This window comes from Flavobacterium sp. I3-2, assembly GCF_013389595.1.
Classification (GTDB): Bacteria; Bacteroidota; Bacteroidia; order Flavobacteriales; family Flavobacteriaceae; genus Flavobacterium.
This window is the reverse complement of the sequence record NZ_CP058306.1, coordinates 2,594,614-2,652,284: the sequence shown is the minus strand read 5'-3', so window position 1 is coordinate 2,652,284 and position 57,671 is coordinate 2,594,614. Positions and strand designations below refer to the sequence as shown.

At 30.0% G+C, this 57,671-nt stretch carries 55 protein-coding genes, 1 tRNA gene and 4 pseudogenes (2 of these 60 only partly in view); 38 read left to right on the top strand and 22 right to left on the bottom strand.

What is annotated here, in order from left to right; all coding sequences use genetic code 11:
- The 4 genes in view from gldG to HW119_RS12680 are tightly spaced (at most 7 nt apart) and all read right to left on the bottom strand, a layout consistent with a single transcriptional unit that may run on beyond the window.
- A protein-coding gene (gene gldG, locus HW119_RS12695; RefSeq protein ID WP_177764948.1) for a gliding motility-associated ABC transporter substrate-binding protein GldG crosses the window boundary here: on the bottom strand, window positions 1–1,351 show its 5' portion. The gene continues 332 nt to the left of window position 1, outside the view; the window shows 1,351 of its 1,683 coding nt (coding positions 1–1,351); the start codon lies at window positions 1,349–1,351; its stop codon lies off the left edge, out of view.
- A complete protein-coding gene (gldF, locus tag HW119_RS12690; protein WP_177764946.1) occupies window positions 1,351–2,076 on the bottom strand; it encodes a gliding motility-associated ABC transporter permease subunit GldF in 726 nt (241 codons plus the stop codon). The genes gldG and gldF overlap by 1 nt, the downstream gene beginning before the upstream one ends.
- 7 nt (window positions 2,077–2,083) lie before the next feature.
- Window positions 2,084–2,380, bottom strand: coding sequence for a putative quinol monooxygenase (locus HW119_RS12685; RefSeq protein ID WP_177764944.1), 297 nt, complete (start codon window positions 2,378–2,380; stop codon window positions 2,084–2,086).
- 3 nt (window positions 2,381–2,383) lie between these two features.
- Complete coding sequence (locus tag HW119_RS12680; protein ID WP_177764942.1) at window positions 2,384–3,217, bottom strand: S-adenosyl-l-methionine hydroxide adenosyltransferase family protein; 834 nt, start codon at window positions 3,215–3,217, stop codon at window positions 2,384–2,386.
- 91 nt (window positions 3,218–3,308) lie between these two features.
- Here HW119_RS12680 and HW119_RS12675 point away from each other — a divergent pair, with 91 nt between their 5' ends.
- The 16 genes from HW119_RS12675 to HW119_RS12600 all read left to right on the top strand — a co-directional run bounded on the left by HW119_RS12675 (window position 3,309) and on the right by HW119_RS12600 (window position 17,665).
- Window positions 3,309–4,358: a PhoH family protein gene (locus HW119_RS12675; protein WP_177764940.1), complete on the top strand. Its 1,050-nt coding sequence runs from the start codon at window positions 3,309–3,311 to the stop codon at window positions 4,356–4,358.
- A gap of 1,150 nt (window positions 4,359–5,508) precedes the next feature.
- Entirely contained in the window at window positions 5,509–6,168 is a 660-nt protein-coding gene (locus HW119_RS12670) for a hypothetical protein (RefSeq protein ID WP_177764938.1), read from the top strand.
- Between the two features lie 651 nt (window positions 6,169–6,819).
- On the top strand, window positions 6,820–7,593 hold the full coding sequence (locus HW119_RS12665) for a hypothetical protein (RefSeq protein WP_177764937.1): 774 nt from the start codon (window positions 6,820–6,822) through the stop codon (window positions 7,591–7,593).
- 9 nt (window positions 7,594–7,602) lie between these two features.
- On the top strand, window positions 7,603–7,872 hold the full coding sequence (locus HW119_RS12660) for a hypothetical protein (protein WP_177764935.1): 270 nt from the start codon (window positions 7,603–7,605) through the stop codon (window positions 7,870–7,872).
- Window positions 7,873–8,096: 224 nt separating this feature from the next.
- Complete coding sequence (locus tag HW119_RS12655) at window positions 8,097–8,546, top strand: HAD family hydrolase (protein ID WP_177764933.1); 450 nt, start codon at window positions 8,097–8,099, stop codon at window positions 8,544–8,546.
- Between the two features lie 202 nt (window positions 8,547–8,748).
- Window positions 8,749–9,666, top strand: a complete 918-nt coding sequence (locus tag HW119_RS12650) for a GNAT family N-acetyltransferase (protein ID WP_177764931.1) — start codon at window positions 8,749–8,751, stop codon at window positions 9,664–9,666.
- A 126-nt stretch (window positions 9,667–9,792) separates the two neighbouring features.
- On the top strand, window positions 9,793–10,524 hold the full coding sequence (locus tag HW119_RS12645; RefSeq protein WP_177764929.1) for an SMI1/KNR4 family protein: 732 nt from the start codon (window positions 9,793–9,795) through the stop codon (window positions 10,522–10,524).
- Between the two features lie 230 nt (window positions 10,525–10,754).
- Window positions 10,755–11,282: a hypothetical protein gene (locus HW119_RS12640; RefSeq protein ID WP_177764927.1), complete on the top strand. Its 528-nt coding sequence runs from the start codon at window positions 10,755–10,757 to the stop codon at window positions 11,280–11,282.
- A gap of 227 nt (window positions 11,283–11,509) precedes the next feature.
- Window positions 11,510–13,117 (top strand): DUF4435 domain-containing protein, encoded by a 1,608-nt coding sequence (locus HW119_RS12635; RefSeq protein WP_177764925.1) that lies wholly within the window; start codon window positions 11,510–11,512, stop codon window positions 13,115–13,117.
- A gap of 104 nt (window positions 13,118–13,221) precedes the next feature.
- Window positions 13,222–13,962, top strand: a complete 741-nt coding sequence (locus HW119_RS12630) for a hypothetical protein (RefSeq protein WP_218620359.1) — start codon at window positions 13,222–13,224, stop codon at window positions 13,960–13,962.
- A 15-nt stretch (window positions 13,963–13,977) separates the two neighbouring features.
- Window positions 13,978–14,322, top strand: coding sequence for a hypothetical protein (locus tag HW119_RS12625; protein ID WP_177764921.1), 345 nt, complete (start codon window positions 13,978–13,980; stop codon window positions 14,320–14,322).
- 281 nt (window positions 14,323–14,603) lie between these two features.
- Entirely contained in the window at window positions 14,604–14,942 is a 339-nt protein-coding gene (locus HW119_RS16945) for a DUF4345 domain-containing protein (RefSeq protein ID WP_177766664.1), read from the top strand.
- Between the two features lie 55 nt (window positions 14,943–14,997).
- Window positions 14,998–15,165 (top strand): hypothetical protein, encoded by a 168-nt coding sequence (locus HW119_RS12615; RefSeq protein WP_177764919.1) that lies wholly within the window; start codon window positions 14,998–15,000, stop codon window positions 15,163–15,165.
- 449 nt (window positions 15,166–15,614) lie between these two features.
- Entirely contained in the window at window positions 15,615–15,983 is a 369-nt protein-coding gene (locus HW119_RS12610) for a hypothetical protein (protein WP_177764916.1), read from the top strand.
- 245 nt (window positions 15,984–16,228) lie between these two features.
- Window positions 16,229–16,795 (top strand): Crp/Fnr family transcriptional regulator, encoded by a 567-nt coding sequence (locus HW119_RS12605; RefSeq protein WP_177764914.1) that lies wholly within the window; start codon window positions 16,229–16,231, stop codon window positions 16,793–16,795.
- Window positions 16,796–16,888: 93 nt separating this feature from the next.
- Complete coding sequence (locus tag HW119_RS12600) at window positions 16,889–17,665, top strand: type 1 glutamine amidotransferase domain-containing protein (protein WP_255497878.1); 777 nt, start codon at window positions 16,889–16,891, stop codon at window positions 17,663–17,665.
- Window positions 17,666–17,952: 287 nt separating this feature from the next.
- Here the strand turns inward: HW119_RS12600 and HW119_RS12595 are convergent, their stop codons facing one another.
- Entirely contained in the window at window positions 17,953–19,395 is a 1,443-nt protein-coding gene (locus HW119_RS12595; RefSeq protein ID WP_177764912.1) for a PLP-dependent aminotransferase family protein, read from the bottom strand.
- A gap of 90 nt (window positions 19,396–19,485) precedes the next feature.
- Here HW119_RS12595 and HW119_RS12590 point away from each other — a divergent pair, with 90 nt between their 5' ends.
- From HW119_RS12590 to HW119_RS12580, 3 genes and pseudogenes are all read left to right on the top strand, one after another.
- Window positions 19,486–19,932, top strand: a complete 447-nt coding sequence (locus HW119_RS12590) for a GNAT family N-acetyltransferase (protein ID WP_177764910.1) — start codon at window positions 19,486–19,488, stop codon at window positions 19,930–19,932.
- Window positions 19,933–19,971: 39 nt separating this feature from the next.
- Window positions 19,972–20,042: transfer RNA gene (locus tag HW119_RS12585), tRNA-Cys, on the top strand.
- A gap of 20 nt (window positions 20,043–20,062) precedes the next feature.
- Window positions 20,063–20,794: pseudogene (locus HW119_RS12580) on the top strand (YggS family pyridoxal phosphate-dependent enzyme).
- A gap of 235 nt (window positions 20,795–21,029) precedes the next feature.
- Here the strand turns inward: HW119_RS12580 and HW119_RS12575 are convergent.
- On the bottom strand, window positions 21,030–21,371 hold the full coding sequence (locus tag HW119_RS12575) for a winged helix-turn-helix transcriptional regulator (protein ID WP_177764908.1): 342 nt from the start codon (window positions 21,369–21,371) through the stop codon (window positions 21,030–21,032).
- A 94-nt stretch (window positions 21,372–21,465) separates the two neighbouring features.
- Here HW119_RS12575 and HW119_RS12570 point away from each other — a divergent pair, with 94 nt between their 5' ends.
- The 5 genes from HW119_RS12570 (at window position 21,466) to HW119_RS12550 (ending at window position 25,043) form a co-directional block, all read left to right on the top strand.
- On the top strand, window positions 21,466–22,098 hold the full coding sequence (locus HW119_RS12570; protein ID WP_177764906.1) for a peroxiredoxin-like family protein: 633 nt from the start codon (window positions 21,466–21,468) through the stop codon (window positions 22,096–22,098).
- On the top strand, window positions 22,099–22,896 hold the full coding sequence (locus tag HW119_RS12565; protein ID WP_177764904.1) for a DNA alkylation repair protein: 798 nt from the start codon (window positions 22,099–22,101) through the stop codon (window positions 22,894–22,896).
- Between the two features lie 229 nt (window positions 22,897–23,125).
- Complete coding sequence (locus HW119_RS12560) at window positions 23,126–23,719, top strand: Crp/Fnr family transcriptional regulator (protein WP_177764902.1); 594 nt, start codon at window positions 23,126–23,128, stop codon at window positions 23,717–23,719.
- A 71-nt stretch (window positions 23,720–23,790) separates the two neighbouring features.
- Window positions 23,791–24,168: a hypothetical protein gene (locus HW119_RS12555; protein ID WP_177764900.1), complete on the top strand. Its 378-nt coding sequence runs from the start codon at window positions 23,791–23,793 to the stop codon at window positions 24,166–24,168.
- Window positions 24,169–24,407: 239 nt separating this feature from the next.
- Complete coding sequence (locus tag HW119_RS12550; RefSeq protein WP_177764898.1) at window positions 24,408–25,043, top strand: sel1 repeat family protein; 636 nt, start codon at window positions 24,408–24,410, stop codon at window positions 25,041–25,043.
- Window positions 25,044–25,416: 373 nt separating this feature from the next.
- Here HW119_RS12550 and HW119_RS12545 read toward each other — a convergent pair whose 3' ends face one another.
- Window positions 25,417–26,727: a DEAD/DEAH box helicase gene (locus HW119_RS12545; RefSeq protein ID WP_177764896.1), complete on the bottom strand. Its 1,311-nt coding sequence runs from the start codon at window positions 26,725–26,727 to the stop codon at window positions 25,417–25,419.
- A 61-nt stretch (window positions 26,728–26,788) separates the two neighbouring features.
- Here HW119_RS12545 and HW119_RS12540 point away from each other — a divergent pair, with 61 nt between their 5' ends.
- The 3 genes from HW119_RS12540 to HW119_RS12530 all read left to right on the top strand — a co-directional run bounded on the left by HW119_RS12540 (window position 26,789) and on the right by HW119_RS12530 (window position 28,625).
- On the top strand, window positions 26,789–27,205 hold the full coding sequence (locus HW119_RS12540) for a hypothetical protein (protein WP_177764894.1): 417 nt from the start codon (window positions 26,789–26,791) through the stop codon (window positions 27,203–27,205).
- 146 nt (window positions 27,206–27,351) lie between these two features.
- On the top strand, window positions 27,352–27,957 hold the full coding sequence (locus tag HW119_RS12535; protein WP_177764892.1) for an SMI1/KNR4 family protein: 606 nt from the start codon (window positions 27,352–27,354) through the stop codon (window positions 27,955–27,957).
- Between the two features lie 59 nt (window positions 27,958–28,016).
- The gene (locus HW119_RS12530) at window positions 28,017–28,625 is read left to right on the top strand and encodes a hypothetical protein (protein WP_177764890.1); all 609 of its coding nucleotides are present in this window, start codon (window positions 28,017–28,019) and stop codon (window positions 28,623–28,625) included.
- Between the two features lie 36 nt (window positions 28,626–28,661).
- On the opposite strand, the gene HW119_RS12525 is transcribed toward HW119_RS12530, so the two are convergent.
- Window positions 28,662–29,705, bottom strand: coding sequence for a peptide-N-glycosidase F-related protein (locus HW119_RS12525; protein ID WP_177764888.1), 1,044 nt, complete (start codon window positions 29,703–29,705; stop codon window positions 28,662–28,664).
- Between the two features lie 130 nt (window positions 29,706–29,835).
- On the opposite strand from HW119_RS12525, the gene recG reads away from it, so the two are divergent.
- The 7 genes from recG (at window position 29,836) to HW119_RS12490 (ending at window position 37,589) form a co-directional block, all read left to right on the top strand.
- Window positions 29,836–31,944, top strand: a complete 2,109-nt coding sequence (gene recG, locus HW119_RS12520; protein WP_177764886.1) for an ATP-dependent DNA helicase RecG — start codon at window positions 29,836–29,838, stop codon at window positions 31,942–31,944.
- Between the two features lie 2 nt (window positions 31,945–31,946).
- Window positions 31,947–32,522 carry a non-canonical purine NTP diphosphatase gene (locus HW119_RS12515; RefSeq protein ID WP_177764884.1) on the top strand — a complete coding sequence of 192 codons (576 nt, stop codon included), beginning with the start codon at window positions 31,947–31,949 and terminating at the stop codon, window positions 32,520–32,522.
- Between the two features lie 96 nt (window positions 32,523–32,618).
- The gene (locus HW119_RS12510; protein WP_177764882.1) at window positions 32,619–34,454 is read left to right on the top strand and encodes a DEAD/DEAH box helicase; all 1,836 of its coding nucleotides are present in this window, start codon (window positions 32,619–32,621) and stop codon (window positions 34,452–34,454) included.
- Window positions 34,455–34,528: 74 nt separating this feature from the next.
- On the top strand, window positions 34,529–35,248 hold the full coding sequence (locus HW119_RS12505) for a hypothetical protein (RefSeq protein ID WP_177764880.1): 720 nt from the start codon (window positions 34,529–34,531) through the stop codon (window positions 35,246–35,248).
- A gap of 112 nt (window positions 35,249–35,360) precedes the next feature.
- The gene (locus tag HW119_RS12500) at window positions 35,361–36,614 is read left to right on the top strand and encodes a dihydroorotase (protein ID WP_177764878.1); all 1,254 of its coding nucleotides are present in this window, start codon (window positions 35,361–35,363) and stop codon (window positions 36,612–36,614) included.
- Window positions 36,615–36,938, top strand: coding sequence for a hypothetical protein (locus tag HW119_RS12495; protein ID WP_177764876.1), 324 nt, complete (start codon window positions 36,615–36,617; stop codon window positions 36,936–36,938).
- Between the two features lie 3 nt (window positions 36,939–36,941).
- Window positions 36,942–37,589 carry an alpha/beta hydrolase gene (locus HW119_RS12490; protein WP_177764874.1) on the top strand — a complete coding sequence of 216 codons (648 nt, stop codon included), beginning with the start codon at window positions 36,942–36,944 and terminating at the stop codon, window positions 37,587–37,589.
- A gap of 105 nt (window positions 37,590–37,694) precedes the next feature.
- Here HW119_RS12490 and HW119_RS12485 read toward each other — a convergent pair whose 3' ends face one another.
- The 10 genes and pseudogenes from HW119_RS12485 to HW119_RS12445 form a co-directional block, all read right to left on the bottom strand.
- Complete coding sequence (locus HW119_RS12485) at window positions 37,695–38,162, bottom strand: hypothetical protein (RefSeq protein WP_177764873.1); 468 nt, start codon at window positions 38,160–38,162, stop codon at window positions 37,695–37,697.
- Between the two features lies 1 nt (window position 38,163).
- On the bottom strand, window positions 38,164–38,931 hold the full coding sequence (locus HW119_RS12480; protein ID WP_177764872.1) for an MBL fold metallo-hydrolase: 768 nt from the start codon (window positions 38,929–38,931) through the stop codon (window positions 38,164–38,166).
- A gap of 132 nt (window positions 38,932–39,063) precedes the next feature.
- The gene (locus tag HW119_RS12475) at window positions 39,064–39,468 is read right to left on the bottom strand and encodes a hypothetical protein (RefSeq protein WP_177764871.1); all 405 of its coding nucleotides are present in this window, start codon (window positions 39,466–39,468) and stop codon (window positions 39,064–39,066) included.
- Window positions 39,469–39,663: 195 nt separating this feature from the next.
- Complete coding sequence (gene rfbD / locus HW119_RS12470; protein WP_177764870.1) at window positions 39,664–40,518, bottom strand: dTDP-4-dehydrorhamnose reductase; 855 nt, start codon at window positions 40,516–40,518, stop codon at window positions 39,664–39,666.
- A 45-nt stretch (window positions 40,519–40,563) separates the two neighbouring features.
- Window positions 40,564–41,112, bottom strand: coding sequence for a dTDP-4-dehydrorhamnose 3,5-epimerase (gene rfbC, locus HW119_RS12465; RefSeq protein ID WP_177764869.1), 549 nt, complete (start codon window positions 41,110–41,112; stop codon window positions 40,564–40,566).
- Window positions 41,113–41,205: 93 nt separating this feature from the next.
- A complete protein-coding gene (rfbB, locus tag HW119_RS12460; RefSeq protein ID WP_177764868.1) occupies window positions 41,206–42,252 on the bottom strand; it encodes a dTDP-glucose 4,6-dehydratase in 1,047 nt (348 codons plus the stop codon).
- Window positions 42,253–42,263: 11 nt separating this feature from the next.
- Window positions 42,264–43,646 carry a nucleotide sugar dehydrogenase gene (locus HW119_RS12455; protein WP_177764866.1) on the bottom strand — a complete coding sequence of 461 codons (1,383 nt, stop codon included), beginning with the start codon at window positions 43,644–43,646 and terminating at the stop codon, window positions 42,264–42,266.
- A 758-nt stretch (window positions 43,647–44,404) separates the two neighbouring features.
- A pseudogene (galE, locus tag HW119_RS12450) lies at window positions 44,405–45,296 on the bottom strand (UDP-glucose 4-epimerase GalE); the annotation flags it as partial.
- Window positions 45,297–45,299: 3 nt separating this feature from the next.
- A pseudogene (locus HW119_RS16760) lies at window positions 45,300–45,593 on the bottom strand (glycerol-3-phosphate cytidylyltransferase); the annotation flags it as partial.
- Window positions 45,580–46,129: pseudogene (locus tag HW119_RS12445) on the bottom strand (IS982 family transposase); the annotation flags it as partial. The pseudogenes HW119_RS16760 and HW119_RS12445, both read right to left, overlap by 14 nt.
- 536 nt (window positions 46,130–46,665) lie before the next feature.
- On the opposite strand from HW119_RS12445, the gene HW119_RS12440 reads away from it, so the two are divergent.
- Window positions 46,666–47,871: a carboxypeptidase-like regulatory domain-containing protein gene (locus HW119_RS12440; protein ID WP_177764864.1), complete on the top strand. Its 1,206-nt coding sequence runs from the start codon at window positions 46,666–46,668 to the stop codon at window positions 47,869–47,871.
- Window positions 47,872–47,910: 39 nt separating this feature from the next.
- Here HW119_RS12440 and HW119_RS12435 read toward each other — a convergent pair whose 3' ends face one another.
- The gene (locus HW119_RS12435) at window positions 47,911–48,678 is read right to left on the bottom strand and encodes an META domain-containing protein (RefSeq protein WP_177764862.1); all 768 of its coding nucleotides are present in this window, start codon (window positions 48,676–48,678) and stop codon (window positions 47,911–47,913) included.
- Window positions 48,679–48,857: 179 nt separating this feature from the next.
- Here HW119_RS12435 and HW119_RS12430 point away from each other — a divergent pair, with 179 nt between their 5' ends.
- Both HW119_RS12430 and HW119_RS12425 read left to right on the top strand, forming a co-directional pair.
- The gene (locus HW119_RS12430; RefSeq protein ID WP_177764860.1) at window positions 48,858–50,549 is read left to right on the top strand and encodes an acyl-CoA synthetase; all 1,692 of its coding nucleotides are present in this window, start codon (window positions 48,858–48,860) and stop codon (window positions 50,547–50,549) included.
- Between the two features lie 132 nt (window positions 50,550–50,681).
- A complete protein-coding gene (locus HW119_RS12425; protein ID WP_177764858.1) occupies window positions 50,682–51,500 on the top strand; it encodes a hypothetical protein in 819 nt (272 codons plus the stop codon).
- A 92-nt stretch (window positions 51,501–51,592) separates the two neighbouring features.
- Here HW119_RS12425 and HW119_RS12420 read toward each other — a convergent pair whose 3' ends face one another.
- Window positions 51,593–52,786, bottom strand: coding sequence for a pyridoxal phosphate-dependent aminotransferase (locus HW119_RS12420; protein ID WP_177764856.1), 1,194 nt, complete (start codon window positions 52,784–52,786; stop codon window positions 51,593–51,595).
- 174 nt (window positions 52,787–52,960) lie between these two features.
- Here HW119_RS12420 and ccsA point away from each other — a divergent pair, with 174 nt between their 5' ends.
- Window positions 52,961–56,143, top strand: a complete 3,183-nt coding sequence (gene ccsA / locus HW119_RS12415) for a cytochrome c biogenesis protein CcsA (protein WP_177766660.1) — start codon at window positions 52,961–52,963, stop codon at window positions 56,141–56,143.
- 233 nt (window positions 56,144–56,376) lie between these two features.
- Here the strand turns inward: ccsA and HW119_RS12410 are convergent, their stop codons facing one another.
- Together HW119_RS12410 and gyrA are read right to left on the bottom strand one after the other, a co-directional pair.
- Entirely contained in the window at window positions 56,377–57,615 is a 1,239-nt protein-coding gene (locus tag HW119_RS12410; protein WP_177764854.1) for a tetratricopeptide repeat protein, read from the bottom strand.
- Window positions 57,615–57,671 carry the 3' end of a DNA gyrase subunit A gene (gene gyrA, locus HW119_RS12405; protein WP_177766650.1) on the bottom strand. It continues 2,520 nt past the right edge of the window, so only the last 57 of its 2,577 coding nucleotides appear in the window; its start codon lies off the right edge, out of view — the gene reads right to left on this strand; it ends in the stop codon at window positions 57,615–57,617. The genes HW119_RS12410 and gyrA overlap by 1 nt, the downstream gene beginning before the upstream one ends.

Genomic DNA, 57,671 nt, shown 5'->3' with positions numbered 1-57,671 from the left:
CACCTTTATTTTTAAAATTTTTATCTTCAAATGGAAGTACACGGTTATTAAATACCGAAGTAAAATTACCTTCTAGAAGAACCGCTAAAGCAATATTTCCGTGGTCTTTATATGTTTCTGGTGTTACTTCTTCTGCAATTACATTTAACGAAATTTCTGACGGAACACCAACTGTTTTAGAATAAGGCGAAGATTGTAATAAAATTGTTTTCTTTATGTCGTTCTTCAACGTATCAATACTGTTTGCAAAATCAAATTTAACACCATCGATGTTCTTAACAATTGGATGATTGGAAGTACTCATTGCAAATGGTGCAAACTTCCACGTAAATTCTTCATAAACGGTTTCGCTTCCTTGTTGACCAGTAGCTAATTTAATCGGAGTTCCCATTTCATCCTTAACTAAATTCGGATTTAAACGAATACCGTATTTAAAAAGCATTTCACCCAAACTTTGATCCTTAGGATAAGCCAACATTGAACCGTTCATGCTCAAACTATCCATTTCTGCTTGAACTTGATCTAACATCCATAACGATTTTCCACCGTTCATCACATACTGATCTAAAACCTGAATTTTATCCTCAGAAAAAGGTTTTGATGGTTTTGCTATAATAGCTAAATCATATTCACTTAATTGAGCTAATGCTTTTTGTGGATTCATTGCTACGCTATCTAAAGTAAATGGTGCAATAAAATAGCTATCTCTTAAACTCATTAAAAAATCAGCCATGTAAATATCATTTACTTCACCAATACCTTTGATGATGGCGATTTTTTTTGATTTCTCGTGAATTACTTTATTAATACCATCAACAAAAGCATACTCTAAATGTTGAACAGAAGTATTCACTTTTTCTTCGGTTGAAGCTCCCATTGCGTTTTTCAACAACGGAATACGAGCTGTTCTACCTTGAAAAGTAACTTTTGCCCACGGAAAAACAACTTCTTGCGATTGTTTTCCTTTATCGTTAACAGTTACGTTAATTGGTTTGTAACCTTCTTTATACATTTGTTCAATTACTTGAAGCGCATTTTCTTCAGAAATAATCGGATTAACAAACTTATAAATTACGTTATTATTGTATGCAGAAAATTCCTCTAAGATTTGTTTTGTTTCGGTTTGTAAACGACGAAATTCTAACGGAAAATTTCCTTCTAAATAAACTTCTATTTCAATAGGTTCTTGAACTTCTGAAATGATATTCAAAGCAGGTTCTGACAATGTATATCTATTATCGTGTGTTAAGTCAAAACGTGAAAAAACAAACGAACTAGCAAAGTTTATTGCTAATAAAGCAACTAAAGTTCCTAATAAACTTAGTACGGATTTTTTTACTTTTCCTGTCATTATTTCTTCATCGTTTTAAGATTAAACACCGTTGCACTAATAAAAAACACAATTACAGAAACAAAATAAACCAAATCTCTGGTATCAACCACTCCTCTACTTATACTTTTGAAATGGTAATTCATACCGATTTTTTCTACAAAAGAATTTTGTATTTTTAGTAAAGAAGTAATTTCATCAAAACCAAAATAAGCAACATAACATAAAACAATAGCAATGATAAATGCTACAATTTGATTATCTGAAAGCGTTGATGTAAAAATTCCGATAGAAGCATAACTTCCTACCAAAAACAACAATCCGATGTAAGCTCCGATTGTACTTCCTAAATCCATATTATTGGCAGGATTTCCGTACGGATTTAAAATAAAAATATAAAGTAAGGTTGGAATTAAAGCAATTACAATCAAGCAAAAAGCGCCGAAAAATTTTCCTAAAACAATATTTCGCATCGAAATAGGTTTTGTAAAAAGCAATTCGATGGTTCCTTGTTTTTTTTCATCCGAAAAGCTTTTCATTGTTACTGCCGGAATTAAGAATAACAAAATCCAAGGCACCAATTTAAAAAACGGAGTCAAATCGTTATAACCACTTTGAAGAATGTTGTAAGGTCCGTCTAAAACAAACAGAAATAATCCGTTTAATAACAAGAAAAATCCGATTACCAAATAACCGGTTATTGATCCGAAAAACGATTTAAATTCACGAAGTAATATTGCTTTCATAAATAAATTAAGGTAAAGATGCTATTTTATCAACACTCCAAGCTTCTGGCTTAGCGTTAAAATGTTGTTTGGTATATGCCCAAACTTCTTTAAACAAATCGGAATGACGGTAATTTTCTAAATCAGCCACATCATTCCAAATACTATATGTAAATATAATACAAGGATTGTCTTTATCACGATACATTTCTAAAAAATTATTTCCTGGAAAATTTCGAATCTGATTTTTAACCGTTTCAAAATGTTCTAAAAATTCGGGAATTTTTTCTTCGTGAAAACTTAATTTTACAATACGTATAAACATAATTTATTCTTGTTCTTTTGTTTCAAATTCAATGGTTACCGAATCGCGATAAGTTAAACCTAAAAGCGATTTTACACTTCCGGTTTTAACCGGATTTGATTTATATAAGGATAATTGTAAGAAATCCAATTCGTTAAAAATTAATAAAGCATCACCTTCATAATCTTTAAGCGATTTGACCTCTAAATTAAAATCGGAATAATAATTATTAATACGACTGATTTTATAACGACTTCCAATTGACATTCTAAAATTTCGTCCTTTTCCGATGTCGTTAAACATACGTTTAGATACATTGATTACCGCATTTCCGTAATGATCTTCATAAACAATTGTTCCTCGAATCGAATTTTCATCATTCGAAACAATTGGTTTAACATCAACGAAAGTCACACATTCGGCAACAACATTTCCTAGATTCTCAAGTTTATCGCCATTAGAAATTTTCGATGCTGTTTGTACAAAAACATCCATCGCACATTTTGCATTTGCATTAACTTCTAATTCAACAATCAAATCGGCTGGATATTGTTCTGTTAAAACTCCTAAAATACCATTATTAGGAGCTAAAAAGTATTGTTCGTTCCAATGAAGAGCAACAAAGCTGTCAACTTCATAAAGTTCTGCATCAACACAAACAATATGAATGGTATCTTTTGGAAAAGCATCACAAACACCATTTATAATATAACTTGCGTTGGTTATATTATAAAAATCTACGTTATGTGAAACATCAATAATCTGACAATTAGGCATCAAAGACAAAAGTTTTCCTTTGGCAACAGCAACGAAATGATCTTTAATTCCAAAATCAGTAGTAAGTGTTATTATTGACATTAATTAAATATGATGTATTAGTGTTTATTAATTTTTTTTGTTAGATTTGAGTATTACAAAACTAATTTTTTTTAATTAAAACTAATAGCTTTTGAACGAAAGAATCATAGAATTAGAACATATTACTCCAAAAGATTTTTGGGGACCTCAAGATATCCATTTAGGAATTATTAAAAAACTATATCCAAAGTTAAAAATCGTAGCTCGAGATACAACCGTTAAAGCCTTTGGTGACGAAGAACTTTTAGATGTCTTTGAAGTTCGTTTTGAACGTATTACCAAATATTTTCAGAAATATAACACCTTAAACGAAAACATCATCGAACGATTGATTATGGATGATTTACCGCAACAGCATATGCACAAAAGCGACCAAATTTTGGTTCATGGAGTTGCCGGGAAATTAATCAAAGCAATGAGTGTAAATCAACAAAAATTGGTTGATTATGTAAACAAGAATGATATGGTTTTTGCGATTGGACCTGCTGGAACAGGAAAAACCTACACCGGAGTAGCTTTAGCAGTTCGTGCGTTAAAAGAAAAGCAAGTAAAAAGAATCATTTTAACTCGACCTGCTGTTGAAGCTGGAGAAAATTTAGGATTCTTACCTGGTGATATGAAAGAAAAATTAGATCCGTACATGCAACCATTGTATGATGCATTACGCGATATGTTACCCGCGCAAACTTTAGAAGATTACATTACCAAAGGAATTATTCAAATTGCGCCATTAGCTTTTATGCGAGGACGAACTTTAGATAATGCTTTTGTGATTTTGGATGAAGCACAAAATACCACACATTCTCAGATGAAAATGTTTTTGACACGTATGGGAAAAAATGCTAAGTTTATAATTACCGGTGATCCAGGTCAAGTAGATTTACCTAAAAAAGTAAATTCAGGTTTAAAAGAAGCTTTAGAGATTTTATCTGATGTAGACGGAATTGGTGTTTTATATTTAGATGATAAAGATATTGTTCGTCATCGCTTAGTAAAACATATTGTTGCAGCTTATAAAGACGTGGAAACCGATAACGAGTTTGATCCTCAAAAATTCATTCAACGAAGAATTGAAGCGAGAACAAAAAAAGAAAATCAACAGAAACAAAACGAAGAAATAAAAGAAAACGAAACTAAATAAGTTTCGTTTTTTTAATTCTTTTTAAAAATAACTTCGCTTATATTTCTTCAACAATACAAAATACGCAATGATTAAATTTACGTTAATCGCTTATTTTTATTAAACCCGCAAAAAATTTTAACAAATAAATTATTTTTTATATATTGCGTGTATATAAATGTTACATGTAATTAAAGTGAAATTTAGTGCTTCAATTTTTTTCTGAATATTCTGAAATTATTGAAGCAAAATATCGTGAAAACTGAACTTTGAAAAATTCTATTTTTAAGAAAAACATTACGAAAAATCTTGTTTTTAAGTTGACGAATTAAAATGTTTTAAAAAGAAATTGAAACAAATTAAATCGAAAACTGAAAAAGAAATCAAATCGAAAACTGTAAACGCAATGAAATAACTCAGATTGAAAAATTTTAGTTTTGAAATTGAATCGTTAAATCAGAAAAAAATGAAATTCGTTTTGAAACTTTTCGGAAGTTCTTGACGTTCAAATAGAAATCAATTTTTATGTACTTTTACTACATGTAACATCAGTTTTGCAAAATGCGGTGTAAAGGCTTTTTTTTAAGTTTTGGCTTTTTAAGTCGCAAATACATTTCGTTTTGTAAAAAATATTAAATTTACAAAAGCCAAAATGTTTTGCTCGTGTTTTGGAATTTCTTCAAACTTTGTTTTGTGAAATTCCCGCACTTCGCAAAGCTGCGGCGCGTTGTACGCAATTTTAGGACGTACTTTCCGAATAAAAGTTTGGTAATTTTAATAAGAAGGAGTTGTTTTAAAGGCAAAAAATAAGGATTATTTTGCCTGCTAAGCTTTGCAAAAGATTTTGCTGAAAACTCGTTTTCAAAGCGAAACGCTAAAAAGCTTAGACAAGTTAATGAAAAAAAATGACAAAGTCAAGTAATTGACTGTTTTTCATTAATTTAAAACAACAAGATTCTTATATTTACCAAACATAAGTTTAAATGACGTTCGCAAATCGGGGATTTAGCGCAATAATTTAAACTTATTTTATATGGAAAGGAGTCCAAAACTGTTCAAGTAAAAACTTCGTACAACATCGTATTGGCAAAATTGCGAGCATAACTAAACGCAACTGTTATCTATATTTTCTCGCAACTTCGCCAATACGTCCAACGTTGTACGACATTTTATGAAGACAATCTCATCAATAAACACTGAATACGGCAATATAGTTTTTACAAAGGATAACCTTACAAATGCTTTTGAATTTAACTCTACACATAAAATAAATAATATTGAATATAAGTCATTATTACAAAAAGCTAAAACAAATATCAATATTCCAATTGAAATTATTTATTACTACAAAAATAGAAAATTAAAATCTGTTAATATTTATATTGAAATTGAATATTTAAAAGAAATTTATAAACCTAATAATATAGATTATAAAGATTATATTATCAATTATATTGAGTTTTGTGAAAATGAATATCGAAAGCTTTTAAATTCATTAATTACAACAAGAAAAACAAATTTTGATTGGGGAACTATTAAAATACAAACTGACCCAAGAACTTATGATTCATTTATCGAAATAAAGTATAATAAAACGCCAGAAATGGCAAAAATAAATCAAGAAAAATTTGAATACATTTTCATTGATATAGATGGTACAGCCAGGGAATTGAGTGATGAAGAGAAATCATACTTATCAGAAAAGTTCAATCCAAATGATGGAGCGAGACCTTATATAAAGTTAGATTACAATCAATTAACTCCGGATAATAAAATTTGTGGATTTTTAAAGCGAGATAAATTGCCACAGAATATAATAATTAAAAAATAAAAACGTCGTACAACATCGGCTTGACGAAATGCGGGGTTAAGAGCAAAATTGAACTTCTCGCCTAATTTCCCGCCAAAAGCTGTTTGCTTTTGTTTTTTTATTAAATTTACCAAAAGGCTCACAGCTTTGGCTCAGTTTCGGTCTGAATTGAACTTTCGCTCAATCCAAGCCCGCACTATCGCCAAGCCGCGGCCCGTTGTACGCAATTTTAGGACGTACTTTCCGAATAAAAGTTTGGTAATTTTAATAAGAAGGAGTTGTTTTAAAGGCAAAAAATAAGGATTATTTTGCCTGCTAAGCTTTGCAAAAGATTTTGCTGAAAACTCGTTTTCAAAGCGAAACGCTAAAAAGCTTAGACAAGTTAATGAAAAAAAATGACAAAGTCAAGTAATTGACTGTTTTTCATTAATTTAAAACAACAAGATTCTTATATTTACCAAACATAAGTTTAAATGACGTTCGCAAATCGGGGATTTAGCGCAATAATTTAAACTTATTTTATATGGAAAGGAGTCCAAAACTGTTCAAGTAAAAACTTCGTACAACATCGTATTGGCAAAATTGCGAGCATAACTAAACGCAACTGTTATCTATATTTTCTCGCAACTTCGCCAATACGTCCAACGTTATGTGTAATTTTTCACAAAGAGTATGGAAATCACTGAGGAAGAAATTAAAGAATTGAGATCCATTAAAGAATTTTCTGAAATAGGATATCAATATACAATAATGTACATTGCCAGGATTCATTCACAAGCCGAATTCTTATTTTCAAAGGTAATAATGTTACAAGATAAATTATATACTAGATATGAAATATCAGAAATTATCGAAGCTTTTACTATAAAATCAATTTGTGATTGGGAATGGTATATTGAAAAAATGATAAGTGAAACATTGAAAAATGATACAACAAAATTGTCAGAAACTTTAAACTTAGAATTACCAAAAAAAATATCTACTGACGAATGTTTTGCATATTTGAATGGTTTAAATTACTTTGATTTGAAAAATGCTTCAAACTTAAAAACCATATCGAAAAAAGTTCTTGTAGATGAATACAATCCTTTTTTAAAAATTAATAATGAAGCTAAAAATAAAATTGATGAATTTTATATCATAAGGAATTATGTAGCTCATAAAAGTAAAAAGTCTAAAAAATCACTTATTAATATTTATAAAAAATACGAAATATTAGAATTTATAGAGGCTGGAGAATTTTTACTTTCAAAAAGTAATAAAAATTCTAAAACTATTATATTTCAAGATTTCGGTTCAGCATTTTGGCTTTCAGCATTTAACATATTAGAGTTTTTATATCCAAATATTTATAAATGGATAGTTAAAGATGAAAAAATATACAACGAAAAGTGTCATTTAAGATTACATTATTTAATGTATTTAAGTCCAAATAAACCACAATAAATTAAAAATATGAGTTTAGAAAAAATTAAACAAGAAATTCAGATAATAGAATCTTTTCTAACAGAAGAAGAACTAAACAAAGATCTGATCGAAGTAGAAAACGAAGAATTGATTAAGTATCTAGAAACTATTGGAGCCCGAGAAATTCAATATGAAACAGGTAATCAACCACAATTTGGTAAGTTTACTGAATTAGGAGGTGTAACAAATTTATGGTATAAGGACGATAACGAAATTTGGTTAATTAAATATTACGAAATAAAGCGTTTCTTTAAATAAACCTACGCATAACATCGTATTGGCGAAATGGCGGGATAAGGCAGAAATTGAAAATTTCTCCTTTTTTTGTCGCAACAGCATTTTATATTTCCTTTTTTCATAAATTTAGAAAATAATAAAAGGCTGTTGCTTAGCTTAGTGCTAGATTGAAAGTTTAGGCTTTCTAATCCGCCACTATCGCCAATACGCGGCCCGTTAGCCGTCATTTTAAAAGACAGAAATTAATGAATATAAGTTTTGATTTAGATAGTACTTTAATTCCAAATGGAAATGAATTCGAAACCGAAAAAGAGAATTGGAAAACTAAACTTTTTAAAGTTGAAAAATTAAGAAAAGGTACAAAACAACTTATCTCAATTTTACAAGAAGAAAATCATAAAGTTAATATTTATACGACTTCCTTTAGGAGTAAAAACAAAATTCGTTTAACATTTTGGTGTTATAATATTAAAGTTAATAGAATCGTAAATCAAACTGAAAATAAAAAGAAACTTGAATCGTTAAAAATTTATTCTTCAAAATATCCAAAAGCTTTTAACTTTGACCTACATATTGATGATTCAAAAGGTGTCGAAATTGAAAGCGAAAAATATAATTTTAATGTTTTAATCGTTGCTCCAAACGACCTGAAATGGAACGAAAAAATAATCAATAAAATAAAAACGAACGGCTAACACAAGTTTGGCGCAATGGCGAATAAAGGCAAATCTCGAAGTTGGTTTTATTTTTTGTCGCACTCGCCTATTTTTATTTTTCATTATTAAATTTAAAAATCAAAAAGGCGTTGCTTAGTTTTGGTTAATCGTAAAGTTTTAGCTTTATTTTCTCGCAACTTCGCCAATACGTCCAACGTTAGCTGACATTTTAGAACCCGAAATGATACATAAAGTAATTGATAGACTTGAAGAACTAATTGAAATTATTCCTCCAAAACTGACTGAAATAAATGAACTAAATTTTAGTTTTAAATCAAGTCCAGAAAAATGGAGTAAAAAAGAAATTTTAGGACACTTAATTGATAGTGCAACAAATAATCATCAAAGATTTTTACGAGCTCAATTTGAAAATTCTCCAACTATTTGGTACGACCAAAATAACTGGGTTGAAAAAAGTAATTACCAAAATATTGACAAACAACATTTAATTGACTTTTGGACAAATTACAACAAACATTTAGTCCACATTATTAAAAGTATTAACGTTGAGAATCTGAAAAATAAATGCAAAACAAAAGACAGAAGTGATTTAACAATTGAATTTTTAATCTGTGATTATATTGAACATTTAGAACATCATCTTGAGCAAATAATTCCACAAAAAAAGATGAAAATTCAAAAAGCAGAATTAACAGACAATGAGATACTAACTCAAATAACCAAAAAGTCTAAAGCTTATTGGGGTTTTTCGGAAGAAGTTTTAACAGAATGGGAACATTTGTTGATTGTAAGTAAAAAATATATTGAGGAGAACCAAGTGTATAAGCTAATTGTCGAAAATGAGCCAATCGGTTATTATTCTTACTTTACAACCGACGAAAAAAGTGTCAAACTCGACAACTTGTTTCTTCTTCCCCAATATATAGGAAAAGGATTTGGTAAAGTATTGATGGAACATTTTTTAAACGAGGTAAGAAACATTGGAATAAACAGGATTACATTAGACTCTGAGCCAAACACTGAAAAATTCTACAATAAATTCGGGTTTTTCAAAATCGGACAATTTGAAAGTTCTATAAAAGACAGATTTTTACCAATAATGGAATTAAAACTTGATGAAGAAAAAAACGTCAGCTAACATCGGCTTGGCAAAATTGCGAGCATAACTAAACGCAACTGTTATATATATTTTCTCGCAACTTCGCCAATACGTCCAACGTTACCTGCAAGCATTTCTGAAAAAACGCAACTTAGAAAGAAAAATATGACTCCATTAGAAAAATTAAAATCAATCTTAAACGAAAAGTATATTTCAGAAGATAATGAGGAATATCAAGTGCAACTATTAGAAGGTTTAACTGAAGAACAGATAAATACCTTAGCCGAAAGGTTTCCTTCAAAATATATTCCTTTAGAAATTAAAGAATTATTAAAATTCGCTCGTGGTTTTGAATTTTACGGAGTTGAAGAAATAACTTTTGACGGAATTGAACAATTCGGATTTGAAGAGTTTTTTCCTCATTCTGAACAACTTGCAGGTGATGGATTTGGAAACTTTTGGATTTTAGACGTAAGTAAAAATGGAGATTGGGGAAATGTATTTTATGTATGCCACGACCCTACTGTAATTATTAAACATTCTGACAATCTAACGCAATTTATTGATCACGTAAATGAATTTGGAAAAAACGGAAACAAGTCCAACCTTGACATAATTCACGAAAAAGTTGTAATGGATATTTGGAGTAAAAACAACAGTTTTACGGAACTTGAAAACGCAAGACAATCTAACGATTCAACTTTGAAAAACTTTGCATTATCACTTCCAGATAATTTTGTTATTGCAGATTTAAGAAACAAACCAATTCAAAGTGGTTTTGCGTGTGGAAAATTTGGACCAAATATTGACAAAACTAAACGTCACGAATCCGAACTACTTTGGGGAATCGAAAAACAAGCTAAAAAGAGTTTTTTCGCCAAACTTTTTGGTAAATAACAAACAATGCCAGCAGGTAACAAGATATTGCCAAAAGCGGGGCTAAAGTGCTAAATTCAAAGTTTGTTCTTCTTTCACCGCCAAAAACGAATTATATTCGTTTTTTTATTAAATTTATCTCATATAAATTCGTTTTGGCTAGCCTCGGTACAAAATCGAAACTTCTCGCTTCGATTTCCCCGCCTTTGCCAATACGTCCAACGTTATACGCAATTATCAAAACATGAAATATGGATAAATACAAAGAAAATTTTGAAAAAGGAGCTCAGCGTTATATTAAACTACTTGAAGAAATAAAATGGTTTGATAATCCACACGTAAATAAGGAAGAAATTATTGAACGAATTTCGAACACTACATTTCCACCTTACTATGCAACTTATCTTACACAACTTGCTTATGAATCAGATTACAGCGGAGAGGATCAACTTACTGACGTTCTAAATGCAGTTATGCAGTTTATTCCTAATAGTGAATTTGAAATTAACGAAGGTGGTATAATTATAAAAATAAACGACAACGAATATCCCATTAAGCTAAACGTAGAAAAATTTGAAGTTGGTGAAGGAAGTGAAAGTTTTGTTGAAACAACAATAAACGAAATTTTAAAAAACGAAGGTTCAAATTATTTATTTTTTGAACTTCCACCTGATGATGAAGTATCTTCATTAATCTTCGTAAAACCTGAAATATATAAACTTGCTTTAGAAAAAGGAATAATTCCAGATTTTATGGGTTATTATGCTGTGAATTATTAACTGCGTATAACATCGGCTTTGCGAAATGCGGGGTTAAGTGCAAAATTGAACCTCTCGCCTATTCATCCGCCAAAAGCTGTTTGCTTTTGTTTTTTTATTAAATTTACCAAAAGACTCACAGCTTTGGCTCAGTTTCGGTCTGAATTGAACTTTCGGTCAATTCAAGCCTGTATTATCGCCAAGCTGCTGCCCGTTATGTATCATTTAATTGAGACACCATAAAAATTATGAACATACAATTACCAAATAAAAAAGGAACACCAAATTCAACACCCAATATTGACTTTGACCAACTTGTTGTTGTCGGAGCAAATGGTTCAGGTAAGACTAGATTTGGCTCTAAAATTGAACAATTATATTTAGGTAAAACACATAGAATTTCGGCTCAAAAATCTTTAACACTTCCGAATGAAGTTAGTCCAAAATCAAAATTAAGGGCGAAAAAAGAATTTTATTATGGTTATTACAGCGAAAGCTATAATGAAACACAACAACTTCAACAGAAGCACTATCAAAGGTGGGGCGGAAATTTTAATACTTTTCTATTAAACGACTATGAAAAATTGTTGGTATTACTTCATACTGAAGAATATGAAGAATCATTAAATTATAAAGAAGGTAGAGCTGAGAAACCAACTACAAAACTTGATAGAGTTCAAAAACTATGGGAAGCAGTTTTACCACATAGAAAGCTCATAAAAAGAGCAGGTGTCATTGAAACCTATCCAACAGGAGAAGAGCAGAATAAATATAATGCTTCTGAAATGAATGATGGAGAAAGAGTTATTTTCTATTTAGTAGGAGAAGTCGTTTGTGCACCTGAAAATTCAATTATTATTATTGACGAACCTGAAATGCACATTCATAAATCGTTAATTAAATCACTTTTTGATTTAATTGAAATAGAAAGACCAGACTGTTCATTTGTTTATCTAACACACGACATTGACTTTGCTTTTACTAGGCAAAATGCAATTAAAATTTGGGCAAAATCTTATGTTTCGACAGACCTTTGGGATTATGAAATATTAAACGAAGAAATGCCAATTCCTGAACAATTATATCTTGAAGTTTTAGGAAGCAGAAAACCTGTAATTTTTTTAGAAGGTGACAATAGTAGTATTGATTATGAAATATATGAACAAGTGTATTCAGACTACACCTTAAAACCATTAGGTAGTTGTGAGAAAGTTATCCATTCCGTAAAATCATTTAACGAACAGAATGGTTTTCACCATATAAACTCATATGGAATTATTGACAGAGATAGAAGACAATCAATAGAAGTTACAAAACTTAATGAAAAAAATATTTGGATTTTAGATGTTGCAGAAGCAGAGAATTTACTGCTTTCAGAAAATATTGTTAAATCATTGGCAACACATATGGGGAAAAATCCAGATGAAGTTTTTAATGAAGTTAAAAATAATATTTTAAATTTCTTTGCAAATCAAATCGAAACGCAAATACTTATGCATTTTAAAGAAGTATTCAAAAGGGAACTTTATAACTTAAGTAATTTTTCTTCTAAAAACATATCAGAGAGTATTGCTGAAATTGACGGGTTATATACAAATATTGATAAACAAATTATTTATGATAGTATTAAGTTAGAATTTGAAACAGTTATCGCTAATAATGATTATAATTCAACTTTACGCTTATTCAATTTAAAAAACGCTTTAATTCCTCAATCAAAAGTTTGTGAATTAACGGGTGTGAAAAATAAAGAAGAATACCGAAAATTAGTATTAACACTTTTAAAGAAAAAAGACGCTATTAGTGGACAAATCAAAACTGAAATTGATAGCAGAATAATAAAAAACGACACATAACAGGGGTTTGCCAAAAGTGGGGCTGAAGTGTTAAATTGAACATTTGTGCTTCGATTCCTTCACCTTCGGCAAGCTCAAAACCGTTATATGCCATTTTAATGACAATGTTTGAACTTAAAAATCATATAGAAATAAATGAAAACTACCAAGGAATAAGCTTTACTGAGTTTGAATTAAACTTTATGGCTTATATTTTTAATAACAAGATTACAGATACGTTTATTCGTTCAAATGAATTTATTTATCATAGCTTAAAAAACTGCATAAAAGAGGAACCTGATAAAGGATATTTAAAACGAGCTTTTGACTTTAAAAAAATCAAATCAAGAGATTTTAAAAAAAGGAACAAAGAAGGAACGTCAAAATTTCTGGCTGAATTTGAGAATGAATCAGATTGGGGTGATGATAAAAATGAATTTGCAAAACTAGTCGATAAATATTTTGAAATTCAAAATAAATTTAATGAAATAGATTTTTATATTTTGTCCAAAGACTGGTTCAATAAACAAGATAAAAGATTAATTGAACCTGAAAGCAGCATTTATCTTTACTATTTTTTAATATTATCAATAAACAGAAAATCTAATAGGTTAATGACAAACGAGGAGCTAAAAATAACTCTTGAAAAATTTATTAGACAGAGTAATGGAAATTGTTTTAAGACAGAAATACGAAATATTTTATTAATCTTTAAAAATACTGGTGGAAAGCAAGAAATTGCTAAACAAATATTAGAACAACTGAAACGAGATAATCAAAATAACAATATTATTCAAGACGGTGCAGATGATATACTTGATATTGTCACAGGTTGGTGTAATTCTAAAATGAGAGTTTGGATTTAGTAAAAAATATATGAAATGGCATATTCGATAAAAAAGGAAGACGTAATAAAGTATGAACCAAATGAATTAAGAAACTTTAAGCTTTTTATTCACGAATATATTGATAACTTGAATTTTACATTTAAGCCAGCAGACTTTTTGTCAAACGCTGACGAATATTTAAAATTTGCATCTGAATTATTTAGTAATGCAGGTTGGTATGGAGATGGAGAAATTCAGTTAATTTGGGTTCCACCATTTATATTTAATGATTATACAAATAATGAAGATGCTAATGGAATTGTAATTTGGCACGTAAAACAAAAGGAAGACGGAATTTCGTGGTTACTTTCACCTATAGAATTTCCAATTGTCAAATAAAAACTACCGCTAACAAGGGTTTGGCGCAATGGCGGGTTAAGTGATTATTGAAAGTTTCGGCTTTCTATGTCGCACTCGCCTATTTCATTTTTTTATTATTAAATTTAAAAATCAAAAAGGCGTTGCTTAGTTTTGGTTAATCGTAAAGTTTCGGCTTTATCTTTTCGGCACATGCGCCAAGCTTCGTCACATTAGTTGCAAGCAAAAAGAGCATAACCTTAATCATAAAATGATAACGAATTTCAAAGAAAATTAGAAATATGAAATTTAAAAATTTTTAACTGATTATTTCATCCTTAATAGTTATAATAGTTGGTTTAGCTTACGGAATAGCACCAAATAAACTATTTCCTGAATTATTTGGAATAAAAGTAGAAGGTTTGGAATTGCTTAACATTTTGAGGGCAATTATGAGTTTGTATATTGCTTTTGGATTGTTTTTAATACTAGGTGTTATAAAAACTCAATATTGGAAGATTGCAACAATCGTCAGCATAATTTTCACGGCAGGTATAGCTTTTGGAAGATTGATTAGCTTTCTTTTTGATGGAATATCATTACTTTTTGTTTTTGCATTTTTCACAGAAATAATTATTATGTTTTGGGGAATTTATAATTAAAAAAAATATAAGAACTAAAAATCTAGTTTAATTTAAGCCAGCAGCTAACATCGCATTGGCAAAAATTAAAAGAGTTAGAGTAACTTCTTCTGGTGCATTTTATATGAAAAGTGAGGATTTATTTAATGATAATAAAGAAGCTTTAGAATTAATTGAAAAATTGGATAAATCAGTATCTAATTTTAAAAAAGCTAATTCTAGAAATTTCGCTAATGTAGAATAATGCCACGCCTAGATTTAATTATATTACCACTACTGCTGGCTATATATTTTTTTTACATTCAATCTAACTAAGTTTTATTATTTAAGAGTTGATAGGCAAAGACTTATTTTCAACTCATTACTTTATACTGTATTAATATCTTTCTTTAGTTTTTTTTCGACTTTTATATTTTAAAATCTGAAAGTTTTTTTGGATACTAAAATCCATTATTAGAATGTAGAACTTATCAAAGTACACATATAGACCAAATTATTGAGAATCAAAATTTAACATTCGGTTTTAAGCACTCTATCTTAATTCTACTTATTTCATTTCCAATAGCTCAAATTCTAAATTTAATATTTAGAAGAAAATTTGCTTTTGATTATATCATTAGAAAATTTGGGTCTCAACTAGACAGATTATTTTGGTTTTCATTAACAGAGCTAAGAGATGAAGATAAACTTTTAATGATAACAATTAAAAGTAGTAAAGTTTATATTGGGTATGTAAATAAAATTTCAGAACCTTTAGCAGTGTCATATATAAGAATAATTCCTAATTTTAGTGGATATAAAGATAAAGAAAAACTTACAATCAATATTACAACAAAATATACTGATGTAATTAAATATTACTTAGAGAATGATAAGAAAAAAGAAATTGACGAAAAGCTTGGAATAATAATACCAGCAAGTGAAATATTAATTGTTTCTATGTTTGATTCAGAAATATTTGGTAGGTTTAACAATAGTAAAGAGGATAAAGAAAATACTCTAACCACATCTCAAATTATACTAAAAGGAGTTTCTGATATATTCAAAGACTTATCAAAATAAACAACACATAGCATCGTATTGGCGAAATGACGGGATAAGGAAGAAATGAAAGTTTCTCCTTTTTTTGTCGCAACAGCCTTTTATATTTCTTTTTTTTCATAAATTTAGAAAATAATAAAAGGCTGTTGTTTAGGTTAGTGCAAAATTGAAAGTTTAAGCTTTCTAATCCGTCACTATCGTCGATACTTTTTGTGTTGTGTGACACCCTACAACAACCGTCCGCAAATAAAATGTTATTTTGAAAAATGAACAAAGAATTAAGACAACATATCGAAAAAATCGTTTCGCTGACGGACAGCGAATTTGATTTTGTTCTTTCTCATTTTACTACAAAACAATTCAAGAAACACCAATTTTTAGTTCAGGAAAGCAATTATGTAACCAATGATTTTTGGGTAGTCAAAGGATTGGTAAAAGCATATCACAGCGATATTGACGGAAAAGAACACATTATGCAGTTTGCTATGGAAGATTGGTGGATTACAGACTACCAAGCCTATTTCAACCAAACAAAAGCAACGCTCAACGTAAGCTGTTTGGAAGGCACCGAAGTGCTTTGCTTATCCTTGGAAAACCGTGATAAGATTTGTGCCGAACTGCATAAAATCGAACATTTTTTCCGCAAAAAATCTAATGCAGGATATGTCGCATTGCAACGCAGGATTTTGTCTTTACTAAACAGCAATGCAAAAGAGCGTTACGATCAATTTTTAGTACAATATCCTAGCCTTTTACAACGAGTCCCCAAAACTTTAATTGCCTCTTATCTCGGAGTTTCAAGAGAAACATTGAGCCGACTTTCATCTTTGTAGTGTGACATACATCACACCAAAATTGTGATTTACTTCCTGTGTCGACAGCTGTAATCTTAAGAACTTTGTCCCGTTAATCAAAAAATTAAAAAGATGAAGAATAAAATCGTTTCAGCAGTTCTATCTGCAATATGTGTTTTTACACTATCAAACTGTTCACAGGTACAAAACAAAAAATCAGAAAATATGAACAAGAAAATTTTATTTGCGGTTACGAGCCACGACAAAAAAGGCGATACAGGACAGCCGACAGGTTATTATTTGGGAGAAGTTTCACATCCTTGGGAAGTTTTGCATAAAGCAGGTTACGAAATTGATTTTGTAAGTCCGAATGGAGGAACACCACCAGTTGACGGATTTAATTTGGAAGACCCGACCAACAAAGCATTTTGGGAAAACAAGGAATATAAAGCCAAAATAGACAATTCGCTAAAACCAAGCGAAGTAAAAACAGAAGATTATTCCGTAATTTTCTTTGCAGGCGGACACGGAACCATGTGGGATTTTGCAGACAATACAGAATTAGCAAAAATTACAGCCAAAATTTATGAAAATGGAGGTGTAGTTGGAGCAGTTTGCCACGGTCCTGCAGGATTAGTCAATGTAAAATTAAATAACGGAAAATATTTGGTGGACGGAAAGAAAATTAATGCTTTTACCAATGAAGAAGAAACAGCGGTAAAACTTGAAAATATTGTTCCTTTTTTATTGGAAAGTAAACTGATTGAACGTGGTGCAAAATTTGAGAAATCAGGACTTTGGCAACCACACGTAACCGTTGATCAACGAGTGGTTACAGGACAAAATCCACAATCGGCAAAAGGTGTAGGCGAAGCTATTTTAGAAGAATTGAAAAAGTTAAACAAATAGAAACCTAATTTAAATTGCATATAAAAGGTAAGGTTATGAAAATGACTTTGTCTTTTTGAATTAACTGATATGACGGACTTAAAACAAGGGCGGTCACACAACAAGGTTTTGAAAAATGACGGGGTTAAGTTTAATTGAAACTTTCGGCTTCGTAATACGCAAAAGCCAATAAAATTGGCTTTTGCTACGTGTCGCCTAAATCGAAATTTCCATCTTCGATTTACTGCTATTTCAAAAAGCTCGGAACCGTTAACTGCAATTTTACCAAAACCGTCCTGCATCAAAAGTCAACTTTTCAATACTATCTTTTCTATCTCATTGACAGCAGATTGCAATTCTTCTTCATTCATTGAAGCAAATCCAAAACGAAATGCATTCAATTCATAATCCAGTCGAACTATCTTAAAGAACGGATTTGACACTATTTTATCTACCGAAAACGATTTGTTAAACGTAATCCAAACAGCCATTCCACCAGACGGCAACGAATAGGTTATATATTTTGACAATTGATTTTTTAGTAAACTATCCAAAAAATCTCTACGCTCGTGGTAACATTTTTTAGCTTTTTTGAGATGTCTTTTCAATTCGCCATCTTTTATCAAAGTAGCTAATGCGTTTTGCATATATCCATCACCGCCCACGTCAATAATTTTTCTGAAAGAGGTACATTGGTCAATAAAATTTTTCGGAGCAACCATAAAACCCATTCGCAAAGCGGGGTCTAAAATTTTAGAAAAAGAGCCAATATAAATCACATTGCCATTGTGATTTGCACTTGCCAAAGGCAAATATGGCGAAGATGAATAATGATAATCGTAATCATAATCATCTTCGATAATGGCAAACGAAAACTTCTTTGAAAGTTCAAGTAATTTCATTCTTCGTTCAACGCTCAAAGTAACCGTTGTCGGATAATGATGATGGGGAACAACATAAACAGCATTAATTTTTTTCTTTTTACAAATTTGCTCGATTTCATCAGTATCAATTCCATTATCATCAATATTAACTTCGATAAGCTTCGCCCCCGTTTCTTGAAAAGTTTTGTTTGCAACAGGATAATTTGGCTTGGCTACGACAATGTTTGTGTGTTCATTTAAAAGTAGTCGTGCCGAAAGATAAATACTCATTTGTGCACCGTGGGTAATCAAAATATTATCAGCAGAAATATTTAATCCTCTTGTTTCTGACAAATGTTTAGTCAACTCTTCCCTAAGCATCAATGTTCCTTGTGTTGTTCCGATATGGGCTTTTTTTATGGCAGATTTTCGGAAAGTAAATGAACGATATGTTTTCAACAAATCATTTATCGGAGAAAGTCGAACATCTGGATGCCCATCATCTACAATAATTTCAGGAACAGAATCATCAGTTTTCAAAACATCTCGAACCACCCGAAAAGGAATTTTAAAATCTTGTTCATAAGAAAATTTTTCAGTTGGTTCATTCCATTTTTTTGGCTTTAGTACGGGTAGATTTTCTGCTACTATCACATATTTTCTTGGATATACTGTTATCCATTCTTGTGATTGTAATTCGTCATAAGCCGAAACAACTGTTTTTCTATGAACTTGTAACATTCGAGCCAACTCACGACTACTCAATAAATGTGTTCCAGCTTTCAAAGTGCCGTTTCTGATAGCGTTGATAATTGAAATAGCAATCTGTCTGTAAACAGGAACTTTACTTTCTTTTTCTATAATGATGATATGTTGATACGGCAACATTCTGGACTATCTTTTATTTAAAAATTGGACTACAAATATAGTCCAATTAAAATTTAATTTTGTCATATCATTTAAAAATAATTAGAAACAATGGAGTACAACATCAAAAAAATAGGTCTAAACGATTTAGACACAACAGCGGAATTATTTAACCTCTATCGGGTTTTCTACCGCCAAGCGAACGATTATGAAAAATGTAAACAGTTCATCAAGGAACGATTAGACAACGACCAATCAAACATTTTTGTGGTGTATGCAGACGGCAAAGCAGTTGGTTTTGTACAGTTGTACAAATTGTATCATTACATCAAATTAGCAAAACAATGGCTATTGAGTGATTTGTTTGTACACTCCGATTACAGAGGTAAAGGGCTTTCGGTAGCATTGATAGACCGAGCAAAACAATGGTGTGATGAAACAGACGCTTGCGGTTTAATGCTTGAAACCGAAAAGACAAACGACATAGGCAACAAATTATATCCACGTTGCGGTTTTGAATATGACGGAAACCACAATTATTACTATTGGTGGAAATAACAAAATGGGCTGGCTTAAATCAGTTCGCCTTTAAAAAATGGTCGGGTGGTCGAGTGGTTAGAGAAGGGTACGCAATACCTTCTACAGTGGTTCAAATCCATTCCCGACCTCTTTTCATAAATCTAAAAGAATGAAAGAACAAATTATCAATAATATTCAAAGCATTTGTGAGCGGATAAATAATGCCTGCATCAACAGCAACAGAAATCCTAATGAAGTAAAATTGTTATTGGCAACCAAAACCGTACCTGTCGAACGTATCAAAATGGCATTACAGGCAGGATATACACTAATAGCAGAAAACAAGATACAGGAACTTAAAGAGAAGTACGAAGAGTTAAAAGAAATTCCGCACATCAATCATTTCATTGGGCATTTGCAGACCAACAAAATCAAAGACCTTTTGAAATATAACGTGTCCTGCATTCAGTCGCTTGACCGTTTGGATTTGGCAGAAAAATTACACCAACGGTTACAGTTTGAAAACAAAACCATAGAAGTATTGATACAGGTAAATACTTCTTTAGAAAAAAGCAAATTTGGTGTAAGCCCCGATAATGCAATAGAATTAGTAAAGCAAGTAGCACAGTTGGACACACTAAAAATAAAAGGTTTAATGACAATAGGTCTGTTTAGTGCCGAAACTGAAAAAGTCCGTAAATGTTTCCGATTGCTTAAAGATATTCAACAGTAAATTATTACTTTAAATATTCCCAACGTAGAAATGCAGGAATTGTCAATGGGTATGAGTGGCGATATGGAAACAGCCATTGAGGAGGGTGCAACGATTATAAGAGTAGGTACTGCAATATTCGGACAAAGGATTTACCCCGATAGCTATTATTGGAATGAAAGCAAATAAAAACAGCAGATAACATTGGCGAAATGTCGGATTTAGAGAAAAATTGAAAGTTTCTCCTTTTTTTGTCGCAAAAAGCCAATTGCATTGATTTTTTTTCTTAAATTTATTCAATGAATTGGCTTTTGCTTACTGTGTCGCTAAATTGAAAATTTCGTCTTCGATTTACCGTTACTTCGCAAAGCTTCTAACCGTTATGTGATACGTTTAAACAACGTTCTTGCCAAAAAGAAATGATTTAAAAATTTTCATTTTTTTCAAGCAAAAGTTTACCCCAATCATTTAACTGCCACAAAACTTTCACTAATTCTTCACCAATTGGAGTTAACGAATATTCTACACGTGGAGGAAGTTCGGGAAAGGAGAATTTGGTCAAAATCCCGATTTGTTCCATTTCTTTGAGCTGTTGGTTCAACACTCGCCTATCTACTTTTCCGATGCCTTTCAAAAATTCACTCGGACGCTTTTTGCCTTCGTTTATCTGCCAAACTATCGGGATTTTCCACTTTCCGCTAACTGCATTGACAGCAAATTCTAACGGACAAATTTTTTCTTCTATTGTTACTTCCTTTGTTTTCATAAAATTGACTTTTTTATCCCATAGAGATAAAAATATGCGGTATTGTTTATCTCGAAACAGTTATTAAACTTTGTACAAAATTAAACATTTTAGTATGGATATTTTAGCTAAACAAATAGACGAGTTAAATAAACAATTAACTGCCCAAGTTCCTTCGGAAACGTTACAAGCATTTCAAAAATCAATTCAAGATTTGAAAGAAAAACAAATCGAAAACAAGAGTTTGAATATTGGTGATAAATTTCCTGATTTTGAGCTTAATAATTTTGACAACAAAAAAGTTGTCTTGAGAGAATTATTGGAAAACGAAAAAATCGTAATTGCATTTTTACGAGGAAGTTGGTGTCCGTATTGCAATTTGGAAATCCAAGCATTGCAAACTAAAATCAACCAATTTAAAAATACAAGATTGATTGTGATTTCGCCTCAACTTGAAACTACAAATTCTGAATGGCAGAAACAACACCATATTTCATTTGAAATTTTATCCGATAAAAACAACGATTTGGCTAAACAAGTCGGTATTGATTTTGAACTTCAAGACTTTGTAATTTCTCACTATGAAAACTTAGGAATTGATTTACTTAAAATAAATCAAACAGAAAACCACGTTTTACCAATTCCTGCCGTTTATGTTTTGAACTCAAACGCAACAATTATTTATAAATTTGTAAACGCCAATTATATGGAACGTATCAATATTGACGAATTAATACAGCAATTATAAATGACAAAAAGAAAAGGAGCTCGTTCGACAAAAGATATACCGAACGATATTTTGCAACAAATTAATTCGGGACAAATCGAAACTGCAAATCTTATAGAATGGTTGGCTGTTGACCAAAAAATTTTGCTCGAAAATCTACTAAAACAAACCAACCGAACTGAATATTTGAAGCCAATTCTCAACAAAATTGACCAACTCAAAAAACAAACCGTAAATACAATAAACGAAGCCATCGGATCAGGACTTTTTGAATTGACAACTCAAAACAGAGATGAAAATTTCTTGGCAATTATTTCAAACCATAATGCTGATCTTGTTCGTTGTTGGGCAACTTACACCATCGGAAAAAATGAAAACCTAAACATATCTGAAACATTGAAACAAATCCAACCTTTTTCGGCTGACAACCATTTTGGAGTAAGAGAAATTTGTTGGATGACAGTAAGACCAAAAATTGCGAAAAATCTTACCGAAAGTATCGAAATTCTTTCCAAATGGACTTCTAACGAAGACGAAAATATCCGAAGATTTACAACCGAAGCGACAAGACCTCGTGGAGTTTGGTGCGAACACATTGAAGAACTGAAACAAAATCCGGAATTGGCTTTATCCATTTTGGAACCGCTAAAGTCGGACAAAGCAAAATATGTTCAGGACAGCGTTGGAAATTGGCTCAATGACGCAAGTAAAACACAACCCGAATTTATAACGGAACTTTGCAAGCGTTGGGAAACCGAAAGCAATACCAAAGAAACAAAATACATCACTAAAAAAGCATTAAGAACGCTGAACAAATAATCACATAACAAGCAGTTTGGCAAAAGATCGGAATAACAGCTAAGTTAAACGTTTGTACTTTTTATGCCGCCAATGCTGTGAGCATTAGCTTTTTTTCTTAATTTAGTAAATAAAAATTTGCTTTTGCACAGTCTCGCTAAATTGAAACTTTTCGCTTCAATTTCCACCACTGACGTCAAGCACCGAAACATTATGTATAAGTTGACCCGAAAACCACGAATAAAACCAAATGACAGAAGAAATTGAAATTTATTTGAACCACATCAGAAGTGTTTGTCCCGAACTGACCGAAAATGAACTTAAAAAATTCAGCGAAAAACTAACCATAACAAAAATTCACAAAAACGATTTTTACATTAAAGCCGGAGAACTTCAAAAACAAGGTGGTTTTTTAGTAAAAGGACTTATTCGGGCATTTCATACGGATAGCTTTGGAAACGAAAAAAATATATATTTCATTCCCGAAAACGAATATACATTTCATTATGCTTCCTTTGTGAACAACAAACCAAGTCCTCTATCTTTTCAATGTTTGGAAACTTCCACCATTATAAATTTTCCGACAGAACATTTGCAAAATGCTTATGACGAAATCTCGAAATTTGAAAAATATGGACGGTTAATTGTAGAAACGAAACTCAAACTGCAACAACAAAGATTGGAAAGTTTTCTTTACCAAAATGCTGAACAACGATACATTAACTTCATTAATCAATATCCGCAACTCTTCAACCGAATAAGCATAACGCAACTTTGCAGTTATTTAGGTGTAGAAAGGCAAACCTTAACAAGAATACGAAAAAAACTGTCTCAATCTCAATAATTGACACAAATGTGTCAGTAAATAGTAATCTATTTTTGTGAAATTTACTGAAAATTTTAAAATTAAAAAAAATGGTAAAAACAGATTTAGAAAAATTCGTAAAAGACTATATTGAAGCTTGGAGTACAACAAACGCTGATGAAAGAAAACAACTGATTGAAAAAGTATATTCATCTTCTGCTGAATTTTACGCTGATGAACCAGGTGATAAAGCTGTAAAGCATCACGGATTGGAGAACATTTACGAAAATATTATGCAAGTAAATGAAAAACTTGTAGTTGGAAATGGATTGATAACAGAAAGTACAGGTTTTTCTGAAAATCACGACACATTACGAGTGACTTGGCAAATGAAAACGCCTGATGGAAACATAGCAATAAAAGGAATGAATTTCTTACAGCTTGACAATTCAAAGAAAATTAAGCGAGATTATATTTTCATCAACTAAAATAACAATCAACCAGCACATAACATGCAGTTTGGCAAAAGAGCGGATTAAGTACAAAGCTGAAAGTTTGTGCTTTTTATTTCGCAAAAATCGCTTGGTTTCGCTTTTCTTTTTATAATTTAGCATCAACGCAAGCGGTTTTGCTTCGGTCGGTGCGAGTTGGACGTTTTGCTCTCCAAAACCGCTTCTTCGCCAAGCTACTCTGGCGTTGACTGCAATTGTAAAAAAACTTTTCGTAAATGAAAGAAATAAAAACCTTTGAAGATTGGAATGATTTATTAATCAAAAAGGATAAATCTGAGGATGATTTTTTATTAATCGCACAAGTTTACGAAGAAGGTTTAATACGTGAAAATAATTTAGAAATTAAAGAAAGTTTCGAAAAGGCTTTCGAGACATATTTAGAAGGTTCACATTATAATTATTGTAAAATAAGAGTTGCTAATTATCTATCAGAAGGAATTGGATGTAAAAAAGACATTAACAAATCAATTGAACTTTATAACGAATTAATCAAAGAAAATTTAAGTACTGCTGCATTTAATTTATCAACTATTTATCGTGATAAAGGTGATTATGCAAAAGTCGTCGAATTACTTTATAAAGTTTTTGAAATTGATAACATATTTCCGATTGAATTAGCCTTTCATTATTTATTTGGATTAGGAATTAAAAAAGATAAACTGAAAGCCAAGGAAATCTTTTTATCAATTATAAATCAATCAAAAAAATATTCTGTTTACGAAATCGAACAAGCTAACTATCAATTAGGATTATTATCATTAGAAAACAATGAAATTCAAAATGCAAGATTTTTACTTTCGCAAAATAATAATGAAATTTCGAATGATTTATTAAACATTATTGGAAGATAATAATATTACAACTGCAGTTAACAAAAGTTTGAAACAATGGCGAGCAAAGGTAAATCTCGAAGTAGTTTTTTTTTGTCGCAATCGCCTATTTCATTTTTATTATTAAATTTAAAAATCAAAAAGGCGTTGCTTAGTTTTGGTTAATCATAAAGTTTCGACTTTATTTTTTCCCCACGTGCGTATTCTATGGATAAAAACAAACCTCTTTATATTTTATCAATTTATTTCAACGAATTCATAATTGGGCGTAATTTTAAATCAATTTATAGCTATATTTAAAAAAGGGGTTCAACTGAAAAAAGAGTCAAACCCATCTCAGTTTTTATTTACACAGTTTTTTGAATACAGCCAAAAATTTTGACAATTATTATTATTAATCTCTTGCCAAAGCAATTTTAACTTTTTTATTTTTAAGTTTCGTATTTTCAAGTACACTTAACAAAGATTTAATTTTATAAGACGAAACCGCAACAAAAGCTTGTGTATCCTTTACTTCAATCAAACCAATATCTTCTTTTTTCAAACCACCAGTTTTAATTAAATAACCAACAATATCAACTTTGTTAACTTTGTCTTTTTTTCCAGCGCTGATATAAATTGTTTTGAAATCGGTGTTATTTTCAATTTTATAATTTCCGGATAAATCTTCTAAAGGCATTTCTGGATCAATAAATTCAAAATGCTCTTCATTGGTAACCATTACGTAAACTGTTCCTTTAGCTTTCATTCGGGCAGTTCGTCCATTTCTATGAATAAATGCATCTTCTTTGTCAGGAATTTGATAATGTACTACACATTCAATTTCAGGAATATCTAATCCGCGTGCAGCTAAATCAGTTGTAATCAAAACTCTCGAACTTTTATTTCTAAATTTCATTAGTGCACGTTCACGATCAGCTTGTTCTAATCCTCCATGAAAACTTCCGTTTGAAACTCCTTTTTTTGTCAACGCTTCGCTAATTCGATCAACAGCATCACGATGGTTACAAAAAATAACAACGGTTTCTTTTCCAATTTTACTAACCAATTTAACTACAGTTTCTAATTTATCTTCAGATTTTGAAACTACTTTTTTTAGAGTTAAATCAGGTTGAGATGCTGTATTTTTTAAAAACTGAATACGTTCAGGATTTTCAATTCCAGTAAAATCAGGTATTTTCTTTAGATTGGTTGCAGAAGTCAACATTCTGAATTGAATATGCTTAAACGAATTGATAATAAAATCCATATCATTCTGAAATCCCATTTCCAAAGCTTTATCAAATTCATCTAAAACAAAACACGAAACATGCTTGGTACTAAAATTATTTTCACGAATATGAAAAGCAATTCTTCCTGGAGTTCCTACCAAAACAGCCGGTGGTGAACTTAAATTATTTACTTCAATTTTTGTAGAATGACCACCATAACAAGAATTAACTTTAAAAGAAGTTCCCATTTTTTTGAAAACACCTTCTATTTGCAAAGCCAATTCTCTAGAAGGAGCTAAAATGACAGCTTGTACTCCACTTACATCATTTTTTAATTTAGAAATAATTGGTAATAAAAATGCAACCGTTTTTCCAGATCCAGTTGGTGATAATAAAATGATGTTATTTTTAATTTTTGAAGCTTCAAAAGCATTAGTCTGCATTTCATTTAATGCTTCTATATGTAAATTTTGTAGTATTTTTGTAGTATTCATAAATGCAAAGTTATGTTTTTTATGGAATATTTGAATCTTAACAAACATTGAATTACAAAACATGCTTTATTTCATTATTTTAGCCACTATAATATGTTTACTATTTTTCTTATGGTACATTTTAAATTTAATTAAGAAAAAAGAAAAAAACAAAAAAGATATTAAAATTAACTTTGAAGATATTGATTCTTTAAATGTTTCAAAAATTGTTATTCAAGAAAATGATATTGATTTTATACGCAATGATTTTTGGTATCAATACAAACAAAAGAAAAAATTAAATAGTGTTAATTTTAATGCATTAAAGAAACATTTTGAGAAAGAAAATAATTTAAAAATTTCTGAATCAAAAAACAGTGAAGATTTATTAAAATTAGACAATTTAGCTTTGATTAATATAATTATTTCAGATTCAGAAGATAAGAATCAAATCGCAAGTGCATTTCATTTAATCGAACAAAAAATATTATCAAATTAAACACTGATTATCAATAATTTTAAGTTTCACATCATTTTTTTATATAAAAAATCAACCTCATTGTGTTTTGTATTCATTTTTTTATAAATTTATATAAGTAAAATTTAAAACGAAATATTAACTAAATAATTTAAGAAGATAACAAAATGGATCAAGCTTGGAATAAATTAATCAAGTGTTTAGACCAAATAACTGATGATTTTAAAGAATTTAATTACGATTTACATCCTGGAGTTACTGATAAAAAAATTCTATCATTAGAAAATACAATCAAAAAGCAATTTCCTGATGATTTTAAAGCTTTTTATAAAATTCATAACGGTGAAAATGCGCACGGTTACGGAATCATGAAAGGAGAAGAATTTTTGTCAATGGAACGTATTCAAGAAGAATGGACTGTTTGGAAAGAATTACTTGAAAATAATTCTTTTACGGATGATGAAGATGACGCTTTTGTTAGTGATCCAGATTCTGGAATTAAAAACGATTGGTGGAATGTAAATTGGATTCCATTTACTTATGACGGTTCAGGAAATCACATTTGTATTGATTTAGATCCGTCTGAAGAAGGTAATTATGGTCAAATTATTCGTGTTTGGCATGATGATGCAGTCCGTGAACTATTAGCAAATTCATTTACAGAATGGATTCAAGAATATATTTCACAATTAGAAAATAACGAATATTTATACTCCGAAGATTATGGCATGCTGGTTCATAAATCGGATTTAGAAGATTGGGAAGAAGATTAAATAATTTAATATTAATACAAATGCATTGAACTTATTCAGTGCATTTATTTTGTAATAAAATGAAAAAAATTTTAACTATTGTATTGCTGATGTTCATTGGAACGGTTTCAGCACAAAACGAAATTGATGAATATATAAATACGGTTATTGTTGAATCAAAAAATTTGAATCAGGTTGACTCAAAAGATTTAACAATGAAAAATACGTTTGATCAATTTTATAATGAAGTTCTACAAAATGATAACGGACAGATTTCAGAAGAATTACTAGATAAAATTACACTTTTAGTTGAAAATCCAAATACAAAAAACATGCAAATAATGAATTTGCTTTTGGTTTTTCAAGATTATATCAATGAAGTTTCTGAAAATCAATCTACTTTAAATCCTGAATTTCAGTTAAAAATAGTCAATGCAATTGAAAAAGAATTCATTGATTTAAAACAAGAAGTTCCTGCACTTATCTATGTTTATAAAATTGAAGCATTACAAACAAATGACATGTTTGACGAATCTGATAAATTAATTGAAATTTCATTAAAAAAATTTCCAAATTCAATTCCAATAAAAGCTTATAAATATTTAGCAACTGAAGATGAAAATGTAAAAAATGATTTAGTTAAAAATCATTCAAATCACTGGTTCGTAAAACAGTTAGATATTAAATAAAAAAATGCCTTCAAAAAATTTTTTGAAGGCATTTTTTTAATCTAAAACTTGAGGTTTAGAAATTGGATTATTACTCTTAACAACCACAAAACTTGAAATTGCATAATATGCATGCGGATTATCAATTTGAGCTTGCATGTTGTTTGTCCATGGTTTAAACTTATACTCGTAATTTAAATCTGTACCTGCAACACTATTAGTAAACGTATCAATTCGTACAGGAACTATCATACCAGGACACCATCCAGCACGATCACCTTGCCAATTTCCTTGTTGATTTTTTATTGGATTAGAAGCACAACCCAATGCCTTTAAATCATGTTCAAAAGTTTGTTGGTTATTTATCCAAACGTGATGTTTTCTAAAGCACCATTCTGCACAACCTCTTCCACTTTCCAACGGTGTTGCGTGTCCCCAGCCCGAAATAATTGTTCTTAAATGCGTACGCTCTGCTGCACTTGGTATTTTAATTGTTTTGGTTAAATCAAAATTATGTTCTTCGCCATACGGAACACCTTCTAACGAATTTTTATTATATTGCATAATCGGAGCGACTTCGTAATATTTAAAATCTGGAGTACCGTAAACATAGTCAAAATCAGCACTAACAAGCCAGCCGTCTGCTCCCCAAACTTCAACATATATTTTAAGTTCGGTATTTCCTTTTAAAACCGATTTAAAATCAGTAACATCAACTTCCAAACCTCTATCTAATGCAGTTGTTGCACGTCCATAAGGTGTGATATATCTTGCAATTTCATACCACTCTCCGCTAACTTTATCTTTAGCATAAACATTAGCATAAACATCCCAAATATTACAACCACCAGTTGGGCAATCAAGTTGTAAAAACATTTTAATGGTTTTCACCTTTTCTACATCATCAGGAAAATTGACCATTTTAGTAGCCGATTGTCCAAAATCATTACTAAAAGCAACTCTTTCTTTATCAAATGTTTTAAAATTTACCGTTTGTTCTTGAACCGTCACTTCATCAGTTGTTCCGTCATCTTTAGAACAAGAAATTGTACCCGCACAAAAACCGAATAAAATCAAACCATAAAGTAGAAATTTTTTCATATAAATAATTTAGTTAGTTAATTTAATATAAAAATATAATTTATTTCGTGAAATAAAAATTAACATTCACAAATTAGATGTTTTTTGAGATTTGGAAACTTTACTTTAAATTAGCCTATTTAAAAATCATATGCAAAATTCAATTTTAGATACTCCAATCGAATACTTAAAAGGTGTTGGTCCACAACGTGGAGATATCTTAAAAAAAGAATTGCAAATTTTCACTTTTAAAGATTTATTAAATTTTTATCCGAACAGATATTTAGACCGAACTAAATATTATAAAATCAACGAATTACATTATCAGTTAACATCTGAAATTCAAATCATTGGAAAAATCATCCATTTAAAAACAGTAGAACAAAAACGTGGAAAAAGATTTGTTGCAACTTTTATGGACGAAACCGGAAAAATGGAACTTATTTGGTTTCAAGGTTTCAAATGGATTAAAGAAAACATTCAACTAAATACACCTTATGTAATTTTTGGAAAACTCAATCATTTCAACGGCAGTTTTTCGATGCCACATCCAGAAATGGAGTTACTTTCAGAACACAAACAAAATATCCGTTCGGGAATGCAACCGGTGTATCCTTCAACAGAAAAACTGGTTCAAAAAAATATTACAAACCGAAGCATTAATAAAATGATGCAACAGGTTTTTATAGAGACTCAGAATTATTTTACCGAAGTTTTTCCGATTACTTTGATAAACGAATTGAGATTACTTCCAAAAAATGAAGCTTTCTTAAACATTCATTTTCCACAGAATTCTGAACTGCTTTCGCAAGCACAATTTCGCTTAAAATTTGAAGAATTATTTTTCTTACAACTGCAATTGCTTTCAAAAAATATTGTTCGGAAACAAAAAATTCAAGGTTTTCCGTTTGAAAAGGTTGGTGCATATTTCAATTCATTTTACAACGAACATTTACCTTTTCCGTTGACAAACGCACAAAAACGCGTTTTAAAAGAGATTCGTTCTGATATGGGAAATCCCGCACAAATGAATCGTTTGTTACAAGGCGATGTAGGTGCCGGAAAAACCATTGTCGGTTTTATGGCCATGCTTTTGGCATTAGATAATGGTTATCAAGCTTGTTTGATGGCTCCGACTGAGATTTTAGCCAATCAACATTATATCGGAATTAAAGAATTAGCAGATAAAGTTGGGATTCATGTTGGTATTTTAACCGGTTCTGCAAAAACAAAAGAACGCAAAGTAATTCACGAAAAACTTGAAAATGGTGAACTTCAGATTTTAATCGGAACACATGCTTTACTTGAAGACAAAGTTGTGTTTAAGAATTTAGGATTAGCCATTATAGATGAACAGCACAGATTTGGAGTTGAGCAGCGTTCTAAACTTTGGAAGAAAAATGTTATTCCTCCTCATATTTTAGTAATGACGGCCACGCCTATTCCACGTACTTTAGCGATGAGTTTGTATGGAGATTTAGATGTTTCGGTAATCGATGAACTTCCACCAGGTAGAAAACCCATTCAAACCTTACATTTTTTTGAAGGAAAACGCCTGCGCGTTTGGCATTTTATTCGAGAAGAAATTGCTATAGGACGTCAAGTTTATATTGTTTATCCGTTAATTCAAGAAAGTGAAAAGTTAGATTATAAAAATTTAATGGAAGGTTACGAAGGAATTTCAAGAGATTTTCCGTTACCTCAATATAGTGTCAGCATTGTTCACGGGCAAATGACTCCGAAAGAAAAAGATGCCGAAATGGAACGGTTTGTAAAAGGCGAAACCAACATTATGGTAGCAACAACCGTGATTGAAGTTGGTGTAAATGTTCCAAATGCATCGGTGATGATTATAGAAAGTGCCGAACGTTTTGGACTTTCTCAATTACATCAGCTGCGCGGTCGAGTTGGACGTGGTGCGGAACAAAGTTATTGTATTTTAATGACCGGTAATAAATTAAGCGACGATACCAAAGTCAGAATGGAAACAATGGTCAAAACAAACGATGGATTTGAAATTGCCGAAGTCGATTTAAAACTTCGTGGTCCAGGTGATATCATGGGGAAACAACAAAGTGGCGTTCTCAATTTACGAATTGCCGACTTAATTAAAGACCAAGAGATTTTAAAACTTGCACGTCATAAAGCAATTGAAATTTTAAAAGACGACATCAATTTAGAAAAGGAACAAAATCAGACATTAAAAAGTATCTTACAAAAAATGTCCGAAAAAAATAATATTTGGAATTATATCAGTTAATTATGAAAATTGTATTTGCATCAAACAATAAAAATAAGATTCAAGAAATAAAAAATCAACTTCCGAAGGAGATTGAATTGGTTAGTTTAGAAGACATCGGTTGTTACGAAGATATTCCAGAAACAGCAGAAACTATCGAAGGAAATGCCATTTTAAAAGCAAATTACGTTACCGAAAAATACAATTTACCTTGTTTTGCCGACGATACAGGTTTAGAAATCGAAGCTTTAAACAACGAACCTGGAGTTTATTCGGCTCGATATGCAGGTGAACACAAAGATTCTAATGACAACATGGACAAGGTCTTAAAAAATCTAGAAAACATTGAAAATCGTAACGCACATTTTAAAACCGTAATTGCTTTAAATTTAAACAATCAACAACATTTATTTACTGGAATTGTTGAGGGTACAATTGGAACTGAGAAAATTGGAACAAATGGTTTTGGCTACGATCCTATTTTTACTGCCAATAATTTTAATAAGACTTTTGCTGAAATGAATTTAGATGAAAAGATTAAAATAAGTCATAGAGGATTAGCAGTTAAACAATTAATTGATTTTCTGAATAAGCAATAAAAGGGTCGATATATAAGAATTTTTTATTAAATATTCAATAAAAAATAGTTCTGTATCGATTATAAGCATTACATTTGTGGCTATTTTAAATTTTATATGAATAAATTCGAACAATTAGGATTAAATGAGTCGCTTTTGATGGCGATTAAGGACATGGGGTTTGAAAATCCGTCTGAGGTACAGGAAAAAGCGATTCCCCTATTATTGGATCAGGATATTGACATTGTTGCATTAGCACAAACGGGAACAGGAAAAACAGCGGCGTTTGGTTTTCCTTTAATTCAAAAGATTGACGCAGAAAATAAAAGCACTCAAGCTTTAATTTTATCTCCAACGAGAGAATTATGTTTGCAAATCACTAATGAGATTAAGCAATATTCAAAGTATGTAAAAGGTTTACATACTGTAGCGGTTTATGGTGGGGCGAGTATTACAGAACAAGCCAAAGAGGTTAAACGTGGAGCACAAATTATTGTTGCTACTCCAGGTCGTATGCAAGATATGATCAACAGAAACTATGTAAACATTAAAAACATCCAGTTTTGTGTATTAGACGAGGCTGATGAGATGTTAAACATGGGATTCTATGAAGATATTACTTCTATTTTATCTGATACTCCAGAAGACAAAAAAACATGGTTATTCTCTGCAACAATGCCACAAGAAGTTGCTAGAATTGCAAGAGAGTTCATGACAAAACCTACAGAAATTACAGTAGGACACAAAAATCAAGGATCAGTTAACGTTTCGCACGAATTCTATTTAGTAGGAGCTCGTGATCGTTACCAAGCCTTAAAACGTTTAGCAGATGCGAACCCAGATATTTTCTCGGTAGTTTTCTGTAGAACAAAAAGAGACACACAAGCTGTAGCAGAAAAACTTATCGAAGATGGTTACAATGCAGCAGCTTTACACGGAGATTTATCTCAAGCACAACGTGACGGAGTTATGAAAGCTTTCCGTGGACGTCAAATTCAAATGTTAGTTGCAACAGACGTTGCTGCTCGTGGAATTGACGTTGATGATATTACTCACGTAATTAATTATCAATTGCCAGATGAAATTGAAACGTACAATCACCGTTCTGGTCGTACTGGTCGTGCTGGAAAAACAGGAACATCTATTGTAATTGTTACAAAAAGTGAATTACGTAAGATTTCTTCAATCGAAAGAATCATCAAAACTAAATTCATTGAAAAACCTGTTCCAACAGGAATGGAAATCTGTGAAATTCAATTACTACATTTAGCTAATAAAGTTAAAAATGTAGAGGTAGATTCTGAAATTGATAAATACTTACCTAATATTATGGAATCTTTAGGAGAAATTTCTAAAGAAGATTTAATTAAAAAAGTATTCTCTGTTGAGTTCAATCGTTTTATTGAATACTACAAAAAACAAGACGCATTACAACCTCAAAGAGGTGAACGTGGCGAAAGAGGTGAACGCACTCCTATTTCAAACGACGGAACGACTCGTTATTTCTTAAACCTTGGAGCAAGAGATAATTTTGACTGGATGAGCTTGAAAGATTTCTTACGTGAAACTTTAGATTTAGGTCGTGATGATTTATTTAAAGTTGACGTAAAAGAAGGATTCTCTTTCTTTAATACTGATTCTGTTCACGCAGAAAAAGTAATGGAAGTTTTAAACAACATCAACCATGAAGGACGTCGTGTAAATGTTGAAATTTCAACAAATGAAGGTGGCGGAAGAAGCTCAAGAAGAGATCACAACAACAGAGGTGGTCGTTCATCAGGAGGTTTCGGAGGCGAAAGAAGACGTTCATTCTCAGGTGATCGTGAAGGTGGAAGAGAAAGAAGATCTTCAGACAGAAGTTTTTCAAATCGCTCTTTTGACAAAGAACGTCCAGCTAGAAATGAAAGAAGTTCAACTCGTGGAGATCGTCCAAGAAGAACTAAAAATGATTAATTGTTAATTATTTAATAATTACATATAAAACTGTAAAATATCTATTACTTTTGAGTAACTCTTTAAAAGCATTTATGAGATATTTTACAGTTTTATTTTTTTTAGTTGCAACTCTTTCAGCATCAGCTCAAAAACAAGTTGTAAAAGGAAATATCATTAACGAATTAACCAAATATTCCGAACAAGGAATAAACATTATCAATTTGAACTCATTAAAAGTTTCTAAATCTGATCAAAATGGATATTTTGAGATTGAAGCTAATTTGAATGATTCACTACACTTCTCTTCTGAAGGTTATCGGTCTTTAAAATTAAAAGTTACAAATGATTGGTTGAAAAACGCTTCAATGACAGTTTATATAAAAGATAATTCAACAACTTTAGACGAAATGTACATTAGTACATTAAAACTAACTGGTTTTCTTCAGGTTGATACTAAACTTATTGAATTAAATGATTATTACTATTACAAACAATTCAAACCTGCTGAATTTTCAACAACTTTCACACCTAAATTAAATCCTGTTGATGCCATTTATAATTCATTCAAAAAGAACTCAGTTAATTCTAAAAAAATTGAAAAATTAAAACAAGAATCCGAATTAATTGAAATGATGAAAACCAAATTTGATCGTGAAACGGTTTCTGCTTTATTAAATATTCCTAAAGACGACATCGTAAAAGTACTTCAAAATTGCAATCATACAGAGCGTTTTATTTACACAGCTTCGGATTATCAAATTTTTAACGCCTTGAACGAATGTTTTCAAGTTTATAATATTGAGAAAAAATAATATCTTTTTAGGTATTATTTTTTTTATTCTTAAAGTTCACATCCTTGTCTTTTAAAGAATAAAATGTAATTTTGTAATCATAATATACACAACATAAACTCTAATCATATCAATGGATTTACTAATAAAAAATGCAATTGTTATTGACCCTTCAAGTCCTTTTCATAATCAAAAAGTTGACATTAAAATTCTAAATAATATTATTACTGAAATTGATTCCACTATCACAGATAATAATATTAAAAATTTAATTTTAGATAATTTACATATTTCAAAAGGTTGGATGGATAGTTCTGTTGCTTTAGGAGAACCTGGTTTTGAAGAAAGAGAAACGATAAACAATGGTCTAGAAGTTGCTGCAAAAAGTGGCTTTACAAACATTGCATTGCAACCTAATACAAATCCGGTTATTGATAACCAAACGATAGTTTCATTTGTTAGATCTAAAGCATTTGGTAAAGCAACAACATTAAATCCGATAGGAGCTTTAACAAAACAACAAGAAGGTAAAGATATTGCTGAAATGTTTGATATGAAAAACGCTGGAGCAATTGCATTTGGCGATTATAAAAAATCTATTGACAACGCCAATTTATTAAAAATTGCTTTACAATATAGTCAAGATTTTAATGCGTTGATTTTAGCTTTTAGTAGTGATGCAACAATAAAAGGAAAAGGCGTTGTGCACGAAGGTATCACTTCTACTAAATTAGGTTTAAAAGGAATTCCTGCCTTAGCTGAAGAAGTGGTTTTAGCAAGAAATCTTTTCTTATTAGAATATACAGGCGGTAAAATGCATATTCCTACAATAAGCACTGCTAAATCTGTTGATTTAATAAGAGAAGCAAAAGCCAAAGGTTTACAAGTTACTTGTAGTGTTGCGGTTCACAATTTAGTTTTAACTGATGAGGTTTTAACTGATTTTGATACACGTTATAAAGTAAATCCTCCGATTAGAACTGAAGAACACAGACAAGCATTAATTAATGGCGTTTTAGACGGAACTATAGATTGTATTACATCTGATCATCATCCATTAGATATCGAACATAAAAAAATGGAATTTGATATGGCTAAAGACGGAACTATTGGTTTAGAATCTGCTTTCGGAGCTTTGTCAAATGTTCTACCTCTAGAAGTTGTCGTTGAAAAATTAAATGCAACAAAATCAATTTTTGAGATAGAAAATCCAACGATTGATATAAATCAAAAAGCATGTTTTTCACTTTTTAACCCTGAAGGTAATACAGTTTTTAAGAAAGAAAACATACTATCAAAATCTCAAAATTCAGCTTTCTTAAATCAAAAAATGAGAGGTTCGGTTTATGGAATTTATAACAACGGAATTTTAAATATAAAAGAATAAATGAAAATTCATCAAGACGGAAAACTTGCTGCAATCGTTTCTCACCTATTTTTTTTAGGTCCAATAATTGCACTTTTTATTAACGAAGAACAGAAAGATCCATTTGGCTCATTTTATATTCGTCAAAATTTTGGAATTACCATCATTTTCTTATTAATTGGTGCCTTGATGGGTTTTGTACAATACGCTTCAGCTATGTATGCTTTTTATTTATTTATTTTCATTATATGGCTTTACAGTTTTATGGGAGCAATAACTAATAAATACAATTTATTACCAATAATTGGACCTGTTTTTCAAAAAATGTTTAGTCGTAAAAAATAAATTATGTCTTTATCTCTAGAATATTTAATTAAAGAACCAAAAGTAATTTTAGATAAAAATCCCTTACTTCTACTTTTACATGGTTACGGAAGTAATGAAGAAGATTTATTTTCTTTTGCATCTGAATTACCCGAAAATTATTACATCATATCTGCTCGTGCTCCCTACCCTCTTCCGCCTTATGGAAATGCGTGGTACGCCATTGATTTTGATGCTAACATGAATAAATTTTCTAATGATGAACAAGCAATTGAATCTAGAGATTTAATTGTTTCATTTATAGATGAATTATTAGAAAACTATCCAATAGACTCTAAGAATATAAATTTGATTGGATTTAGTCAAGGTGCCATTTTGAGTTATGCTGTAGCTCTATCTTATCCAGCAAAAATTAATAAAGTTGTTGCCTTAAGTGGTTATTTTAATCCAAATATTATAAAAGAAGGATACGAGAATAATGATCATTCTGAATTAAAATTTTTCGTTTCTCACGGAAGCGTTGATCAAGTTATTCCGATTGAATGGGCTAGAAAAAATCCTGAAGTATTAAAACTTTTAAATATTAAACATGAGTATCATGAATATAATGTTGGCCATGGTGTAGCTCCTCAAAACTTCTTTGACTTCAAGCGTTTTATAATTGAAGAATAAAAAATATAAAAAAATAGAACCTGAATATGGTTCTATTTTCTTATAACATAAACAAAAACTCTTTCCTCTATTCAAATTATAAAAGCAATATCAAGAAAGAATTTATTAGTATTTTGTATTTTCTATAACTTTAAAAGTTGTAAACTCATTAGGATCAAATGTATATTCAATCAACATTTCTCCTACCTCTGAATCATTTGAATAATCTAGAATAATCCATTGATGATTTAAAACACTTGCTTTTCTAATCAAAGTTTTACTTCCGTCTGTAGCTGTAGGCAATAATGGATTTCCTCCTTCTTGAGTATTTAAAGTTGTTAAATCCAATAATACTTTTTTCATAACATCTTCATAGCTATAATCACCGAATTTCTTTTGAGCATTTTTATTTTCATCAATAGAAAAATAACTTGCTTCTTTGAACATGTTTTTATAAATCTTTAATGAATCGTTTAGTGTTTTTGCTTTTTCAATTTCTTTGTCTTTTCCTTCTAAAACTTTAGAATCGTTTACATATTGAAAAACATTAATAAGTAATGAAAAGATGAAAAGGTACAAATATAGTTGTCTCATTTTAAATTGTTAATTGTAAATTATCATATGCCAAATATACGTTTTTTGGTAAACTTTTTTGAACTTCTTCGTGAAAACCTAATTGAAATCCAATGTGAGTCAAAAAAGCTTTTTTAGGTTTTATAATTTTGATAAATTCTAAAGCTTCTTCGAGATTATTATGAGTTGGATGTTCTGTAATTCTTAACGCATTAAGTACTAAAACTTCAAGGTTTTGTAGTTTAATTAAATTCTCATCTGTAATATATTTTACATCTGTTAAATATGCAAATTTATCAAATCGATAACCAAGAATTGGTAAGTCGCCATGTAAAACAGAAATAGGAGTAATTATTTTACCTTGAACTTTGAAAGAATTATGTTCATCAATAACATTTACTTCGACTGAAGGTGCGCCAGGATATCTATTTTCAGTTTCAAAAACATATTCAAAACGCTTTTTTAATTCATTAATTACACGTTGTTGAGCATAAATAGGTATTGCTTTTTTTTGTAAAAAGCAAAATGGTCTAATGTCATCAAAACCAGCAGTGTGATCTGCGTGTTCGTGTGTAAACAAAATAGCATCTATTTTTGGGCATTTTGAAACTAACATTTGTTGCCTAAAATCAGGACCACAATCTATTTGAAAAATTGAATTATCCCATTCAACAAAAATAGAAGTTCGCAATCTTTTATCTTTAAAATCTGTACTTAAACAAACAGGAGAATTGTTTGCAATTACTGGAATACCTTGAGATGTACCTGTTCCTAAAAAATATATTTTCACTAAGATTGTTTTTTACAAAATTAAAAAAATCTACATCATATTCATAATCGATTATGTTAACGAATTTTAATTTTCAATTAAAAAAAAAGGAAAGGAGTTGTCTCCTTTCCTTGAAATTTAAATTTCGTTTTTTTATTTAGCAGGCATAGCAGCAGCAGTCATTTCTTCAGAAAGTTTCTGCATATATTCACCCCAAGCTTTAGCATCATCAGGTGTCATAGAAGTTGCTGCAGTTGTCAATTTAGTCGCCCACTCTTGCTGTTTTTTAACTAAATCTTGAATTTTAGTTGCATCACCAGCTTTATAAGCTTCAACATACTCTTTTACAAAAGTTGCATACTCATCAGCTACTTTCTGAACTTCAGGGTTACTGAATTTAACAGCATTAGTATTAGCTGGAGTTTCTACTGGAGCTTGAGTTTCTGGTGTTGGAGTTTCAGTCGTTGTTTCTGGAGCTGGAGCATCAGCTGTTTCAGCTTTTTTATCACATGCAATCAAACTACCTACTAGAACAGCAGTCAATAAAATTTTTTTCATAAACTTAAATTTTTTTAAAATTAATAGAACTAATTTAGTAATATAAATTTAAATACAAAAAAAAATTAATTATTTATTTACATAAATACCATTTAATTACCAAAAAAGATAATTTTTATTAAAAATAAAAACCTGAATATACTAACTTATATTGGAATTTTTGTTTGCATATTCACTATTTATAATTATAAATTACTACATTTTGAAACTATTCAACATTATTCTTAAACTATCGTCCCATTTTGGTATTTCAATTTCGTAGGCAGATTTAATTTTTGTTTTATCCAATAAAGAAAAATTTGGCCTCTTTGCAGGTGTTGGATAAGCATTTGTTGAAATGGGGTGGATTCTAATTTTTGAATCCGAATATTCTTTGATTTTTGAAGCGAATTCAAACCAAGAACATGAACCTTCATTGGAATAATTGAAGATTCCAAAACTTAGTTTTTTACTAGTTATGATTTTAATTAAAGCTTCAGCTAAATCAATTGCAAGGGTTGGTGAACCTATTTGATCATTAATAACGTTTATTTCGTCTTTTTCTTGAAATAATCGTAACATGGTTTTTACAAAATTGTTTCCATATTTTGAATAAACCCAAGATGTTCTAATAATAATTGTTTGGGGATTTATTTCCAAAGCAAGCTCCTCGCCTTCTAATTTAGTTTCACCGTAAACATTAATTGGATTCACCTCATCAATTTCTGTTCGAGGCTTTGAAATTGTACCATCAAAGACGTAATCTGTAGAAATATGAATAAATGGAATGTTTTGTTTCGCAGTTGCTTGAGCCAAATATTTTGTAGCTAAGACATTTACTAATCGTGCATTTTCAATATCAGATTCTGCTTTATCAACAGCAGTATAAGCAGCACAGTTGATTACAAAATCAAATTTATTCTTATCAAAAAATATTTTTACATCTGACTGTTTCGTTATATCTAATTCATTTCTTGAAACAAATACAAACTCTAAATCTGTTTCATTCAAGGAAATTTCTTTTATACATTGACCTAACTGTCCGCTTGAACCTGTTATTAGTACTTTCATTTTTTGGTGGATTTGCTAATTTGTGAATCTAACTGTTTGCCTTTTTTAGGACCTAGAAATAGAATCAAAACTCGGAAGCTTTAGATCTTTTTCGGAAATAATTTCTTTTCCTGATTCAATTTGCCAATCGATGTTTAATTCAGGTGAATTATATAAAATTCCTGCTTCGGATTCTTTATTATAAAAATTATCACATTTATAAAAAAAAGTAGCTGCATCGGATATTACAGAAAATCCATGTAAAAAACCTCTTGGAATAAACAGTTGTCGTTTATTTTCTGCAGACAACTCAATAGCAATATGTTGTCCAAAGGTTGCTGATCCTTTACGTACATCTACAGCAACATCAATTACTTTTCCTTCTAGGACACGAACTAACTTGGCTTGAGCAAATTCTCCAGTTTGCATATGTAAACCACGAATAACTCCATAACTTGATTTTGATTCATTATCTTGAACGAAATTAGGTCTGAAACCAATTATTTCAGCTAACTTATTTTCGTTATAGGATTCAAAGAAATATCCGCGTTCATCTTTTAAAACATTGGGCTCTAATATATAACAACCTTTTAATTTGGTTTCTTTTGCGTTCATATTTTTTGTATTTTGGAAATAGAGAAAAAGAAATTCTACGATATAATTTTAAAGTCTTATAACTTTTTAACCTTAAAAAGCACTACTTTTCAACTATTTATATTGCTTTTCGTAATAATTTTGATAATCACCTGAAGTGACATTTTCTAACCATTCTTTATTTTCTAAAAACCAATCGATTGTTTTTGATAACCCTTCTTCAAAAGTAACTGAAGGTTTCCAATCTAATTCTTGATTTATTTTAGTAGCATCAATTGCGTAACGCAAATCGTGTCCTGGTCGATCTTTGACAAAAGTGATTAATTGTTCTGAAGTTCCAACTGGATTATTTAGTTTTTCATCCATTTGCTTACAAAGTTCTTTAACCAAATCGATGTTCTTCCATTCATTAAATCCTCCAACATTATAAGAATTTCCATCTTTTCCTTCATGAAAAACCAAATCAATTGCTTTTGCATGATCTTTTACATACAACCAGTCTCTAGTAAATTTTCCGTCTCCATAAATTGGAAGTGATTTCTTATTTAAAATATTATGAATACACAATGGAATCAATTTTTCTGGAAAATGATTAGGCCCATAATTATTAGAACAATTGGTTAATACAATTGGCATTTCGTATGTATCTTGATAAGCACGAACAAAATGATCTGAAGAGGCTTTGGATGCCGAATACGGTGAATGCGGATCATATGCCGTGTTTTCTGTAAAAAAACCTTCGTTTCCTAATGTACCATAAACTTCATCAGTTGAAACATGATGAAAACGTTTTCCTGTGTAATCATCTTTCCAAATATGTTTTGCAGCGTTTAATAAATTAACTGTCCCAATAACATTGGTCATCACAAAATCAAGTGGATTGCTTATTGAACGATCTACATGTGATTCTGCTGCAAGATGAATTACACCATCTGGTTGATAGTTTTCAAAAATATCTAACATCAATTTTGCATCAACAATATCGGCTTTAATAAATTGATAATTTGGTAAAGTTTCAATGTCTTTTAAATTTTCAAGATTTCCGGCATAAGTCAATGCATCGAGATTTATAATTTTATAATCGGGATATTTCAACACAAACTCTCGAACGACATGTGATCCTATAAATCCTGCTCCACCTGTTATAATAATTGTTTTCATTTTTTTATATCTTATTGACCGATGCTGTAAAATTGAAAACCAACTTCATTGAACTTTTTTTCATCTAACAATTTACGACCGTCAAATACAAAAGCAGGTTTATACATATTCTCATAAATTTGCTTCCAATCGTATGTTTTAAATTCGTCCCATTCTGTTAAAACAGCAATGGCATGAGCATCTTGACAAGCTAAATATGGATCATTAATCACACGAACCAATCTTCTATTCTCTTCTGCTGTACGAGTTCCCAACGCATCTAAGTCGGCATAAATCTGTGATACCGAAACTTTAGGGTCATAAACTGTAATCGTTGCTTGTTCATCTAACAAATGATCTGCTACATAAATCGCAGCAGACTCACGCGTATCGTTAGTATCTTTTTTAAATGCCCAGCCTAAAAAAGCGATGTTTTTACCATTAACAGTGTTGTATAATGTTTTGATAATATAATCTGCAAATCGGATTTTTTGATGGTCATTCATTATAATGACTTGTTCCCAATAATCTGCTACTTCTTGTAATCCATAAGATTTGGCAATATAAACTAAATTTAAAATATCTTTCTGAAAACAAGAACCACCAAAACCTACTGAAGCTTTTAAAAACTTGGAACCAATACGCGAATCCATTCCGATTGCATGTGCAACTTCAGAAACATCAGCTCCTGTCACTTCACATAATTCTGAAATGGCATTAATACTCGAAACTCGTTGTGCTAAAAATGCATTAGCAACTAGTTTAGAAAGTTCGGATGACCAAAGATTTGTAGTTATTATTTTTTCTGAAGGCACCCAAGAGGCGTAAATTTCAACTAATGCTTGAATTGCTTCTTCATTTTCTCCTCCTATCAAAACACGGTCTGGATTTTGTAAATCTGCAACTGCTGTACCTTCAGCAAGAAATTCAGGATTCGACAAAATATCAAAATTAACATGATTACCTGTGTTGTCAAGAATACTTTTTAGAGCTTCGGCTGTACGTACAGGTAACGTAGATTTTTCTACAACAATTTTATCAGTTGTAGCTACTTTAGCAATTTGACGCGCACATAACTCAATAAATTTTAAATCTGCAGCTTGACCTTTTCCTTTTCCATATGTTTTTGTAGGTGTATTTACCGAAATAAAAATCATATCAGCTTGATCAATTGCAGTTTCGATATCCGTTGAAAAAAATAAATTTCTTCCTCTTGCTTCTCCTACTATTTTATCAAGACCTGGTTCATAAATTGGTAGTTTAGATAAATCTGAATTATTCCAAGCTGCAATTCGGTCAGCATTTAAATCTACAACAGTAATTTCTATATTCGGATTTTTTTGTGCGATTACTGCCATGGTTGGTCCACCAACGTAACCAGCTCCAATACATGTAATTTTATTTATTTTTTTCATAACCTTTTAGTAATCTTCTTTTTAGTTTTTGAAACCATATGAATAAAGAATAATAATTGAACTAAACTTTCAAGTCAAATTCTAATCTTCAAATATAAATTACAATTTTTTAACCACCTATAATAACCAAGATTTAATTAGTGGAAATTTATAATTGTAAATTGAATGATTTTTTTATAAAATTTTTACATAAATTAAAATTTTAAAACATATTAAATTCTAATTTTCAAATCTTCAAAATATTACTTTTTAAATTTTCTATTTCTTTGACTACATTTAAGCCATCAATATAATTTTATAACAAATTAGATACTTATTTTCAAAAACAAAAATAAGCCTTGTTAAAACTTATATAAATAATAAAAGTGCTTAGATCTATAAGCACTTTTATTATTTATGGTTTTCTAAATCTTTTAATAGTATTTTAAAACACTGAAGATCATCAATTAAAATATAATTATGTTTCAAAAAATTTTCCAAAGCTAAATTTAAAGAGTGTAAATGTGAGGAACTAAGAATATTTTGTTCATTTAGAATGTGATTTATGTTTTAAGTGTTTTGTTATAAACTGACCAATTCTCAATTTCGATTGTACTTACTAACTTAATAGTAAATCAAATAATTCTTTAATGATTAGGTATTTTGAATTCATTTTCTTTTAATTTCTTTTCAAATTCCCATGCGGTTTTCATCGAAATTTCTAATGACGTTTTTGGTTGCCAATGAAGTTTTTCTTTTGCTTTTGAAAAATCCGCATAAGCTTCTTGAATATCACCTCCTCGTCGGTTTGAAATTGTATACGGTATTTTTAAATTATTTGCTCTTTCAAATGCTTCAATTATTTCTAATACTGTTGACCCTGTACCTGAACCTAAATTAAAAAATTCTAATTTATCTTTATTTTTTTTATGTAATAAATACTGAAGTGCTAATACATGAGCATCTGTAATATCATTAACATCGACATAATCTCTAATTACAGTCCCGTCTTTGGTTTCATAATCATTTCTGTTCTTGTAAACCTGAAGCCGTTTGTGTGATATAAGGCAACAAATTATTTGGAATCCCGTTTGATTTATCTCCTAACAAATAGCTTTTGTGAGAATCCACTGGATTAAAATATCGTAACGAAATCGCATTTTTATTCATCGCTTTGGTAAAATCAGAAATGATTTCTTCTCCCATAGCTTTGGTTTTACCATAAGGTGATTCTGCACGTTTCAAAGGTGTTTTTTCATTAATTGGCATTTGATTTGCTTGTCCATAAACCGAACAAGATGACGAAAAAATGAAATTATCAATTTGGAATTGTTCCATTGATTCAAGCACATTTAATAATCCTTCTAAGTTATTACGATAATAATCTAGAGGTTTTTGCACCGATTCACCAACGGCTTTATAAGCAGCAAAATGAATGATTCCGTCGATTTTATTATCCTTAAAAAAGGTATCAACTTTTACTTTATCTTTTAAATCAATTTCAAAAAAACTTGGTTTTATCCCTGTAATCAAAAAAATATTCTCTAAAACTTTTATAGAAGAGTTTGAAAAATCATCAATAATTGTCACATCAAATCCTGCTTCTTGCAAAACGACAACAACGTGTGATCCAATATAGCCTAAACCTCCTGTAACAAGTATTTTTTTCATTAATTAAATAACTCTTTTTAATTTTTCAAATTCAGCTGCTTTCGTTCTTAATCTAGTTGAAGAATAATGACGGTCTCTCGTATTATAAAATAATTCAATACCTTTTTCTTTGCAATATGTTCTACCAGTAAAATTCTTATCTTGATATTCTTCGCCTAAAATTCGAACATCAATTTTAAAAGCCTTTAAGATGTCTTCTAAATCTTGTTCGATAGCGTAAGGTATGATTTGATCAACATATTTACATCCTTCTAATTGAATGTATCGTTCAACAACACTTTGAGCTGGTTTGTTTTTTTATATTTTTCAAAAAATGAACATCTTGAACTTCTGGTTTTGTAATATCTAATAAATGAAAAATTCCATTTATAGAACAGACCCCATGTAATTTCTACCCGTAAAACCAATTGTTTTGAGAAGTACAAAACCCTTTTGAAGGAGCTGTTTCAAACTCATTTTTACAGATTTTAATTCTTCTATGAAGTGAAAATTTGCACATCTCCAACGGTATTCTATCCACGATGAAATAATTTTCAAATTCTAAAAATGAGATGCTATTTTTGTTCTGATTTCTTCTAAAAAGAAAAACAATTTTCTTCTTCGCTTATTGAACTGACTTCGCTCAATTAAATTAGATATTTGTTCTTTATTAATTTCTTTAAATAAAGAATTATTGCTGTCAATTGACATAAATTCGACAGTTAAACTAAATGCAATAACTTATAAATCAAACTTTTTTGTTTTCTACCAACATTCGATTTATACTCTAATTTACAATCCAAAGAACTTATAACTTCTAAAACTTTAAAATAATTTTTTAATATATTTAATATAGATATCGGTTTGTAAATCAAATTCAATATACTGAATTTAAATACATTGACTAACATCTAATCCGTTTATTGTATTAGAAATAATTACTCCCAACGGGTTAATTTATACAAAAATGTAACTTAACTTAAACTGGAATTTATGTTTGCATATCCAGCCTATGTAAACAAAAAAAAAGTTGGATATAATGTTAAGAGCAAGGACTTTTATAAGATTTAAAAACACAAGAAGAATCAAGTAAATTACTGAAAGAATTACATTCTCATTTAATTGTAGCAAAATTACTTGGTCAACTTGGCGCGCATTTAGGTTACTCAAAAAACGAAAAAATGATAGTAATGACGAACTAAATGGTTACTTCAAAACGATTAAAAGTAATATAACTAAACTGCCTTCAATTTATTTGTAAGGCAGTTTTTTTTAAGAATGCACCCATATTAATTTTTAAAAAAAACTTTATTAGATTTATATGTATTAATTAATTAACAAAAAAAATTATAATTTACATAATTATCATTTGACTTAAATATGATAAAACATGAATAAAATACATTTAAAAAATATTTTTTTATTAGTTCTAATTCTGATTTCAAATCAATGTTCTAAATTAAAAGATAATTATTCTGGCTTCATATACGATGAAAATGGTAAGCCTTTAACTGGAGTTCTAATAAGAGCATGCGAATCTTCCGGATCGAAAACTTTTACTGATAGTTCAGGATTCTTTAAATTAAAAAAATCTGGAGATTTTTTTTGTGATTTAATTCTCACAAAAAAAGGCTATCAAACCGACACCATAAAAACAGTTTGGATACAACATGGTGAAAAAGAAATGTTTTCAAATTTTATAACAGAAGAAAATTCAAGATGGATCATGAATCGAATTGTTTTTAGAGATTCATTATTAAATTCATCAGATAAAAAAAGATTTTACGATAAAGATTCTGTCGAAATGTATCGAGATAATCGTTTGATGTACACACAGTATTTAAATCCTAAAACCACCGAAATTAGTTACCGTTATTACGATTCCGATGGAAAAATAAAACGGGAAGTTTTCAATATTAATATGAAAAAAGACTTGATCCATTTTCAAGATTTCAATCAAAATACAAAAGAAAAAAATTTTGCTTATTTAATTTCATTTGATTCAATTCCTGAACTTATCAAAGATGAATTCGGAAATTATGTTCAAATTGGAAAATTAAAAGAAACTCAAAAAAATATGCTTCTTTCAGAAACTTATTTTTTATGGCGTACAACATCTGATTTTTTAGAAGGAAACAATGAAGAGATTATCGGTAAAAAGATTTTTAATAAGAATGAAAATTCGTATGAAATAATCAAGTTTACAGATGACGGTCAAATTCAATCGCTCTATGATTCAGCTGGGAAACTAAAGGAATACTGGGTTTTAAAATATCTTTACGGCGGTTTGTTTCCTATATTTTCGGTTATTTATGATTCACAAGAAAATAAATTGGAAGAGAAAAATTGGGAAAATCTTTATCCAAAATCTGGCACAAGTTATAATGATGTATTTTCTATCTTGACTACTCAAAACTTTTATAAAAATGGTAAAGTTAAATTCATTTCAAAAATGAAATCGTACACTGAAAGCGGAGAATTTCGTTGTGGAACTTGGATTTATTACAATGAAAAAGGCAAAATTCAAAAAACTGTAAATTATGGAGATTGTTACAATTTCAAATTAGAAGAAGAAAATGATGATACACTTTTTTAAAAATTACTTGTAATGAAAATTTATACAAAGTTGATTACTCTATTTTTTTTCAAAAACCATTTCCAAAAATCCTTCTTTATAAAATTTTAATTCATCGCCATCAACTTTATAGCTATTTATTTCATTTAATGATTCTATAAAGTTTTTTTCGAGCGTCAAATCCTCACAAAACATTCTGGTTAATAGAATTTCTTTAAAAGAAATTTTATCGTTTTTTAAAATAAAAGAACTACTAAAACCATTGCAACTTGCATTTCCTGAAACTCGATTATTTTCTAAATCAAATTCAATAAATGGTACAACTGAAATTTGATTATTCGAAATCTTTTTGGATTTGATTTGACTCAAAAACCACGTTCCAGATAATAACTCATTTGCAACAAAATATCCACAACCTTTATGTTTAGTAGTTTTTTTAAATTGTATGATTTCAACCTCTGCATTGTATTCATAAATTTTATCTGACATTCCATCAGAGCAAGAACCTTTGGTTAATTTAATTAAAATTGAACCATTACCGTTTACTGTTTTATAAATTTTAGTTTCAGCAAATTTGTCAATCAAAGGTAAATTATAAGGAAATTCAATCTTTACGCCGTCAATCTGCGAATATGAAATCTTCTCTTCAGAAATTTCGATGTTCCAAAAAGGTTCTGTTCCAATAATCTTGAAATAAGCATTAGAATCGTTATTCTTGGACACCTTTTCAATTTTATCTTTTTTTAAATCATAGTTTTTAGTTGAATGACACCCTATAAAAAAGATACAACTCAACACAAAAATCCAAAAACAATATATTTTTTTCATATTAAAAAATTGATTTAGGCAAATTTAATGAAAACATCGCAATGAAATTGATATTTATCCTAATAATCAAAAATAATTCATTAAAATAAATATAAATCTAATCTATATTTATTTTTTTCTTCTAAATTTATGAAAACACAAAAAACGATTAAAACATAATAAAAAACCAACAATTAATTATGAAGGAAATTTTTAAGAAAGTGAGTAAAATCATTTCTGAAAACACTTATGACGATTTACAAAATATCAAAATTGAAAAACCAGAGTATTTCAATTGGGTAGAAGAAATTTTTGAAGGAATACAAGTTTCTGAACGTCCTGATAAGACGGCATTACTTTGGACGGATGGAGAAGAAACAATTGCGTATTCTTTTAAAACGATGTCTGAAATGTCTAATCAACTTTTGAATTTTTTAAGAAATAAAGGAGTAAAGCAACATGACATTATTTTAGCTCAAATGATGCTTCAGCCTTGTAGTTGGCAAACTATTCTTACAACTATTAAAGGTGGTTTTGAATTAATTCCGACTGCAACTATTATGGGTTCTGGCGATTTAGCTTTTCGTTTCGAAAAAACATTACCTAAAGTTGTAATTGCTGATGCAGAAAATGCTGAAAAAACAGATGATGCAGAAAAAATTTCTGGAAAACAAATAGACATTAAAATCATTTGTGATGGCAAACGCGATGGATGGTTTTCTTTAGAAGATATTGAAAAAGAAAGTAAAATGGCTTCGGCTGCAAAAACAAAGTCAGATGATACCTTGTTTATGTTTTTTACATCTGGAACAACAGGAATGCCTAAAATAGTTTGTCACACCCATTTTTCTCATCCGGTTGGACATTTAACAACGGCTACTTGGATTGGATTGACAGAAGATGATATTCATTATAATATTTCGCAACCTGGTTGGGCTAAGTTTGCTTGGAGTAGCTTTTTTGCGCCTTGGAATGTTGGAGCTGCAATTTTCACGCATCACACCTACGAACGTTTCAATGCGAAACGAACTTTGTCCTTAATCGAAAAACATAAAATTTCGACATTGTGTGCTCCGCCAACCGTTTTGCGTTTGTTCATTCAAGAAGATATTAAATCATATAATTTTAGCCTAAAACAATGTGTAGCAGCTGGTGAACCATTGAATCCTGAAATAATTGAAGAATGGAAAAACGGTACAGGAATTCTAATTCGAGATGGATTTGGACAAACAGAAAGCACTTGCTTGGTTGGAAACTTACCTACAACAAAAGTAAAATTTGGTTCGATGGGAAAACCATTATTCATGTATGATGTAGTCATTGCAGACGAAAATGGAACCATTTTAGCCGATAATGAAGAAGGAAATATTTGTATTCGAATGGATGAAAATTCTGTAAATGGAATTTTCAAGGGTTATTTATTTGATAAAGTAAAACAAGCACAAGTTTTCAGAAATGGATTGTATTATACAGGAGACAAGGCTTACAGAGATGCTGATGGTTATATTTGGTTTATTGGTCGAGATGATGATGTTATAAAAGCATCTGATTACAGAATTGGACCATTTGAAGTTGAAAGTGTTTTACTAGAACATGATGCTGTTTTAGAATCTGCTGTTGTTGGTTCACCACATCCTATCAAAGGTTATGAAGTTAAGGCTTTTATTATTTTGAATGAAAATCATGTCCCAAATGAAATTTTAGCAAAAGAACTATTTGATTATTCAAGAATACATTTAGCTCCATATAAAATCCCAAGAATCATAGAATTCGTAACTGAGCTTCCAAAGACAATTAGTGGAAAAATCAGAAGAGTTGAAATTAGAGCTCAAGAAGCTGAAAATAAAGCCAAGAAAATCAAATCTGATTGCGAATTTTTCTATATAAAATAGATTTACTAAAGAAGTGACCACGGTTGCTTCTTTTTTTTATAAATTCAATTTTTATTGTAATATTTATGAAATAATTTAATAACTATTTATAAATATCTCGGTATATTAGCAACGTTAATCATTCAACAAAAAATGAAAAAATACATTCTACTTATTACAATCTTTTTTTTAGGTTATAACTCATTTGCCCAAATTGAGGATACAGATATGGAAGAAATGGTTATTGAACGAGTTTCCAAAAAAAATATAATTGAAATAATTGAAGATATAAAAAAACAAACCTATAAAAATTATTCTGGCGATAATGCGAAATACACCATTACGCAAGAAGCTTATCTTGGAAAAACAGACACTTTAATTCATATCAATTCGTTTTATGATATTTCAATGGATTTGAAAAGTAAAAAAATCAATAAAGTAAAAACTTCAAATCCTAAAAATATTGAATATTATAAAGAACCTTTTTTTTCTAGATATTCAAATAACGATTCTCCTTTATATTGGTTAACTGAAGTTATTTTACGAAAAAACATAAATATTCCCGAACTTGATTTTTTGAATAATATAAACGACTACCAATACATACGATCAACTGAAAAAGGAATTACTACAGTAACCTTTTTTACAGAAGATTATTATGAAGGTTTTTTTAAATATGACCAAAAATACAATCTAATTGAAATTGAGTTTTATCTAACAAAACCTTATCCTATTGATCATTCGCAAGTAAATAACGGAAAACAATTATTTGTTAAAAATTGGATTTTAAATGCTGAAGTTGTTCGTATTAAATTTAAACAGGATCGAAATGGTAAAATTTACATTGATCGCTTAACTGCTTACGAAGAAATGAGAGATTATAATTTCGAAAAGTATGATTCTAAAGGATCAGTAATTATTAAAGATGATAATTTAAATTTTAATTCATCTCTTATCATAAAAAGACAATAAGATCGATTTAATATCGGTCTTTTTTATTATAAAAAATATGAGTTCAACAAAATGTCAAACTCATATTCTTGAAAATAATATTTTTTTTATATCTATCTTGCCTTATAAGCAATTAAAGCTGCTTTTAAAATTTCTGCTGATTTAATTAAATCTTCTTTCTTTAAAACATAAGCCAAACGAACTTCGTTTAAACCAACACCTGGAGTTGAATAAAATCCAGCAGCTGGAGCAACCATAACCGTTTCGCCATTTAAATCGAAATCTTCTAAAATCCATTTTGCAAAATCCTCTGCATTTTCAACAGGTAATTTAGCGATGCAATAAAAAGCTCCTTTTGGATTAGCTACTTCTACTCCATCAATTGCGTTTAAAGCATTTACCAAAGTATCTCTACGATCTTTATATTCTGTAATTACATCATCAAAATAAGATTGAGGCGTATCTAAAGCAGCTTCAGAAGCAATTTGCGCATAAGTTGGTGGCGATAAACGCGCTTGGGCAAATTTCATTGCAGCTTGCATGAATTCTTTATTTTTAGAAACCACACACCCAATTCGAGCTCCACACATACTAAAACGTTTAGAAACCGAATCAATCATGATTGCATTTTCAGCAATACTTTCTTCGTTTAAAACCGAAAAATGTTTGAATCCGTCATAAGCAAATTCTCTGTAAACTTCGTCAGCGATTAAGAATAAATCATGTTTCTTAACTAAAGTAGCTAATTCCTCAATTTCTTCTTTTGAATATAAATAACCTGTTGGATTACCTGGATTACAAATTAAAATCGCTTTGGTTTTTGGTGTGATTAATTTTTCAAAATCAGCAATTGGTGGCAATGCAAAACCTGTTTCGATACCTGAAATAACCGGTACAACTTTAATTCCTGATGCTGTAGAAAAACCGTTGTAATTTGCATAAAAAGGTTCTGGAATAATGATTTCATCACCTTGATCCATCGTGCTTCCCATCGCAAACATTAAAGCTTCAGATCCACCAGTTGTAATGATGATATCTTCTGTATTTACTGGTAAACCTTGTTTTTGATAATAAGAAGCTAATTTAGTTCTGTAAGATTCGAAACCCGCAGAATGGCTGTATTCTAAAACTTCAATATTTGCATTTTTAACAGCGTTTAATGCTACTTCTGGTGTTTTAATATCGGGTTGACCAATGTTTAAATGATAAACTTTATTTCCTTTTTTCTTAGCAGTTTCAGCAAACGGAACCAATTTTCGAATCGGTGATTCTGGCATCTGTTGCCCTTTATTTGAAATTTTAGGCATAATTTATTTGTTGTATTTTATAGTCAAATTTAGTTGTTGTACTCTGTACAAATTTAAAACAATATTTATAACGTAATAATTTATTTTTCAAACATTAATTATTCGTTAAAAATAAATTAATACGGACGAAAAAAGGTATTTTTGTGGAATTTTATTATAGACTACACATATATAATTATGAAGAAGTTATTTACTTTCTTATCCTCGACACGATTAATGGCAGTTTTGTTCATTATTTTCCCGATTGCATTAGGTTTAGGTACTTTCATTGAAAATGAGTATAATACCGACACAGCTCGAATTTTAATTTACAATACCAAATGGTTTGAATTAATCATGCTAATTTTTGTTATCAATTTTATTGGAAACATTAAAAAATATCAATTATATAAAAAAGAAAAGTGGGTTACTTTAGTATTGCACCTTTCTTTTATTTTTATTTTAGTAGGTGCATTTGTAACGCGTTACATCAGTTACGAAGGTATGATGCCGATTAGAGAAACGGAAAAATCAAACCAAATATTTTCTGACCGAACTTTCTTAACCGTTATGACTGACGGTATGGTTGATGGAGAAATGAAACGTAGAACTTTTGAAAATCAACATTTATTTTCAGGAGCTTTAGATAAAGATAACTTCATTAGTAATTTTGCTTCGAATTATTTTTCGATGAAAAAAGATTTTAATGGAATTCCGTTTAAAGTTGAATTTAAAGATTTCATTATGGGTGCAACTGAACAAATTCAACCTGATGAAAACGGAATCTTCTTCTTAAAAATGGTCGAATCTGGTGACGGTACGCGTCATGAACATTTCTTAAAAGAAGGCGAAGTACAAAACTTCCACAATGTATTATTTGCATTTAACAAACCAACACCTGGAGCTATTAATATTACAAAAGATGGCGATAACTATACGATAGAAACTCCTTTTGAAGGTAATTTTATGCGTATGGCCGATCAATTTCAAGGAAAAGTAGATAAAGATCAAGTTCAAGAATTGATGTTCCGTTCGTTATATAACATTGGTGGTTCACAATTTGTGTTTCCTGAATTACCAATGAAAGGTAAAATCGGATATGTGTCTGACAACAATTTCAAAACTTCAACAACTCACGATGCTTTAATGTTAACTGTTTCTACTCAAGATAAAGATGGAAACGAAGTTACTGAAGATGTTACTTTATTAGGTTCAAAAGGTACGATGGGCGTTCCACAATCATTTAAATTAGGTGAATTAGAATTTACATTAATGTTTGGTTCTAAAATTTACACTACCCCATTCGAAGTTCAATTAAACGATTTTATCGCAAATAAATATCCTGGTACAGAAAAAAGTTATTCTTCGTTTGAAAGTAAAGTAACTGTTCTTGATCCTCGTGATAAAAATTTCGATGCTCATATTTACATGAATAATGTATTAGATTATGATGGATACCGTTTTTTCCAAGCACAATTTGATCCAGACGAAAAAGGAACGATTTTATCTGTAAGTCACGATTTTTATGGAACTTGGATTACTTATATTGGATATACTTTATTATACATTAGTATGCTTTTACTTTTAGTTACAAAAAACACGCGCTTTGATGATTTAAGAAATAAATTAAACAAAGTTCGCGCTAAGAAAAAGAGTTTAATTACAGCATTGTTATTATTTATTTCGTTAGGAGCATTTGCGCAACATAATCATAAAATGCCTTCTGAGAAACAATTAGATTCTATTTTAGAAATATCTAAAGTTCCCTTAGAACACGCTGATAAATTTGGTAAATTAATCATTCAGGATGCTGGCGGACGTATGAAACCAATCAACACGTTTTCGTCTGAATTATTAAGAAAAGTAAGTAAATCAGATCATTACAAAGGAATGGATTCTGATCAAGTTTTGCTTTCAATTACACAATTCCCACAACTATGGTACAATGTGCCAATCATTAATCTTAAAAAGGAAAATGATAGTATTCGTGAAGTAATCGGAATTCCTGCTGATCAAAAATTTGCTGCTTTAATTAATTTCTTTGATGAACAAGGAAATTATAAATTAGATAAATATCTAGAAGAAGCAAATCATACAACTGTAAAAAATCAGTTTCAAAAAGATTTTATCGAAGCTGATAAAAAAGTAAACTTACTATATTCTGCAATCACAGGTCAAATTTTAAATATTTTCCCTGTACCTTACGATAAAGGAAATAAATGGATCAATTATTTAGAACTAAATGAATCTGATATAAAAGGAGAAGATTTACAGTTTACAAAAATTATTCTTCCGGCGTATTTAACAACTTTAATGAAATCTTTAGAAACAAAAGATTATACAAAAGCAGATGAATTTTTACAAAACATTAGCGACTATCAACATAAATTTGGAGCTGAAGTAATGCCGTCTGATCAACATGTAGAAGCTGAAATTTTGTATAACAAATACGATATTTTTAAGAGATTGTATTCTTGGTACATGTATGCTTCTGTTTTATTATTTGCTGTAGTTATCATCAGAATTTTCAAAGACAATAAAATCTTAAAATTAATTTCAAATATATTTATTGGTTTTGTAATTGTATTATTCTTATTACATACAGCAGGTTTAGCAGCTCGTTGGTACGTTTCTGGACATGCACCTTGGTCTGACGCTTATGAATCGATGATTTATGTTGGATGGGCAACGATGTTATTTGGATTAATATTTGGTAGAAAATCTGAATTGACAATTGCTTCAACAGCCTTTGTTGCAGGAATGATTCTAATGATTGCCCATTGGAGTTGGATGGATCCAGCAATCGCAAACTTACAACCTGTTCTTAATTCATACTGGTTAATGATTCACGTGGCGGTTATTGTTGCAAGTTATGGACCATTTGCTTTAGGTATGATCTTAGGAATTGTAGCTTTATTTTTAATGGTATTTACAACTAAAAACAATAAAGCTAAGATGGATTTAAATGTTAAAGAAATTACTTACATCAACGAAATGGCTTTAACGGTTGGTTTAGTTCTTTTAACCATCGGAAACTTCCTTGGAGGTCAATGGGCTAACGAAAGTTGGGGACGTTATTGGGGATGGGATCCAAAAGAAACTTGGGCATTAGTTAGTATTATGGTTTATGCCTTTGTAATTCACATGAGATTTGTTCCTTCTCTACGTGGTACTTGGATTTATAATTTTATGTCAATTATTGCATTCTATGCGATCTTAATGACGTATTTCGGAGTTAACTTCTATTTATCAGGATTGCATTCATACGCAAAAGGAGATCAAGTGGTTACACCAGCATTTATTTGGTGGTCTGTTGGATCAGTATTTACATTAGGAGCTTTAGCTTATTATAAATATCGAATTCATTATAAAAAATAGTTTTATCAAATTTATATTTAAGGAGTAGAGAAATAATATTTTCTACTCCTTTTTTTATGTTTATTAATAAGGTTATGCATCAGATCAAATGAATTTTCAACAAGATTTAATCTACAAATATCTTTATAAATCAAGTTCCAATTTATTCTCAAAATAATAATATACCTCATAAAAAAACGTACATAACAAATTAAGTTATATACGTTTTTAATATTATTGTGATTCTTAAAAATCTATTTTTCTAAATCTAAATAATTTTCAATTTCCTCTACTAAACTATTAATAGATTCATTTTGACTATTAATCTTTTTGGCTTGATTTAAATATTCTAGAGCTTCTTTATAGATTCCGATTTTTTGTTGTTTCAATGCTTTGAATTTTTGTTGACCAGCGTTTGAGGTGCCAGTATTATTCATTGCATTAGTAATTTCATTATCTTTTTTAAGAATTAAATTTGCTAAACCTAGATAAGCATTTTCAAATTTTGGATCTAATTCAATTGCCTTTGTAAAATAATTTTTAGCAACATCATCTTTATTTTCATTAGATGCAATTATACCTAAATTGTAATTTAATAAAGCATTATTTGGATTTTTAGCTAAAGCAGCATTTGCAATTTCAACAAACTTATCATTTCTATTCGTTTGACTGTATAAATTCAATAAACTCATTAAAACATCATTATCATCTGGATTGTTTTTATAAGCTTTTGTGATGTATTGTTCAGCTTCCGAATAATTCTCTTTATTCATTAATATTAAAGAAAGATTTTTCAGAATTTCACCTCGTTGACTTGGCTCAGTAACCGTTTTTGGTTGAATGTGAGTTCCTTGACGCACTAACAAATCACGCATCTTTTTATCACTTCCAAATGATTGTACAGCACCATTAGCTTTTTCTACTGCAGTATAATAAACTGATTTACCATCGTAATTTAGATTAACCAATTCTTTATATTTACTCTCTGCAAAATCATAATCGTTTGCGCTAATTGCTGTTGAAGCAGCATAAAAAAGATAAACTGTATCTTTAGGACTTAATTGATATCCCAAATCAAATTTACGAGAAGCATCTTTAAATTTACCTTTTGTATTATCTGCAACAGCTTCGTTTACAACCTGAGCTAAAAGTATATTTGTAATAGGTTCAGCTTTTGCAGAATATTTATTATTCTTTGACGCTTTTTCAATTTCGGTTACTTTCTTAAATGACTCCACCGCTTTAACAACATTCTTTTCTTGATCTTCGGTCGCAGCTAAACTTAAAGCAGTTTGCCCAGTAAGAAAATAATATTCAGCTTTTTGTTCATCAGTTGCTGAACCCAACAACGGTTCAACTTTTTGCAAAGCTAAACGAGCTTCTGTGAAACTTTTTTTATCTACTAATTTTGAAGCTTCTTTTAATTCAGCCTTTTGAGCTGATGCTGATAAAGAAACTAATGCAATTGAAAATGCATAAAATTTATTTTTCATTATTCTTCAGAATTTTCTTGTTCTACATCGTTGTCATCGTCTTCAATGATTTCGTC

Bases quoted from the DNA above. Each gene is read 5' to 3' on its own strand.
- rfbB (WP_177764868.1), bottom strand. From the start codon at position 42,252: ATGAAAACAATTATTATAACAGGTGGAGCAGGATTTATAGGATCACAT.
- HW119_RS12410 (WP_177764854.1), bottom strand. From the start codon at position 57,615: ATGAAAAATAAATTTTATGCATTTTCAATTGCATTAGTTTCTTTATCA.
- HW119_RS12540 (WP_177764894.1), top strand. From the start codon at position 26,789: ATGCTTTATTTCATTATTTTAGCCACTATAATATGTTTACTATTTTTC.
- HW119_RS12685 (WP_177764944.1), bottom strand. From the start codon at position 2,380: ATGTTTATACGTATTGTAAAATTAAGTTTTCACGAAGAAAAAATTCCC.
- HW119_RS12560 (WP_177764902.1), top strand. From the start codon at position 23,126: ATGACAGAAGAAATTGAAATTTATTTGAACCACATCAGAAGTGTTTGT.
- HW119_RS12475 (WP_177764871.1), bottom strand. From the start codon at position 39,468: ATGAAAAAAATTTTATTGACTGCTGTTCTAGTAGGTAGTTTGATTGCA.
- HW119_RS12430 (WP_177764860.1), top strand. From the start codon at position 48,858: ATGAAGGAAATTTTTAAGAAAGTGAGTAAAATCATTTCTGAAAACACT.
- recG (WP_177764886.1), top strand. From the start codon at position 29,836: ATGCAAAATTCAATTTTAGATACTCCAATCGAATACTTAAAAGGTGTT.
- rfbC (WP_177764869.1), bottom strand. From the start codon at position 41,112: ATGAACGCAAAAGAAACCAAATTAAAAGGTTGTTATATATTAGAGCCC.
- HW119_RS12575 (WP_177764908.1), bottom strand. From the start codon at position 21,371: ATGAAAACAAAGGAAGTAACAATAGAAGAAAAAATTTGTCCGTTAGAA.
- HW119_RS12510 (WP_177764882.1), top strand. From the start codon at position 32,619: ATGAATAAATTCGAACAATTAGGATTAAATGAGTCGCTTTTGATGGCG.
- rfbD (WP_177764870.1), bottom strand. From the start codon at position 40,518: ATGAAAGTACTAATAACAGGTTCAAGCGGACAGTTAGGTCAATGTATA.
- HW119_RS12650 (WP_177764931.1), top strand. From the start codon at position 8,749: ATGATACATAAAGTAATTGATAGACTTGAAGAACTAATTGAAATTATT.
- HW119_RS12535 (WP_177764892.1), top strand. From the start codon at position 27,352: ATGGATCAAGCTTGGAATAAATTAATCAAGTGTTTAGACCAAATAACT.
- HW119_RS12490 (WP_177764874.1), top strand. From the start codon at position 36,942: ATGTCTTTATCTCTAGAATATTTAATTAAAGAACCAAAAGTAATTTTA.
- HW119_RS12625 (WP_177764921.1), top strand. From the start codon at position 13,978: ATGGCATATTCGATAAAAAAGGAAGACGTAATAAAGTATGAACCAAAT.
- gldF (WP_177764946.1), bottom strand. From the start codon at position 2,076: ATGAAAGCAATATTACTTCGTGAATTTAAATCGTTTTTCGGATCAATA.
- HW119_RS12640 (WP_177764927.1), top strand. From the start codon at position 10,755: ATGGATAAATACAAAGAAAATTTTGAAAAAGGAGCTCAGCGTTATATT.
- HW119_RS12555 (WP_177764900.1), top strand. From the start codon at position 23,791: ATGGTAAAAACAGATTTAGAAAAATTCGTAAAAGACTATATTGAAGCT.
- HW119_RS12455 (WP_177764866.1), bottom strand. From the start codon at position 43,646: ATGAAAAAAATAAATAAAATTACATGTATTGGAGCTGGTTACGTTGGT.
- HW119_RS12420 (WP_177764856.1), bottom strand. From the start codon at position 52,786: ATGCCTAAAATTTCAAATAAAGGGCAACAGATGCCAGAATCACCGATT.
- HW119_RS12505 (WP_177764880.1), top strand. From the start codon at position 34,529: ATGAGATATTTTACAGTTTTATTTTTTTTAGTTGCAACTCTTTCAGCA.
- HW119_RS12665 (WP_177764937.1), top strand. From the start codon at position 6,820: ATGGAAATCACTGAGGAAGAAATTAAAGAATTGAGATCCATTAAAGAA.
- HW119_RS12500 (WP_177764878.1), top strand. From the start codon at position 35,361: ATGGATTTACTAATAAAAAATGCAATTGTTATTGACCCTTCAAGTCCT.
- HW119_RS12590 (WP_177764910.1), top strand. From the start codon at position 19,486: ATGGAGTACAACATCAAAAAAATAGGTCTAAACGATTTAGACACAACA.
- HW119_RS12635 (WP_177764925.1), top strand. From the start codon at position 11,510: ATGAACATACAATTACCAAATAAAAAAGGAACACCAAATTCAACACCC.
- HW119_RS12515 (WP_177764884.1), top strand. From the start codon at position 31,947: ATGAAAATTGTATTTGCATCAAACAATAAAAATAAGATTCAAGAAATA.
- HW119_RS12595 (WP_177764912.1), bottom strand. From the start codon at position 19,395: ATGTTGCCGTATCAACATATCATCATTATAGAAAAAGAAAGTAAAGTT.
- HW119_RS12605 (WP_177764914.1), top strand. From the start codon at position 16,229: ATGAACAAAGAATTAAGACAACATATCGAAAAAATCGTTTCGCTGACG.
- HW119_RS12530 (WP_177764890.1), top strand. From the start codon at position 28,017: ATGAAAAAAATTTTAACTATTGTATTGCTGATGTTCATTGGAACGGTT.
- HW119_RS12570 (WP_177764906.1), top strand. From the start codon at position 21,466: ATGGATATTTTAGCTAAACAAATAGACGAGTTAAATAAACAATTAACT.
- HW119_RS12425 (WP_177764858.1), top strand. From the start codon at position 50,682: ATGAAAAAATACATTCTACTTATTACAATCTTTTTTTTAGGTTATAAC.
- HW119_RS12545 (WP_177764896.1), bottom strand. From the start codon at position 26,727: ATGAATACTACAAAAATACTACAAAATTTACATATAGAAGCATTAAAT.
- HW119_RS12565 (WP_177764904.1), top strand. From the start codon at position 22,099: ATGACAAAAAGAAAAGGAGCTCGTTCGACAAAAGATATACCGAACGAT.
- HW119_RS12630 (WP_218620359.1), top strand. From the start codon at position 13,222: ATGTTTGAACTTAAAAATCATATAGAAATAAATGAAAACTACCAAGGA.
- HW119_RS12440 (WP_177764864.1), top strand. From the start codon at position 46,666: ATGAATAAAATACATTTAAAAAATATTTTTTTATTAGTTCTAATTCTG.
- HW119_RS12680 (WP_177764942.1), bottom strand. From the start codon at position 3,217: ATGTCAATAATAACACTTACTACTGATTTTGGAATTAAAGATCATTTC.
- HW119_RS12485 (WP_177764873.1), bottom strand. From the start codon at position 38,162: ATGAGACAACTATATTTGTACCTTTTCATCTTTTCATTACTTATTAAT.
- HW119_RS12610 (WP_177764916.1), top strand. From the start codon at position 15,615: ATGATAACAATTAAAAGTAGTAAAGTTTATATTGGGTATGTAAATAAA.
- HW119_RS12495 (WP_177764876.1), top strand. From the start codon at position 36,615: ATGAAAATTCATCAAGACGGAAAACTTGCTGCAATCGTTTCTCACCTA.
- HW119_RS12660 (WP_177764935.1), top strand. From the start codon at position 7,603: ATGAGTTTAGAAAAAATTAAACAAGAAATTCAGATAATAGAATCTTTT.
- HW119_RS12550 (WP_177764898.1), top strand. From the start codon at position 24,408: ATGAAAGAAATAAAAACCTTTGAAGATTGGAATGATTTATTAATCAAA.
- HW119_RS12645 (WP_177764929.1), top strand. From the start codon at position 9,793: ATGACTCCATTAGAAAAATTAAAATCAATCTTAAACGAAAAGTATATT.
- HW119_RS12435 (WP_177764862.1), bottom strand. From the start codon at position 48,678: ATGAAAAAAATATATTGTTTTTGGATTTTTGTGTTGAGTTGTATCTTT.
- HW119_RS12525 (WP_177764888.1), bottom strand. From the start codon at position 29,705: ATGAAAAAATTTCTACTTTATGGTTTGATTTTATTCGGTTTTTGTGCG.
- HW119_RS12655 (WP_177764933.1), top strand. From the start codon at position 8,097: ATGAATATAAGTTTTGATTTAGATAGTACTTTAATTCCAAATGGAAAT.
- HW119_RS12600 (WP_255497878.1), top strand. From the start codon at position 16,889: ATGAAGAATAAAATCGTTTCAGCAGTTCTATCTGCAATATGTGTTTTT.
- HW119_RS12670 (WP_177764938.1), top strand. From the start codon at position 5,509: ATGAAGACAATCTCATCAATAAACACTGAATACGGCAATATAGTTTTT.